General features: G+C 32.3%; 49 protein-coding genes, 1 tRNA gene and 1 pseudogene (2 of these 51 running past the window's edge). 14 read left to right on the top strand and 37 right to left on the bottom strand.

Features of this window, described 5'->3' with window-relative positions; translation table 11 throughout:
- Both ACFEL2_RS04150 and ACFEL2_RS04145 read right to left on the bottom strand, forming a co-directional pair.
- Positions 1-461: the 5' portion of a DNA polymerase III subunit delta' gene (locus ACFEL2_RS04150; protein WP_341752037.1), read on the bottom strand. The gene continues 340 nt to the left of window position 1, outside the view; 461 of the gene's 801 nt are visible here — the first part of the coding sequence; it begins with the start codon at positions 459-461; its stop codon lies off the left edge, out of view.
- Positions 462-929: 468 nt separating this feature from the next.
- Complete coding sequence (locus ACFEL2_RS04145; RefSeq protein WP_341752038.1) at positions 930-1,205, bottom strand: HU family DNA-binding protein; 276 nt, start codon at positions 1,203-1,205, stop codon at positions 930-932.
- 444 nt (positions 1,206-1,649) lie between these two features.
- Between ACFEL2_RS04145 and ACFEL2_RS04140 the strand changes: the two genes are divergently transcribed.
- On the top strand, positions 1,650-2,165 hold the full coding sequence (locus tag ACFEL2_RS04140) for a hypothetical protein (RefSeq protein WP_375332315.1): 516 nt from the start codon (positions 1,650-1,652) through the stop codon (positions 2,163-2,165).
- Here ACFEL2_RS04140 and ruvC read toward each other — a convergent pair.
- The 9 genes from ruvC to acnA all read right to left on the bottom strand — a co-directional run bounded on the left by ruvC (position 2,160) and on the right by acnA (position 12,936).
- On the bottom strand, positions 2,160-2,645 hold the full coding sequence (gene ruvC / locus ACFEL2_RS04135) for a crossover junction endodeoxyribonuclease RuvC (RefSeq protein ID WP_341755016.1): 486 nt from the start codon (positions 2,643-2,645) through the stop codon (positions 2,160-2,162). The genes ACFEL2_RS04140 and ruvC overlap by 6 nt on opposite strands.
- Before the next feature lie 77 nt (positions 2,646-2,722).
- Positions 2,723-3,718, bottom strand: coding sequence for an HNH endonuclease (locus ACFEL2_RS04130; RefSeq protein WP_375332314.1), 996 nt, complete (start codon positions 3,716-3,718; stop codon positions 2,723-2,725).
- Positions 3,708-4,763: a DNA cytosine methyltransferase gene (locus ACFEL2_RS04125; RefSeq protein WP_375332313.1), complete on the bottom strand. Its 1,056-nt coding sequence runs from the start codon at positions 4,761-4,763 to the stop codon at positions 3,708-3,710. Before ACFEL2_RS04125 ends, ACFEL2_RS04130 begins: the two co-directional genes overlap by 11 nt.
- A 76-nt stretch (positions 4,764-4,839) precedes the next feature.
- Entirely contained in the window at positions 4,840-7,872 is a 3,033-nt protein-coding gene (locus tag ACFEL2_RS04120) for an efflux RND transporter permease subunit (RefSeq protein ID WP_375332312.1), read from the bottom strand.
- A 67-nt stretch (positions 7,873-7,939) separates the two neighbouring features.
- Complete coding sequence (locus tag ACFEL2_RS04115) at positions 7,940-8,599, bottom strand: amino acid ABC transporter permease (protein WP_341752045.1); 660 nt, start codon at positions 8,597-8,599, stop codon at positions 7,940-7,942.
- 49 nt (positions 8,600-8,648) lie between these two features.
- Positions 8,649-9,047 carry a hypothetical protein gene (locus ACFEL2_RS04110; RefSeq protein ID WP_375332311.1) on the bottom strand — a complete coding sequence of 133 codons (399 nt, stop codon included), beginning with the start codon at positions 9,045-9,047 and terminating at the stop codon, positions 8,649-8,651.
- A gap of 55 nt (positions 9,048-9,102) precedes the next feature.
- Entirely contained in the window at positions 9,103-9,933 is an 831-nt protein-coding gene (gene queF, locus ACFEL2_RS04105) for an NADPH-dependent 7-cyano-7-deazaguanine reductase QueF (RefSeq protein ID WP_375332310.1), read from the bottom strand.
- The gene (locus tag ACFEL2_RS04100; RefSeq protein WP_341748473.1) at positions 9,933-10,289 is read right to left on the bottom strand and encodes a hypothetical protein; all 357 of its coding nucleotides are present in this window, start codon (positions 10,287-10,289) and stop codon (positions 9,933-9,935) included. Before ACFEL2_RS04100 ends, queF begins: the two co-directional genes overlap by 1 nt.
- Complete coding sequence (gene acnA / locus ACFEL2_RS04095) at positions 10,282-12,936, bottom strand: aconitate hydratase AcnA (RefSeq protein WP_375332381.1); 2,655 nt, start codon at positions 12,934-12,936, stop codon at positions 10,282-10,284. The genes ACFEL2_RS04100 and acnA overlap by 8 nt, the downstream gene beginning before the upstream one ends.
- A gap of 404 nt (positions 12,937-13,340) precedes the next feature.
- Here acnA and ccmA point away from each other — a divergent pair, with 404 nt between their 5' ends.
- Positions 13,341-13,943, top strand: a complete 603-nt coding sequence (ccmA, locus tag ACFEL2_RS04090; RefSeq protein WP_375332309.1) for a heme ABC exporter ATP-binding protein CcmA — start codon at positions 13,341-13,343, stop codon at positions 13,941-13,943.
- A 240-nt stretch (positions 13,944-14,183) separates the two neighbouring features.
- Here ccmA and ACFEL2_RS04085 read toward each other — a convergent pair whose 3' ends face one another.
- From ACFEL2_RS04085 to ACFEL2_RS04060, 6 genes and pseudogenes are all read right to left on the bottom strand, one after another.
- Positions 14,184-15,716 (bottom strand): Npt1/Npt2 family nucleotide transporter, encoded by a 1,533-nt coding sequence (locus ACFEL2_RS04085; protein ID WP_375332308.1) that lies wholly within the window; start codon positions 15,714-15,716, stop codon positions 14,184-14,186.
- Positions 15,717-15,875: 159 nt separating this feature from the next.
- The gene (locus ACFEL2_RS04080; protein WP_375332307.1) at positions 15,876-19,778 is read right to left on the bottom strand and encodes a hypothetical protein; all 3,903 of its coding nucleotides are present in this window, start codon (positions 19,776-19,778) and stop codon (positions 15,876-15,878) included.
- 273 nt (positions 19,779-20,051) lie between these two features.
- Positions 20,052-21,647: a transporter substrate-binding domain-containing protein gene (locus tag ACFEL2_RS04075; RefSeq protein ID WP_375332306.1), complete on the bottom strand. Its 1,596-nt coding sequence runs from the start codon at positions 21,645-21,647 to the stop codon at positions 20,052-20,054.
- Between the two features lie 27 nt (positions 21,648-21,674).
- Complete coding sequence (xseA, locus tag ACFEL2_RS04070; RefSeq protein WP_375332305.1) at positions 21,675-23,024, bottom strand: exodeoxyribonuclease VII large subunit; 1,350 nt, start codon at positions 23,022-23,024, stop codon at positions 21,675-21,677.
- A gap of 376 nt (positions 23,025-23,400) precedes the next feature.
- A pseudogene (locus ACFEL2_RS04065) lies at positions 23,401-26,220 on the bottom strand (PD-(D/E)XK nuclease family protein); the annotation flags it as partial.
- A gap of 12 nt (positions 26,221-26,232) precedes the next feature.
- The gene (locus tag ACFEL2_RS04060; protein ID WP_341752054.1) at positions 26,233-26,649 is read right to left on the bottom strand and encodes a DedA family protein; all 417 of its coding nucleotides are present in this window, start codon (positions 26,647-26,649) and stop codon (positions 26,233-26,235) included.
- Positions 26,650-26,749: 100 nt separating this feature from the next.
- On the opposite strand from ACFEL2_RS04060, the gene ACFEL2_RS04055 reads away from it, so the two are divergent.
- The gene (locus ACFEL2_RS04055) at positions 26,750-28,021 is read left to right on the top strand and encodes an MFS transporter (protein WP_341752055.1); all 1,272 of its coding nucleotides are present in this window, start codon (positions 26,750-26,752) and stop codon (positions 28,019-28,021) included.
- Positions 28,022-28,268: 247 nt separating this feature from the next.
- Positions 28,269-31,046 (top strand): DNA polymerase I, encoded by a 2,778-nt coding sequence (polA, locus tag ACFEL2_RS04050; RefSeq protein WP_375332304.1) that lies wholly within the window; start codon positions 28,269-28,271, stop codon positions 31,044-31,046.
- Between the two features lie 3 nt (positions 31,047-31,049).
- On the opposite strand, the gene ACFEL2_RS04045 is transcribed toward polA, so the two are convergent.
- The 5 genes from ACFEL2_RS04045 to ACFEL2_RS04025 all read right to left on the bottom strand — a co-directional run bounded on the left by ACFEL2_RS04045 (position 31,050) and on the right by ACFEL2_RS04025 (position 35,800).
- Positions 31,050-32,723, bottom strand: a complete 1,674-nt coding sequence (locus tag ACFEL2_RS04045; protein ID WP_375332380.1) for a peptidoglycan D,D-transpeptidase FtsI family protein — start codon at positions 32,721-32,723, stop codon at positions 31,050-31,052.
- Positions 32,724-32,906: 183 nt separating this feature from the next.
- Positions 32,907-33,314 (bottom strand): hypothetical protein, encoded by a 408-nt coding sequence (locus tag ACFEL2_RS04040; protein ID WP_375332303.1) that lies wholly within the window; start codon positions 33,312-33,314, stop codon positions 32,907-32,909.
- Entirely contained in the window at positions 33,304-34,257 is a 954-nt protein-coding gene (gene rsmH, locus ACFEL2_RS04035) for a 16S rRNA (cytosine(1402)-N(4))-methyltransferase RsmH (protein WP_375332302.1), read from the bottom strand. The genes ACFEL2_RS04040 and rsmH overlap by 11 nt, the downstream gene beginning before the upstream one ends.
- Positions 34,254-34,712 carry a division/cell wall cluster transcriptional repressor MraZ gene (locus ACFEL2_RS04030; RefSeq protein WP_375332301.1) on the bottom strand — a complete coding sequence of 153 codons (459 nt, stop codon included), beginning with the start codon at positions 34,710-34,712 and terminating at the stop codon, positions 34,254-34,256. Before ACFEL2_RS04030 ends, rsmH begins: the two co-directional genes overlap by 4 nt.
- A gap of 131 nt (positions 34,713-34,843) precedes the next feature.
- Positions 34,844-35,800 (bottom strand): IS110 family transposase, encoded by a 957-nt coding sequence (locus ACFEL2_RS04025; RefSeq protein WP_375331608.1) that lies wholly within the window; start codon positions 35,798-35,800, stop codon positions 34,844-34,846.
- 765 nt (positions 35,801-36,565) lie between these two features.
- Between ACFEL2_RS04025 and ACFEL2_RS04020 the strand changes: the two genes are divergently transcribed.
- The 4 genes from ACFEL2_RS04020 (at position 36,566) to ACFEL2_RS04005 (ending at position 38,970) form a co-directional block, all read left to right on the top strand.
- Positions 36,566-37,018: a hypothetical protein gene (locus ACFEL2_RS04020; RefSeq protein WP_375319253.1), complete on the top strand. Its 453-nt coding sequence runs from the start codon at positions 36,566-36,568 to the stop codon at positions 37,016-37,018.
- Between the two features lie 78 nt (positions 37,019-37,096).
- Positions 37,097-38,287 (top strand): fatty acid desaturase, encoded by a 1,191-nt coding sequence (locus ACFEL2_RS04015; RefSeq protein ID WP_375332300.1) that lies wholly within the window; start codon positions 37,097-37,099, stop codon positions 38,285-38,287.
- Between the two features lie 9 nt (positions 38,288-38,296).
- Complete coding sequence (locus ACFEL2_RS04010; protein WP_342272696.1) at positions 38,297-38,536, top strand: exodeoxyribonuclease VII small subunit; 240 nt, start codon at positions 38,297-38,299, stop codon at positions 38,534-38,536.
- Between the two features lie 206 nt (positions 38,537-38,742).
- Complete coding sequence (locus ACFEL2_RS04005; protein ID WP_341752063.1) at positions 38,743-38,970, top strand: hypothetical protein; 228 nt, start codon at positions 38,743-38,745, stop codon at positions 38,968-38,970.
- A gap of 638 nt (positions 38,971-39,608) precedes the next feature.
- Here ACFEL2_RS04005 and ACFEL2_RS04000 read toward each other — a convergent pair.
- The 5 genes from ACFEL2_RS04000 to zapE all read right to left on the bottom strand — a co-directional run bounded on the left by ACFEL2_RS04000 (position 39,609) and on the right by zapE (position 45,056).
- Positions 39,609-39,902 (bottom strand): hypothetical protein, encoded by a 294-nt coding sequence (locus ACFEL2_RS04000; protein ID WP_341752064.1) that lies wholly within the window; start codon positions 39,900-39,902, stop codon positions 39,609-39,611.
- Positions 39,903-39,925: 23 nt separating this feature from the next.
- Positions 39,926-40,288: a hypothetical protein gene (locus ACFEL2_RS03995; protein WP_341755042.1), complete on the bottom strand. Its 363-nt coding sequence runs from the start codon at positions 40,286-40,288 to the stop codon at positions 39,926-39,928.
- 940 nt (positions 40,289-41,228) lie between these two features.
- Positions 41,229-43,412: a 3-hydroxyacyl-CoA dehydrogenase/enoyl-CoA hydratase family protein gene (locus ACFEL2_RS03990; protein ID WP_375332299.1), complete on the bottom strand. Its 2,184-nt coding sequence runs from the start codon at positions 43,410-43,412 to the stop codon at positions 41,229-41,231.
- 5 nt (positions 43,413-43,417) lie between these two features.
- Positions 43,418-44,035 (bottom strand): dTMP kinase, encoded by a 618-nt coding sequence (gene tmk, locus ACFEL2_RS03985; protein WP_375332298.1) that lies wholly within the window; start codon positions 44,033-44,035, stop codon positions 43,418-43,420.
- Positions 44,025-45,056: a cell division protein ZapE gene (zapE, locus tag ACFEL2_RS03980; RefSeq protein ID WP_341752067.1), complete on the bottom strand. Its 1,032-nt coding sequence runs from the start codon at positions 45,054-45,056 to the stop codon at positions 44,025-44,027. The genes tmk and zapE overlap by 11 nt, the downstream gene beginning before the upstream one ends.
- A 535-nt stretch (positions 45,057-45,591) precedes the next feature.
- Between zapE and ACFEL2_RS03975 the strand changes: the two genes are divergently transcribed.
- Positions 45,592-46,230 (top strand): HD domain-containing protein, encoded by a 639-nt coding sequence (locus ACFEL2_RS03975; RefSeq protein WP_375332297.1) that lies wholly within the window; start codon positions 45,592-45,594, stop codon positions 46,228-46,230.
- On the opposite strand, the gene ACFEL2_RS03970 is transcribed toward ACFEL2_RS03975, so the two are convergent.
- A complete protein-coding gene (locus tag ACFEL2_RS03970; protein WP_375332296.1) occupies positions 46,217-47,551 on the bottom strand; it encodes an MFS transporter in 1,335 nt (444 codons plus the stop codon). The two genes, ACFEL2_RS03975 and ACFEL2_RS03970, sit on opposite strands and share 14 nt — an antisense overlap.
- Before the next feature lie 718 nt (positions 47,552-48,269).
- On the opposite strand from ACFEL2_RS03970, the gene ACFEL2_RS03965 reads away from it, so the two are divergent.
- The 5 genes from ACFEL2_RS03965 to yidD all read left to right on the top strand — a co-directional run bounded on the left by ACFEL2_RS03965 (position 48,270) and on the right by yidD (position 51,793).
- Positions 48,270-48,716, top strand: coding sequence for a transposase (locus ACFEL2_RS03965; protein WP_341752072.1), 447 nt, complete (start codon positions 48,270-48,272; stop codon positions 48,714-48,716).
- Positions 48,717-48,893: 177 nt separating this feature from the next.
- Positions 48,894-48,978 (top strand) — tRNA-Leu (locus ACFEL2_RS03960).
- Between the two features lie 291 nt (positions 48,979-49,269).
- Positions 49,270-50,640 (top strand): magnesium transporter, encoded by a 1,371-nt coding sequence (mgtE, locus tag ACFEL2_RS03955; RefSeq protein WP_341752073.1) that lies wholly within the window; start codon positions 49,270-49,272, stop codon positions 50,638-50,640.
- 477 nt (positions 50,641-51,117) lie between these two features.
- Positions 51,118-51,423 carry an HU family DNA-binding protein gene (locus ACFEL2_RS03950; RefSeq protein WP_375332295.1) on the top strand — a complete coding sequence of 102 codons (306 nt, stop codon included), beginning with the start codon at positions 51,118-51,120 and terminating at the stop codon, positions 51,421-51,423.
- A 130-nt stretch (positions 51,424-51,553) separates the two neighbouring features.
- Complete coding sequence (yidD, locus tag ACFEL2_RS03945; protein WP_341748468.1) at positions 51,554-51,793, top strand: membrane protein insertion efficiency factor YidD; 240 nt, start codon at positions 51,554-51,556, stop codon at positions 51,791-51,793.
- 194 nt (positions 51,794-51,987) lie between these two features.
- Here the strand turns inward: yidD and blaOXA are convergent, their stop codons facing one another.
- The 9 genes from blaOXA to ACFEL2_RS03900 all read right to left on the bottom strand — a co-directional run.
- Positions 51,988-52,776 carry a class D beta-lactamase gene (gene blaOXA, locus ACFEL2_RS03940; RefSeq protein ID WP_375332294.1) on the bottom strand — a complete coding sequence of 263 codons (789 nt, stop codon included), beginning with the start codon at positions 52,774-52,776 and terminating at the stop codon, positions 51,988-51,990.
- An 8-nt stretch (positions 52,777-52,784) separates the two neighbouring features.
- Positions 52,785-52,946 carry a hypothetical protein gene (locus ACFEL2_RS03935; RefSeq protein ID WP_341752076.1) on the bottom strand — a complete coding sequence of 54 codons (162 nt, stop codon included), beginning with the start codon at positions 52,944-52,946 and terminating at the stop codon, positions 52,785-52,787.
- Between the two features lie 7 nt (positions 52,947-52,953).
- Positions 52,954-53,274, bottom strand: a complete 321-nt coding sequence (locus ACFEL2_RS03930) for a cyclase family protein (RefSeq protein ID WP_375332379.1) — start codon at positions 53,272-53,274, stop codon at positions 52,954-52,956.
- 97 nt (positions 53,275-53,371) lie between these two features.
- Positions 53,372-53,635, bottom strand: a complete 264-nt coding sequence (locus tag ACFEL2_RS03925) for a hypothetical protein (protein WP_341752077.1) — start codon at positions 53,633-53,635, stop codon at positions 53,372-53,374.
- A 19-nt stretch (positions 53,636-53,654) separates the two neighbouring features.
- Positions 53,655-55,583, bottom strand: coding sequence for an NADH-quinone oxidoreductase subunit L (nuoL, locus tag ACFEL2_RS03920; protein WP_375332293.1), 1,929 nt, complete (start codon positions 55,581-55,583; stop codon positions 53,655-53,657).
- Positions 55,584-55,588: 5 nt separating this feature from the next.
- A complete protein-coding gene (gene nuoK / locus ACFEL2_RS03915) occupies positions 55,589-55,903 on the bottom strand; it encodes an NADH-quinone oxidoreductase subunit NuoK (protein ID WP_375332292.1) in 315 nt (104 codons plus the stop codon).
- Positions 55,896-56,510, bottom strand: coding sequence for an NADH-quinone oxidoreductase subunit J (locus tag ACFEL2_RS03910; protein WP_375332291.1), 615 nt, complete (start codon positions 56,508-56,510; stop codon positions 55,896-55,898). Before ACFEL2_RS03910 ends, nuoK begins: the two co-directional genes overlap by 8 nt.
- A gap of 2 nt (positions 56,511-56,512) precedes the next feature.
- On the bottom strand, positions 56,513-56,992 hold the full coding sequence (gene nuoI / locus ACFEL2_RS03905) for an NADH-quinone oxidoreductase subunit NuoI (protein WP_375332378.1): 480 nt from the start codon (positions 56,990-56,992) through the stop codon (positions 56,513-56,515).
- A gap of 189 nt (positions 56,993-57,181) precedes the next feature.
- A protein-coding gene (locus tag ACFEL2_RS03900) for a phosphoribosylaminoimidazolesuccinocarboxamide synthase (RefSeq protein WP_341747414.1) crosses the window boundary here: on the bottom strand, positions 57,182-57,671 show its 3' portion. The gene runs 227 nt beyond the window's last position; the window shows 490 of its 717 coding nt (coding positions 228-717); its start codon lies beyond the right edge, outside the window — the gene reads right to left on this strand; its stop codon occupies positions 57,182-57,184.

Genomic DNA, 57,671 nt, shown 5'->3' with positions numbered 1-57,671 from the left:
CCCACTAAGCGATTTTGTGATTTTATGTTAATTTTAGCACATCTAGATCTTATAGTACTTATTATTCCGGCAGCCCTTGAGGTAATCAAGAAAATAAAACTATCCTTTGGCGTATCTTCTAAAAGCTTAAGACAGGAATTTGCTGCATTGAGATTCATTAAATCTGCTTGATAAATAACAGCTACTCTATATTTAGATATTGATGATGTTCTATAAAAAAATTGCTGTAAATCTCTAATTTGGTCAATAGATATGTCTTTGACACTGCTCGTCACAGAATTATCCCTAGCTACTAAACGATAATCTGGATGATTTATTAATTGAATTTTATCTACAATCAAACTGCTTTCTATAAATATAAGCAAATCTTCTAAAGCTTTTGCGGTATCATCAACATCAATCAGCCAACTATTATAAAGCCTAGCCTGTTTGAATCTACATTCAAGATATTCTTTGATCATTCTGCTAATGGTATAATAAAAAATAGGTTTCTAGGCTTTGCCAACATGGGTCAGAAACCACATCTATCGAAAGTTAGAAGAGGAAGCGGTTTTAGAAGTCATAATGGCAGTTTAAAAGTTACAGAAAAATAACCAAGGTCATTGCGAGGAGGTATAAGCCGACGAAGCAATCCATTTTTGGTTACTTTTATGGATCGCTTCGTCGACCTACGGTCTTCTCGCAATGACGTTGACCATATACAACTTTTAAACTGCCCTGCCTAAAACCCGCTCTACTTTCGACTTTCGACAGTTGTGGGGCAGAAATGCCAACGTAAGTAATGATACTTGTATGGCAAAAGCGATGGCAATCCCTACGTAGGCAGGGATGACACTAGCTTTGTTGTATTGAACTCAGGTTACTTAAACTTGCACCCTTGGTAAAAACTATAATATTTTACAGAAGCAGGTTCTAAGTAAAATACGAACTTACGAATTATTACAAGCTTCCTTCATTTTCTTACCGGCTCTAAAGACTGGTTGTTTATAGGCAGCAATATGCATTTTCTCACCAGTTTTTGGATTACGACCTTCACGTGCAGCTCTACTTTGTATATGGAAAGAACCAAACCCCACTAGGTTAACGTCCTCACCACGACTAAGTGCTTTAAGTACACTGTCTACAACCCAAGTAAGGGCCTTTTCTGCATCACTTTTTGAATGACCTGCTTCAGCCATTAATGCTACTAATTCTCCTTTATTCATATGCTCAACTCTCCAAATAAATTGTTAACATTTCAGACATTAATGTATTTAGTATACTCAAATGATTTAGAGAATTGGATTTGAAAATGAAGAACAAGCGGTGCGTACATAAGATACGTTGTTACGTTCGTCCTTGATATTAAAAAAACAATTCTTCAAAGCAGAAGAATATATACTAACATACCAGCAAGATTTGTTATATCTCGTTGGCTAGATTATAGCAAACACTAAATTGACTGCAACTGAGACTTCTTTAGAACTTTTGAATATATTATTTTATAATCTAATTTCAATAAAATTGTATCTATTTTACATCAAATTAGTTTCTTATCCTGTAGTTAGGAGGATAGTATATTATTTTTGCTTAAATGAAATAATTAGTTGAAAATCATAATAGTTTATATATTATAGCTTTCTTATTTAATATATAAAAAGGGAACTTTTATGATCACTAGACTATTCTACATATTATGTATTTCAATTTTTAGTTTAAATACTAGTGCCAATCCAGCTCCATTGGGTTTTGAATTAAATAAAGCAAGTATAGCAGATGTAGAGCGAGTATATCAGATTACTAAAAAAGAGAGGAATCATTGGGATGGATATAATTATTATGTTAATGTTAGAGAGGTCAAATTAGAGGGACTGACTGAATTATTAGTAATATGTAATGATGATAATATTATCCAAGCAATCATCTTAACGATAAATAACGATAAATTTACAGAGTTTTATGAGTTACTTGCAGAAAAATACAAACTCACCCATAGCCAAAACCCTAATTTAGGTAATAAGGAGATTAGATTTGCCGATGGTAGTTGTACTATTATATTAGATTCTCCATTCCTTAGCTTTAGTATGAGTCTTATATACATAACAGATGAGTTTCTGACAAAATTTAAAGGTAAGCAAAAAGAAGAAGAAAAAGCGAAAAAAGCAAAAGGTAAAGAATTGCTATAATTCAATTATAGGAGGTTTTGAGGTATAAGCCCAACAAACATAAGCCACTGCAAGGGCATCTGCTTCATCAAAGTTACTGATTGCAATTGCTCCTGGTAGTAAAAGTTTAATCATTTGCAGAACCTGATTTTTTTCAGCATGACCATAACCCACTACAGATTTTTTGATAACATTAGGTTTAAATTCTTGAAAAGCAATATCATATCCTCCTATAAGTGACATGACTGCTCCTCTAGCATATCCCAATTTTAACGATGAAACACTATTCATATTAACAAATGTCTCCTCCATAGCAACAATAGCAGGTTTATATTGTACTATTATCTTTTGCAAGGACGAGCTAATGAAAGCTAGCCTTTTATGCATTGCTTCGCTTGATTTAGTCTTTATGACCCCACTATCTAAATATTTCAGAGGATCGGTATCGATTACCCCCCATCCCATACCAGCTAAAGATGGGTCAATTCCTAGTATAATCAAAATTATTCCCCCACTAATAGATTTTTTGTAAAATTACTTCAGAATAATAAAGTTTTACATCTTTTATTATCTATTCATTAACCTTTTTTAAAAATACATTGTCTGTGATATTCTAAATAATCCGAACGTCTTGCATGCAACGATAAATCATATTGCTTATTTGGAATCAACCCCAATCTTTTTGTATTCAACGGTGATAAATAAGGTGAAACAAAAATTTTACCTTCATTTGAAAAAGTTATAAACCCTTGGTCAAATAACCTATCATAAGTTGGTGTTAAAAGTAATCCATTGTATTTATCAATACGTTCTCTGTCATTTTCGCAAACCGCCCAAGGTTTTATATGGCTTGCAATCAGCATTCTCTCATCATTTACTCTTGTTATTAAACATTCACCCATTTCATCAATAACACTAGTACGATATTTACCTTGTCCTTTTCTTGCATAAATAATTTCTTTCTTTTTATCTTGTCCTAGTGTTTTATCTTCTTGAATTTCCTTTTCTTTTTCTGCTATAATTGCACTATGATGCCTTGGATCATAAAAATAATTTAAATATGGTCTAAAATAAAAAACCTCTTTATTATCAATATTTTTCAGTTTCAAGATTGATATATAAGTAATTTCAGGTAAAACAATTTTTCTAAATTCTTTATAAAATACGTCTCCACGCATTGAACTGATGTAATATCTTGAATCTCCACCTGCCGGTGATTCAGTAAATTCAAAAAACAGTACCTGTTCTTTTCTTTCAAGCATTTTGTTATTTTCAAGCCAATAATCAGTTATATTCTCTCGATAAACTTGTTCTTTATTCTCATATTCAAATTTTGCGTCTTGCAAATACTCTAATAAATCTCTTTTTAATAAAAATCCCGTCATTGAGGTTTTTTTAAAAAACGATTGTATTTCTATGCTTTTTCTTGAACCGATGTATAATTTTGCTTCTCCATTACCTCTTGAATAATCAAGTTTATTTCGTCTATGCACAAAACAATCAGGTATTACAATACTATCAAATGTATTAATATTAATGTATTTCTGCCCCAATAATGTTAGTTCATTTTCCATAAATAGACTTAAGTAAATTTACTAATACATCAACAACAATGCTATTACCAGTTTGTTTATATGCTTGCGTATCGCTAACAACAATTTTGAATTCATCAGAAAAACCCATTAATCTTAAACATTCTCTAGGGGTTAGTTTTCGTAATTTATCGCCTCGTGTAATGTAATTATCAACTCCTGCCCTATGCATTTTTGCCATTGTTGATAAAAGAGGTCTTGCAATTGATAAATCTATTGCAGGTTTTGAATAAAAATCCCTTGTACCACTTGATAAAACGTAGTTTTTTACTTTCTCAGAAAGATAATATTTATCCATTACAAAATCCCCGTGCCAATTAAATTGTTGATTGGCTTTTTGACATAATGCAATTTTACCGTCAATTTGTGTATATTTCTTATTTAAGTTCTTGTTATCTGAAACAAATTTAATACCCTTTTCAGGTAAAAAATATTTTACCTCAGGGTTATCAACTAATAAATTTTGCATTGTTATTTCAAGGGGGATCGGTTTTGGGAATTCAAAACTTTGTTCTTCTAAAAAACCAATAACAAATAGTCTTTCTCTATTTTGTGGTATGCCATAATCTCTTGAATTCAAAACTTGTTTATAATATGTATAACCTAGTCCTTTTATGGTTTCTTCAATTGTTTCCCAAGTCTTACCACTATTATGAGATAATAGACCTTTTACATTCTCAAAAATAAAAATCTTGGGCTTTATTTCGTCAACTAATCTTGCAAACTCAAAGAACAAATTTCCTCTATCGTCCTCAAGCCCTTTCCTTTTTCCAACCATTGAAAAAGATTGGCAAGGACTTCCCCCAACAAATAAATCTATTTTATTTTTATATTTATTGCCATCGAGTACTTTTATGTCATTGTACCATTGATTTTCGTTGATTTTATAATTAGCAAAATATGTTTGTTTGCAATATTTATCAATATCACAAGCAAAAACAATATGGTGATCTATTTGCAATCTTTGCAATGCGTGTTCTATTGCACCAATTCCACTAAATACGGTTGCTATGTTAATTTTTTTCATGTAATCAAACTTAAATATGTGTTAGGTTTGTCTATGTCTGCAAACCATTTTGTATACCTAAGATATTTCACTTAAATCATCCTTTTTTAAAACTTTGATATAAAACTGGAATAACAAATATAGTGAAAAGAGTTCCTATACTCATTCCACCAACTATTACTAAACCAATAGAATTTTGAGCGGCTGCTCCTGCTCCAGAACTAATCACTAATGACATTGCCCCAAAAATGGTTGCTAGAGTAGTCATTAGAATAGGTCTAAGTCTTAAGCTAGAGGCTCTAGTTACAGCTTCTCTAACACTTAGTCCTTGGTCTCTTAAGTTATTAGCAAATTCTACTATCATAATAGAATTTTTTGTTATCAAACCAATTAAAGTGATCAAACCAATATTACTATACATATTAAGCGTATTACCACATATTAAGAGCATTAATACCCCTCCAGTAATTGAGAATGGTACAGCAATAAGTATTAATATAGGATCAGTAAAACTTTCAAATTGGGCTGAAAGCACTAAATAAATAAACAACAAAGCAAATAAGAAAGTAACAATAAGATTACTTTGTGATTCTGTCATTCTTTTAATCTCTCCAATATATTCTAATATAGTTGTGCTACTATCCAATAATTCATCAGCTATAGTATTTATCGAATTTATGGCATCGGTAATTTTTTGGTTTGGAGCTAAACCTGACGAAATCGTTACCGATCTAGAATTATTATAGTGGTTATAAGACTCAATAGACACTTTCTCAACCATATTAGCAACTACACTTAATGGCAGCAAATTATTAGTTGGTTTATTGGTTGGTATCAGTATCTTACTAAAATGATCGGTACTATTACGGTATTTTAGGTTATATTGCATAGTTATATCATACAGATTATTGCCCATTCTGAAATCACCAATTTTTCTTCCTGCCAGCAAATATTGCAATGTTATCCCTATATTTTCTAAACTCACACCAAGCAGATAAGCTTTATCTCGGTTAACAATTACGTCAATTGTCGGCATAGAAGAATTTAAATCACTACCTACATTGATAAAAACTGGATATTTCTTCATTCTATTAACAAATTTCTGTGATATTTGATCTAACTCATCATATTCAAGTGAGGTCTGTAAAGTAAATTCGACAGCATTTCTAGCATTACCACTAACCAATGAAGGTGGATTTTGAACAAAAATTGACATTCCTGCTATTTGTTGAAATTGCTTATTAAGCATATTTTTTATAGCTTCTTGTGACTTTGATCTTTCTTTCCAATCTTTAAGAGGTACGAAAGCAAAAGCACTGTTACTAGCTCCAGAGCCAATTATTGTCAAATAACCTGCTATATCTTTATGAGAACTAAGTATTTTTTCAGCTTCCACTACTGTTTTCTCTGATTGTTTAATACTAGAACCTTGAAGGCCAGTGAAGAAAACTTGTAAAAACCCATCATCTTCCTGGGGAATAAAAACTTTTTTGACAAAGATCAAACTAACAACTAGTACAACTAAAGATAGTGCAATAATAAGTGAGAATTTCTTTTTATGATCAAGAGCAAGATTTAAATAGTACAAATACTTGCTTTGTACTAATTTAATGAACTGATCAAATTTAACTAAAAACCCTAAAGGAGGTCGATCATTTTTACCAATCATGCGACTTGCCATCATTGGCGTTAAAGTAATCGCCACAAAACCGGAAAATAAAACGCAGAATGCTAAGGTCCAAGCAAATTCAATGAATAACTTACCAATAAATCCATCTATCAAACCTATTGGTAAGAATACTGAAACAAGTGTTATAGTCATCGCTACAATGGCAAAACCAATTTCCTTAGATGCAAGAAAGGCAGCTTCTATAGGAGAATGCCCCATCTCATTGTACCTAAAAATGTTTTCTAACATTACTATTGCATCATCTACTACCAAGCCAATAGCTAATATCATTGCTAAAAGGGTAAATATATTGATAGAAAATCCTAAATAATACATAACAATAAATGTACCAATTAATGATATCGGAACAGTTACAAATGGTATGAGGGTGATTTTTACTGATGCCAAGAACAGATATATTACTACCATAACCAAAACTAATGCTTCCATGATAGTGAAGAATACTGATCTGATTGAAGCCCTAACTGGAATTGATGAATCATGGGCTATATCAATTGTTATACCTTTAGGTAGATTTTTTTTTATTTTATCTAGTGAATATCTAACCTCTTTGGATAAATCAAGTATGTTTGCCTTCGATTGTTTTATAAGACCAAGTGCTATCGAGTTTTTTCCGTTATATCTAAAAATTACCTCAATATCTGGAGGGGCTAAATATATTTTAGCAATATCTCGTAACTTTAATATATTAGCATCTTTCACTTTTAGTATAATTTTTTCAAACTCTTCCGGTTTACTTAAAGAGCCATCTAATCTTACAGTAAAATCACGTGCAGCTGTTTTAATAGTTCCTGCTGGATAATAGATATTTTGTTTTTTTATAGCACTCTCCATTTCTAACACTGACATTTTATGCTGATATAATTTTACCGGGTCTGGTTCTATACGCATAGAGTACTCTTTAGCACCATATATCTCAACCTGACCTATTGTTTCAAGTTTTTCTAAAATGGTTTTTACGCTATCTTGAACAATTTGGGTTAATTGTAAATCATCATATACATCACTACTGATACTTAAATACAAACTAGGGAAATTATCTGCATCCATCTTAGCAACATAAGGCATGCTCATACCTTGGGGGAATATGGAACTTATATTAGAAATTTTAGACCTAACATCGTTTAAGGCTGTTTCTATATCAGCCGATGATAGAAATATTAAAGTAATATGACTGCTACCTGTAGAGCTTTGTGAAGTGATAGTATCAAGGTTCTTGACAGTTTTTAGTGCTTTCTCAATACGAGTTGTTATCTCTTTCTCCATATAAAGAGCATCTGCCCCAGGGTAATTTGCATATACTGTTATTACAGGAGAAGAAATATCGGGAATAGCTCTAATTTGCAGTTTAGTAAGAAATACCGCCCCTAAAATAACAACCACTAGACTCAATACTGTTGCAAATACTGGACGTTTTATACATATTTCACTTAAGTACATATTATAAATAAATCCTACTTATGCAAATTTGGGATAAGAATTTGTCAATTCTTATCCCGAATTGGGGTTACTCCACTCCAATTACTAGTCTTTTTTCAATAATTTTAGCTAATTTACTGATAATTATTACCATAACATAGTAACAAAGTCCTGCTATTAACATAGGGGTAAAATAAGTATAACTTTCAATCGATACTAACTGAGCTCTACGCATTAAATCCATTTCACCGATCATTGATATAATCGATGATTCTTTGATTAAATTAATAAGCTCATTAACCAGTGAAGGTAAGATATTTCTTATGGCTTGGGGCAAGATAATATCTTTCATCATTAATCTCTCGGGTATAGCTAATGCTTTAGCTGCCTCAATCTGTCCTTTATCAACACTATTAATTCCAGCTCTAATTATTTCCGAAACATATGCCCCGGAGTTTAATGAGAAAGCTATGCTACCAGCAACGAAGACACCAAGCTTAATGCCAATTACACTAGGTAAACCAAAATAAATTATGCTAAGTTGTATAAGTAACGGAGTACCACGAAAAACAGATGTATAGAAATTAGCAAACAGTCTTAACGCACAACTTTTACTTACCTTACAAATTGCTAGTAAGATACCAATAATCAACCCTAATAACACTGAAACTATACTGTATTTCAGTGTTACTACCATCCCTTGCATAATAAAATATATAGAAGAAAAATCAAGTAATTGCTCAAACATTTAACACTCTTAAATAACCTCAATTTTGGAATTGTTCCAAACTTACTACCTATTCAAATTTTCGTATATTACGAGCAACCTCAATGGAAGAATTCATCATATTAGTACAATATATTTCAAACATTTTCTGCTGTAACAAAGCTAAATCTGGTAACCCCTTACATTTTAACAAATCTTTAGTAAGTACAACATTCTCCTGCATCCCTTTACTCATCGATGATAAGAGTTGATTAAATATATCTTCGGTTACTCTAATACGACTATTAACAACTGCTAAATTTTTAGAAATTGCAGAATTTACTATATCAGTATACTCTTTTGATAATCTCGATAATTGACTAACCAAATTGTCTATTGTTTCAGATTTCATTTCAGAACTATCTGAATTGTCCTTTAATTGAATACCCGGGGGTAGTTTTTTATTTGAGTTTAACTTATTTTTGCCCATATTTTCTCCATTTTAATATAAATATACTCTAAATTGATACTACAACTAAGCATTATTATTGACGAATATGTCTTATATTATTAAGTTTTGTAACCTCTAGGTTGCAATTGGAGCGTATAGGGTTAATATCTATGCCACCACGTCTTGTATATCTCGCATAAACAGTTAATTGATCGGGAGTACAAAACTTATTAATATCACAAAAAATACGCTCAACGCATTGTTCATGAAATTCATTATGATTACGGAATGATACTAAATATTTTAACAAAGAACTATGATCAATTTTCTTGCCTCTATAACTAATTTGTACTGATGCCCAATCTGGCTGGTTAGTAACTAAACAATTCGATTTTAGCAAGTGAGAATATAGTATTTCATTTACTACTTGCGTATTGTCTTCAGACAATTTTGGCAAATTTTGACTAGTCTCAAAACTAGTAATTGTCACCTCCAGTTTATCCAAATTTATGCCTGAAAAGGACTGCAGCTTTATTCCCTCATATGATTCTAAATCTTTTATAGAAACAGTTACAGGTGCTTGAAATACCAAACTTAAGTCCTTTGCAATTAATTCTTTTACTTGCTCTCTATTATCAAACTTAGTATTATTAAAAGAATTTAAATAAAGCTTTAGTGATTTTGATTCTACAATATTAGGCGACTCACAACTTACCATGAACTCCAATATTTTTACTTCAGGTTTACCACTTGGGTTTAGCCAAGAAACTTCATAACAATTCCAAATGTCAAATCCATTAAACGGCAAAGAACCTACTATCTGTAAGCTATCTCTAGCAAATTTACGACTGATTGGGTGTAGTAAACTATTGTCATACAAATCTGCATATTTAGTTTGCTTTCCAAGTACGGTTTCAAGAAACATTATTTTATCCAGTAAGTCATATAGTTTGGATGTCCTGTATCATTCAACAAATATTTGAGACCTATAGCGATTCTTAATATAAACCAAACAAACAAGCATGCGTATAACACCGGACCAATTAGTATTATAGTGGTTATCATAGATATTATAATACCAATAAATCCTATGCAAAAAGTACGTAATATAAAAGTGTAATGGCTAGCTAAAAGTCCATCTTTAATATCCTTATTAATATATGCAAAAACTGCTCCAATAATAGGTAATAACGGTGCAACTACTCCGCACAGAAATAATATATAAATTACTATAAGGTTTGTTTTCCCTGCATTTATATATTTCTTAATCTCCTTATCCATGTTCATCTCTTAAATTTTTAACTACTAGATGCATTATACTACCATGTTTTATATAGTCTATCTCATTATCTGTAAAAACTTGTAATATTACTTTGATAGTCTCAACTATACCACTTTTTCTCTTTATGATACAATTAAGTTGCTCATAAGGCGTTATTTCATTACTCAAGCCGGTAATGGTGACATACTCAGAACCATCAAGTTTTAAGTCATTTACAGTAGAAGAAGCAAGAGCAAGCGGTAAAACACCCATACCCACTAAATTTGATCTATGAATTCTTTCAAAACTTTCAGCAATTACTGCTTTTATTCCAAGTAAACTAGTACCTTTTGCTGCCCAGTCTCTTGATGAACCAGAGCCATATTCTTTACCTGCAAAAATTACTAAAGGCACAGAATGAGCTTTATAATCCATTGCAGCATCATAGATACTCTCTTGATTACCTAGTTGGTTTATAGTTACCCCTCCTTCAATTCCGGGACACATGGCATTTTTTATCCTATTATTGGCAAAAGTACCTCGCATCATTACTTCATGATTGCCACGCCGTGATCCATAAGAATTGAAATCGATAGGTAGAATGCCATGCTCAGTTAAATACTTAGCAGCAGGACTTGTTTTACTAATATTGCCGGCTGGAGATATATGATCAGTAGTAATAGAATTGCCAAAAATAGATAATATTCTAGCAGATTCTATATTGTGCAAGTTACTAGATATATGTTCAATACCTTCAAAATAAGGAGGATTGTTGATATAAGTACTATCTTTACTCCAATTATAAGTATCAGTTTTAGTTACTTTAATATCTTGCCACTCTTTATCACCTAAAAATACCTCACTATATTTGTCTTTGAACATTTTAGAGTTAATAGATTGATCTATTAACTCTTTTATTTCTTGGTGGGTTGGCCAAATATCCTTAAGATATATATCCTTACCATTATGACCTTTACCTATCACGTCAGTTTCAAGATCAATGTTCATAGTACCTGCTAGGGCATAAGCAACGACTAAGGGAGGAGAAGCCAAATAACTAGCTATTGTTAAAGGGTGTACCCTGCCCTCAAAATTTCTGTTACCAGATAATACCGAAGCAACAACAAGATTGTTCCCGGCAATAGTCTCTTCTATTTCCTGCATAAGCGGACCGGAATTGCCTATACAAGTAGTACAACCATAGCCGACAAGATTAAAACCTAAATGATTTAGGTACTGGTCAAGTCCACTTTTTTTCAGATATTCCGTTACTACTTTTGAACCAGGGGCCAATGAAGTCTTAACCCACGGTTTTTTCATCAACCCAAGTTCTACTGCTTTCTTAGCAAGCAAGCCTGCTCCAATCATCACAGTAGGATTCGAAGTATTTGTACAGCTTGTGATTGCAGCTATTACGACATCGCCATGCCCTATACTATATTGCTCATCAACAGGGTACTTTTTATCAATATCAACATCACCTCTAGTTAGAGAAGGTAGTTCAGTTTTAAAATTACTAGCAGCATTTTTTAGGTTAACCCTATCTTGCGGCCGTCTTGGTCCTGCTAAGGAAGGTTCTAAAGTAGATAAATCCAGTTCTAATATATCAGTATATTCCGGAGTAATTATTGGATCAAACCATAATGACTGTAGCTTAGCATATTGCTCTACTAGCTTTATTCTATTTTGATCTCTAGCTGTAAAATTAAGATATTTTATAGTCTCATTATCAATTGGGAAGAACCCACAAGTAGCACCATACTCAGGAGCCATATTTGATATAGTCGCCCTATCTGCCAATGTCAGCGAATCTAGCCCATCTCCATAAAATTCAACAAATTTGCCGACTACATTTTTCTTTCTGAGCATTTGAGTAACTGTTAGCACCAAATCTGTAGCAGTAATCATTCCCTTTAAAGAGCCAGTTAACTTAAAGCCAATTACCTCTGGTAAAATCATTGATAAAGGTTGACCGAGCATTGCCGCCTCAGCCTCAATTCCCCCGACTCCCCAGCCAAGAACTGCTAGACCATTAATCATCGTAGTATGACTATCTGTGCCAACTAATGTATCAGGATAAGCGAAAGTTACACCATTTTGTTGTTTAGTCCACACAACATTGGCTAAATATTCCAAATTAACTTGATGACAGATTCCTGTTCCTGGAGGTACTACTCTAAAATTATCAAATGCTTCTTGCCCCCATTTCAAAAATTCATAACGCTCTAGATTCCTAGTTACTTCCATTGTAACATTTTTATCAAAAGAATCACTTGTACCATAATAATCAACTTGTACAGAATGATCTATGACAAGGTCAACCGGGATCAGAGGATTAATCTTTAATGGATTACCCCCTAGTTTTTTTATAGCATCACGCATAGCAGCCAAATCAACAATAGCAGGAACTCCAGTAAAATCCTGCATTAGTACCCTAGCCGGCATAAACGGTATCTCAGCGTCAGATTTTCTAGCCTTAAGCCATTCTTTAAATAGTAACAAGTTTTTTTTATTACCAGTTAGACGAAGGACATTTTCAAATAATATCCTTAAGCTATAAGGTAGACGCTTTAACTCAAGATTAATATCACTTGCCGCTTTATTTATATCAAAAATTTTATAAAGATTATCTCCTACAGATATTTCTTTAAGATAATCAGGATTCATTCCCGTTCCTCCAATTTTTTTAATCATTAGGGTTTACGCGAATTTGGTATAAGAATTTGTCAATTCTTATACCAAATTCGGTGAAATTATCGAAACAATCAGATTTGAGACGGCTCTGCATCTGATTGTTAAATTAATATTTTGCTAAAAACATGATTTTAAAAAATTAAAATCATGTTTTTAGCTTTAGAAAGGTTTAAAATGCATTTGCAAAACCGCTTTAAGAATGCATTTTTCCTTATATTAAAGGCAATTCGGGATAAGGATTAACTAATTCTTATCCCGAATTGGCATACTTTGAGTATACACTTAAAAATACCTACCACTAAGCCTTTCATTTAACTTAACTTGAAAAAATAAATATTTGAAGTAAATTATATAAAAAATTTCTTAGAATCGTATAAATGCTGTCATTTGAACAACTCACTCTTATTATAGACGAAAAAACTATCTTCACTAATATTAGTATGACTTTTTTACCATCATCTATAGTTTATTTACAGGGAGCAAATGGTTGCGGGAAGACTTCACTACTTAGAATTGTAGCTAATATACAAAATCCAACAAGTGGCAATGTTTTGTATAGATCATTGAACTGTAAATATTTAAAGAAACCTTATTGTAATTATATTGGACATAATCTTGGATTAAAATCCCAAATAACTGTATTAGAGCATCTAAAATTTTGGTCTACAATTTATGATTCCCTTGAAGCTTTAGAATCTTCTATATACTATTTCAAGTTACATAATATTTTGCATGAGAAATGTTACAAGCTGTCTGCTGGTAACCAAAAGAAAGTTGCCTTAGCAAAACTCATTGCTTGCCAGTCAAATTTATGGCTATTAGATGAAGTAGAAGCAAACCTAGATCAAGAAAACAAAGAATTACTATATAACTTGATTATTTTGAAAGCAAATAATGGTGGAGTTATTGTGGGCACCTCCCACTCTAATATAGATATTAAGACAGCACAAATAATCAATTTTAAGGATTATAATTGTTAGACCTTAGTAACCTTAATTCGATATAAGAATTATTAATTCTTATATCGAATTGGCTTCTTATAATGAAAAATGCATTCTTGAAGCGGCTGGCACGAATGCATTTTAATCTATTACCGCTAATAATTTTATTTTTATAAGTATAAAAATAAAATTATTAGCAAATTAATATTTAACAATCAGGTGGGCAGCCGCTTCAAACCTGATTGTTTCTATATATATCACTGAATTCGATGTAACAAGTTACATCGAATTCAGGTTTAGTAAGTTTTTGTAATATCGATTTAAGACTTTTACACCCAAAATCCAAGCTACACAAACAACAAGAAAAACAACCATCAAAAAACCAGCTAGATCGTTATGTACAGCATTTGGGAAAATACTGAAAGAGACGAATTGAATAATTGCTCCAGAAGATTTTCCTACTTTGTATCCAAGTACATCTACTGCTGCCTTTCCCTTAGTTTTCATTTCATTATCAAGAGGTATATATACCATTTCTTTAGTAGAATCAAACAATGAATATTTTACGCTTTTCCCTAAAACATGCCACAAACCACCTACAAAAACAATTATCATTAATGGAGAAAAATAACTAAGACCAGTCATAATTGCCAATAAAGGTTTTTCTAGTACAACAAAGGTAAAAAACATCATACCTGATAACAGTGTTACGATAGGGGTGATCACTGCTCCCCAAAACCAACCACAAACCCTAACTAAACTACTACCTAGAAAAGCACAAATTAAAGTAAGTACTCCTGTCCAAAAAAACACCTCACCAGTATAAGATATAAATGCTTGGGTACTAGGGTATAATTGCTTGGTTTTAGACATCCATAATCCTTCAATTAGGTTGATTGTCATGGAATATGAAATCATTAATACACAAATAATTCCTAAATATTTAGATGTAAAAATTATTTTGCTGCTGTCAACTAACCCCAATTTTAGTATATCGGTTCTTTTATTTTTGAATCTAATATTTTTAGTAGTTTCTATAATTTTCAATTCAACAAATCTATGCAAGATTAAACAAATTAGGCCGGAAATTATAATGATTAGCATAAACGATTTAAGGAGAATTTCTGTTTTGTCGTTAAGATGGGAAAATAGAGGTAACAAAAAATGTTCACCTTTGGCAAAATATATAATTATACTGCCAGATATTAGTAAGTTAGTTTGACCAAATAAGGAAAAAAACGTATAAAATCTTGGAGCTTCTTCAATACTGGTAATCTTATTAGCAAGTTGCCAGTATAATAGTGTAAATACAATTACTGGCCACAACTCCCCCATTATATAAAATAACACAATACTCCATTTTCCCCAAATGATGATAAACCATTTTAAATGTGGAAGTACGGTAACATAATATTCTATTACTTCAGGATCTGGATGAAGATATTCCCGGTATGGAAACAACACAAAAGCAAATAATATGAAGAATCCCAAGAAAAAAGATACTACTATCCTAAACACTTGCTCAGTTGTCATAATATTACAAAGTTTGGAGTAAAGAATGACAAATAAGACACCCATAGGCATCTCACCCCAAAGTTTTATAAAGCTTAAAACTTCCGTACTAATTAATGTTACTACCAAGCTATCTTTGATACTACGTACTAGATTTTGGTTAAGGAGAATACAAAACATTAGTAAAGCCATAGGTATAAACTTTACTAACTCGTTAGATCTAATAGGCCAAACAACGTGTCTAAATTTACTATTTCTAGCCCTATTCCACATATTGCAAGAAGAATTTACTGCATCCATTTAATACCCATGCTCATTTCCAAGCAACCTAAACTATAAAAAAAACCATGTCAAGTAGTTTTATAATTTAATACTCGATAATCAAGTTTTTTTATATCCCGCTACCTACGCAGGGACATCCTAGGCTATTAAACCAATGTCTTACATCGATACTTGAGGTTATATTACGCTTCCAGTAATTGCTGTTTGTTTAGACTTGGGAGATGGCAAATGTTTTATATCGCTGTTAGATGTCCTATTTGGCACAACATGTTTAGATACACTATCCTTTATATCATTAATGACCATTTCACTATTCTTGCTTTTAGTACTCTTTGCCACATAACTAGTTGCTTCTTGACCTATTTTTCTAGCCTCACTTTGAACATCTTTTTTATGTTCAGGTAATTTCGTCCTCTCGTCAAAACTAACCTGATCAAACGTAGCTTTACTAATTGTCTTGCTCTTAGAGTCTTCTGAAGTAAATTGTGCCTCAGTCAAATCCGTGCCTTTCATAGAAATATCTTTAAATGTTAGCCCACTTATATCGCCAACAATTTTAACATTATCTAAAGTTATTTTATTATTTGCATGATTTTTATTATATTGATTAATTGCAGGCAAAAGAGTTTTTAAAGATTTTGCATCAATAGTTGTCCCTTCGAAACTAATTTTATCTTTAAAAATAGCTCCTTTAAAAGAACAATTGCTAATTTCGCTATTTTGAAAAGAACGTTCTTTAAATATCGCCTTATCAAAATTAAACCCATTAACTATAACATTTTTAGTAGGTATCGGATTTTCTTTGTCAAAAACAAAACCTCTGAAATCTTTACTTATTAGAGAATATTCTACAGTTTTTGAGATTGTACCAATATCAGTGGCATCAGCTTGTTGTTGCAGTAACTCACTTAAATCAAGTTTCTGTCCATCTATTTGCTGAGAACTCTGTTGAGAATCTTTATCAGAAAAACTAAAATGAACTTTGCCTAAAGATTCACTCCATTTTTGTCTACGTGTTCTCAATGAGGTAAAACTTCTTTGTATTAGGAATCTAGCCCCTTCAACTAATGTTTCTGATACTATTCCTAGTAATTTCCTGTCAGATAATAATTTGAATATCCCGAACATACCCATGTTATAATTACCAGTCTTAAATTGTTCGGCTATCTTTGTTAAATCTGGTATCTTGTTGCCAGCTAATTCAATAATTTCCTGACCTTTTACTTTTAAATTCCTACCCACAACTGTTGTATTGAGAAATTCATCAACTACAGCACCAAATCGCTCAGCATTCTCGCCAAGAAACTTTGGAATATCTTTATCAATTATTTTCCTCACATCTGCATTTTTTGGTTTATTTATAAAATCTAAAATAGAATCTGCTACTGTAACAGCTTGAGCAATTTTCTCTTCTTCAGGACTATTTACTAGGTCTTGAATTTTAGTAATAATAGTTGTTACCCCCTCTTTATCTTTTAAAGTAGCATTAACCAAATCAGTTGCTATTGGTAATATTTGTGGAACAGTATCAATAGCTAACTCAGCCATCTTTAATACCAGCTCAGGTTTAACTCCAGCGGGATCTAGGCTAGCTTTAATCTCTTGTTGCTCAGTTACATTCTTTGTAACTGCTAAAATAGTAGCTTTATTTTGTTGTAAATAAGCAGGGATGCTCTTAGTTAATAGAGGAGTAATATTTTGAGCAACCCTACCTACATCATCAATTATATTAGACAAAATTCCTAGCGAAGCCTCATTACTAGCTTCATTTTGGTACTTAGCTAAATTACTATTAATTCCAACTAGCTCTGGCACTGTACTAAGACCAGTTGATACTATATCGACCATTAATGGTACTGTAGCATCTATCAATTCTTGTGGTACAGCATATCTTGCAATTTGAGGATTATTATTGCTAATATTATTAACTATAGCCTTGATAGTTTCTGTATTTTCTCTAAGTAAATTTGGCAAATCCTCCTTTATATTTTGCTGGATATCTGCATTTTCAAGTAGTCCTATAAATTGTTTAATTACTCTTCCTGTAGCTTGATCTTTTAACTCAATATCGCTAGTGTCTTGAGTTATTGTTTGTATATCTTGATAAAGTTCCTTTATTTGTTCTAGACTTACCGCTTTCATGGTATTTTGTAGTACATCAATAGCTACAGGAATTACCTTCCCATAAAATTCAGGGTTCACATTAGCTAGAATTGGAATAATAGGTGATGCTACTACTTTATAAATATCCTCCTTTTCTAAATTTTGAGTATTGCTTTGAGCCAAAGATTTAGCATTACTCTTTAGTGTTTCAAGTAATTTTGGCAGAACTTGAACAGCAATATTGGCAATCTCTGTTTTATTTTTTGCTAAAACATCTGGCAATTTTTCCTTTAATGTTGTTAAGGTTGCATCTTGTAACAAAATATTAGGTAACTGTTTAATAATAGCAAGTTTTTTAGCTCCACCTTGTTTATCTAGGTGACTTACTTCCGAAATAGTTTTAGCCTCTTGCACTTTATCATCAGTATCATTCAATATAACTGGCTTTAAAGCTTCATATATATTACTAACCCCTTCATGGTCTGCTAAAACGTTACCAATAAGTTCTGAAAGTACAGGTACTATTTTTGGTAATAATTCTTTTCCTATTCCTAAGCTACTAAGCGTTCCCTGCAATTCTGTATTGGATTCAATGATTATTTGCGATGCTTTTGCTATATTTTCTCCATCATTAATTAAGAATTTAGATAGTATATCATTTTTTATAAGTACACTAATATCTATTTTATCTAATATTGTACCAAGTAAATCTTTTTTTACTTGAGGGTCGTCAGATAAAGCTCTGTCAGCAGTTAGCTGCACAATTTCTATAATATTTTCAGGGGTTTTAAGTATCTCAACAACGATATTTTTGACAATAGGTAATAATTGACTGTTTATATATTTTTCATCAAAACCAGCTTTCTTTAATTCTTGTAATAAAATAGCCCTATCATACTTGGCTTGTAGAGATTTTAAAGAATCAATTTTTTCTTCTAATTCTTTAATTTTAGGTTCTTTTCTTATTGTAGACGATTTTAGCTCTTGTAATTCTTTGTCTAGTTCCGGTAATTTCTGTATATCATCTTTTTTAGAGTTAAAATCTTTTTGTATCTCATCTATTTTCCCCAACTCTTTTAATGCAATCTTGGTAAGAATTGGAGCAAGATTTTCCACTAATCCATTAATTATTTCAACATTTTGAGTAAGAAATGTTTTTGTATCAGGATCTTGTAACAATTTTATAAAGAAAGGAAGGTTAGATGGATCATATTTTTCTTCACCATTTAATATTTTCTGTAATTTCTCTATTTCCTTAGCATAAAACCCTCCTGAAGTTATAACGCCAACAGTTGTTTTAGCATGACTTACTGCGAATTGTATACCCTCTATGGCAGCTTTAAATGCCTGACCTTTACCAATACCTTTTTCTTTTGTTCTAGGCTCTGCTAAAGGAGATAATATTTTCTCTAAACGAGTTTGATCTTTTAAAATATCGCTACATATTTTAAAAAATTTTTCTTTTTCTTCTTGATAGGAAAGTTCTCGCTTTTGCTGTTGCTTTATCTCCTTTTTTTCTTGCTTTTTCTGTTGCTCTTCTTGCTTTTGTTCCTGTTTTGTCTCCTTTACTGCTTGCTGTTTGTCATGTGAGTTAACTAACTTGTTATAATCCTCTATCTCTTTGTTGCATGCATTAAGTTTTTCTTCCCATGACTTCAGTTGTTCTCTTGTCTTTTTTTCTTGAGGTTTTTGCCTTGCTAATTCAATTAACTCTTTATACTTAGTAATTTCTGCTAATAAATTCGCTTGCCTTTGCTCAACTAATTTTTTATATTCCTCTATTTTTTTTATCTTTTTTTCTATTTTTGCTGATTGTTTGGCAATTTTTTCTTTATCTTTGAGGTTCTTTATATCTAATACTTCTTTTTCTTTTTTATAAATATTTTCTTGTAGATTTTTCAAAGTATGATTAGCCGATTTAAAAACTTGCTTAACGGCTTTAGTAAAAATTGATACCTTATCATTTGTTTTACTCATATCTAATTCTCCTTTATTTATAGTTAACCTAAGAAGGTTTTAGCCATATGTTAATCTTAGCTTAACCTGAATTTGATATAACAAGTTACATCGAATCAGGTTATTTTAGACCCCACTACCCTAGGCGATGCACACAAAATTAGTAAGATGTATACAACTTTTAGTTAAACGCCATTGCGAGAAGCCGCTTTAGTGCTGACGCGGCAATCCAAATTACTTATTATATTTTTGTGGATTGCTTCGTCGGTTCATGCCTCCTTGCAATGATGGTTTTTAACTTTCAACAGTTGTACTCCCATTATCCGAACGAAAAGTTAAGTTTGGAATATTATAGTAGTGAACTAAAAACCTACTGACAAAAGCACCTGCAATTACTGTAATCATAGAATATTTTATTGTACTATAATTAGGGTTATAAGCATAAGCATCTAATAATATACTAAAAATTCCACCCCATAATATAAATATTTCAAAATTAACTTCTCTAGGTATATACTCCATATTCTTGTCATGCTTACAAATTAAATTCCGCAATATTATACCAGCACTAGAAGTCAAACACGCAAAACATGGTCCCCAAAACTCTAACGGTTCAATTCTTTGTACAATTACGGTTACAACGCCAATTATCATAAAGGATGCCTGCCCTAAAGAATCACAAATAACAAGAGTATTACTCCATATTTTTTGGATAAAACTATCCTCATATAACTGCTTATTATAATAAGCTAGGAGTTTAACGGTAAAGAAGCCAATAAGTACCGTTATAAAAACACGGAAAGTATAATATGGAGTCAAAACAAGATTTATATTATAACCATGGTGTACTATTATAATATCGAGTAAAATACATCCTAATAGAGACGGTAACATTGCTAATACAAAAGTACCAAACAACGTGGCATTTGTTTTAGAGGATATAGTGATAGCAGAAATCGCGAATGCTATACTCCCGATAACTCCAATAATATAACACCATTCTGAATCAATAGATTTTGGCAATAAAATATGATATATATAGCTTTTAACGATTTTTTTATATTCATCGCTATCGACAAATTCTTTTATTGAATCGTTAAACCGTGCAACTATGTTAGGAGTTACAGTTTTCTTACTGAACATTAAATGTACAGGGGTTTTAATACCAGTAGGGATTTCTTCTATTTGATCTTTTTTAATATAGTTTAATGAAAGAGCTACCCCTGAAATTCTGTCAGCAAGAAACCCGTCAATTTCATTACTTAGCAGCCCATTAAATAACTCTAGATTACTTCCATATTTAATGATAATATCGTTATTACTCACCTGATTCAGGTAATCAGTCGTTCTTGCATCACCATAAACAGCTTTTTTAATTATACCAAGACGAAAATTTAGTAAACGTATCTGAGCTAAAAATTCATTTATATTACTAAAACTCAAATGTTTTTTTGCTGAACGTAAAGTAAATAAGGAAATTTCTTCAAATCGATATGGAAGAGAAAAATTGGCAAAGTCTGCTCTCTCAGCAGTATAAGTAGCTCCCGCCACCATATCACTGCTACCCTGCCCTATATTTGATATTGCTCGCTCCCACACAGAATCAGCATATTGTACGCCAATGCTAATTTTGCTACTAATACTATTAATTAATTCAATATCTAAGCCAGTAACACAATAGTGACCATTTTTAGCTATATGACTAAATTGGTAGGGTTCTAGTGGATACCAATCAACAAGCAGATTATCTTTATCAGACATTTCTTCAGTACATTGAGTAAAATATTTGTCCTGAATATTAGATAATTGATTACTACCCTCAGGACTAGCAAAGGTAAAAAAGTTTTGCACAATAATAATAATCGGAATGATAATTTTAAGTACTTGCATTTTGCATTAGTTCTCCTAAATTAAGGTCTATTCCAAGTTTTTGCAGCATACATTAATATCACCGTCAAAGAACTTAATATTAAATTCTTGTTTTTTGCTTGCAACAACTTTTGATGTTATAAATTCTCCATTTTCTGATTTAATTACCGCAAAGCCACGTTTTAGTACAGTTTTATAATCTAGACTTGTAAGTAGCAAATTATTTAAATTTAATTGATGCTCATAATTTTTTAACTTAGTGCTAATAGATTTTAGCATATAATTAGATTGATGCACTAATTCCAACGACTGATAATTAACTATTTTTAGAGGATTTAATATTTCTATATTAAGTGAGTCAAGTTTTGCCACTTTAAATCTGAGTAGGTTAGGCAAAGAATCTGTTAATCTAAAACTGAGTTCATCAAGAAGTTGTTGATTATAGTCTATATAAGTAGTTATACTCCTAAAAATGTCAGTATTAGAGTTAACTGCTTGCTGTTCATATTTAACTAGCTGATTAATACGACTGCATAATGCATCATAATACGAACTGATTGTATAATGTAAATTAGAAAGCACAGGTACAGCAAATTCAGCTGCAGCAGTTGGTGTGGGGGCTCGCCTGTCAGCTACCAAATCGATTAAAGTATTATCCACTTCATGTCCAACTGCAGAAATAATAGGAATAGCTGAATTAAATACGCTCCGTACTACTACCTCTTCATTGAAAGCCCACAGATCTTCTATAGACCCCCCTCCCCTTGCAACAATTATAACATCAGGTTTTATATCTTTATCTAATTCATTAAATCCTGAAATAGCACTAGCAATTTCACTTGCAGCATTTTCGCCTTGAACAACAACTGGCCATATTAGTATATGAGATGGACAGCGGTCATTAATACGGTGTATAATGTCCTTAATTACCGCCCCAGTCATTGATGTAACCACCCCAATCTTATTAGGCAGAAAAGGTAGTGGCTTTTTTTGTTTATTGAATATACCTTCTTTTTCTAATCTCTCTTGCCGCTCCTTGAGAATTTGCATGATAGCACCAAGACCTGCAGGTTCAAGGACTTCTACCGATAGCTGATATCGTGAATTTTCTGCATACCCAGAAAGCTTACCTCTAGCTACTACTTCCATACCATCAATTGGTACAAACTTAATTTTTGCTAGTACAGGACGCCAACAAGTACAGGCTAGAATAGCTGTATTTTCTTTAAGATTAAAGTAACCATGACCAGAAGTTGCTATCTTAAGACCAGAAATTTCTCCCTTTACTCTAATATAACCAAAATTATTCTCTAGCAACTCCTTGATCTTACTAGAAATTTCAGTAACTGAAAATTCCTGATCTACTAGATTAGTAATAAAACTATCTTCTTCTAACATAATGATACACTGATTTGGATAGTGGGTTTTGAAAATGATTTTATATAAGCATTTTAAACTAATAAATTCAAGAACAAATAGACAATTAGTGTATTATAACCTCAAATATTGATGTAAGACATCGGTTTAATAGCCTAGGTTATGCCATAACTGCGAAAGTTAAAACCCGTCATTGCGAAACCATGTGAGCGTAGTGGCAATCCACATTAATTAGATTGCTTAGTCACTACTAAAAGTAGCTTCTTGCAATGACGCCGAGCTATTTTCTTCATAAATCTCTCCTTGCCAAATGTGCATAGTCGTCATACTTTAGTAAATCAATATCATATGGAAAGTTTTTATTCGTTACATAATATTCTAGTACTCGCATCATCCCCTGTTTATGACGATCTAAGTCTTCTTTCGTTAAGTCTATTTCCAAAGTTTGGATTATTGGCTTCGAGCTAGAAATTTTTACATAAGTAACCTGTTTAACGCTATGAACTTTCATAGCAAAACCACCTTCCTGTAACATTAAGCCTTCAATGATTAACTGAGGAGATAATCCAGCTTCTACATCTTTTTTACTCGGTAAGCTACCAGTCTTATAATCGATAATGACAGCTGCCCCAAGCTTATCTACCTCAATTCTATCAGCAACTCCAATTATTGTTAATTCTTGCCCTCCAATATTTAACAAAATTTCTCCTCTACATTCTGAATAAACATATTGGAAATCACTTCTGCGTTTTTCATCAAACTCAATAAAAGACTCAGCAATAGGAATAAATTTTATTTGCCAAATTTTTTGTGTATAGGCTGGCAGAATAGTATTCTGTAAAATATTATTACTAATCTCCAATATTAATCCAACTTTGTTATTTTCTAACTTATCATAATTTTTAGAGTATTGTTCTAAGACCTTATGAACAAAACTACCAAATTCAGATATTTTAGGCTCCTGCCCTATCATATCCTTGCTTCTCAAATTCAAAATCTTCTTAGCATAGAAACTATAAGGATTCCGTACCAACATTTCTATATCAGTAACTGAGATTATCTCAGGAAAAATTGGACTACTAACGTAACTAAGTAAATTAACGTCCATACCATCATTGCGAGGAACTGTTTTAGCAGCAAAGAAGCAATCTAGATTAGTATAAGTTTTCTTGGATTGCTTTGTCGATTCTACGACCTCCTTGCAATGAGGATTAGAGTTTATTTCCCCTACGATTTTTAAATCATCCTGTAAATTGGAACTAATATTAATAGGATTAGTTATAATTGACTCAACCATATTAACATTATTTGGTACATCCACTAAGTTATTTTCTGAAATCAAACTTTTCTGTAAAATAAATTGCAATTTTAATAATAAATTTGATGGTAACAAACCAGCTTTACTATCTTGTCTTTTTGCTCTAGTAATTATCACTTGAGCATTATGCAAAAATAAATAGAAATAATATTGATCCATGGTAGAGCCAGTAACAATATGTAATTTTTTAAGCGTCTGCTCATTAATCCACTGATTCACAGCTGATGACGAAGCTAAGCTCCCTTGATTAAAGTCAGATAAAATTACTAAGTCAAATTTAAGTAACATCAAATCTTCAGCTTTACCAATAATTATATTTTTAGAATAATTATTATGTGCAAAATACTTACAACTAAACATTAAAGATTTAAGTAACTCTGGAAAGCATTTTTTATTACTTAATGTTAGATCGCAATTATCTTTGATTAAGCTAGATAAAAAAATTGATAGTTCAGTAGCCGGTTGTTCATACCAAATATTTGGATAAAGTTTTTCAGCAATCTTAATCGAGGATTTTAATATTTTAACAAAAATACTACCACTATTTGTATAAAGTAAGTCTATTAGTTTCTTACACCAATTTATTAATGCATCATCATTGGTTTTTTCTACCAAAGACAGCATCTGACTAGGTTGCCGTATGAAACGGTTCTTGCCGCTCATTAAGAGTTCTAATTTTGCTACTAATTTACAATTAATAAAAGGATTCTTTAATAGTAAGAATAACTTTTTTATCTCAAAATCATTACATAATATTTCACTAACAGAAATTATTAGAGAACTAACTAGCGTTTTTGTTAAATTATCACCTAGTAAATCTTGGAATTCCAAAGAATATTTGGTCAAAAAATTACAGTAAAAACTTTTGCTTGTTTGATTATTAACAATAATAGCTATCTTCTTATCACTATACTGTTTACAGATCAGGCTTATTTGTTCTGCTTCTTGAAAAATATCCTCAAGCTCAAAATATTTTACTAGACCAATGTCATCCCTATTTCCTTCAATATTTAAATGTTCCTGCTTAGCAAGTGTTAAATCTTTATCTTCAAAAATTATCTGATCTAGAATAGAATGATGTTGTTGTTCCTGACCTAAAGGCTGAAAATCTGATAAATCTTTATTTAGAATTGTCAGTAATTTTTTTAGGCTATATAAATAATCTTCTTCAGGATTATCATATTCTAATAGAGATCTATTACTAATAGGCGGTAAAATTATAAAACCACATGGTGAATTAGCAACATTCTTTAAGAAATTCCATGATATAAGATTGTGACCCATGATACCCGCTACTATTAAATTGGTATCAGCTCTTTTCAACCGTGCTATCTCTGCTTCCATCATAGTTATTTGATAATTTACACGATCTAGCAATCCTAACAATTTTATCTGTTTTCTCCATTGCTGATGAGTATATTTAAGAAATTCATAAATAACATTCCAATGTTTTGATGGATTCATTTTTTCTATTTCATTTACAGAATCTATTGATAAATCATTACAATCTAGCTGATAAAATAACTCTGCTATTGTTGAACAAAACTGTAAAGATTGTGTTATACTGAATTGTAGCTTAGGGTAATTATGGATGATTTCTGCTAATATAATTCTCTCTTGCAAAAACGTTATAGGCTCTAGCGTTATAGGTTCTAGATTTTCTGATGTAATACCAAATATTTCCTCACCTTCAGCCATAATATTGGAAAAAGGGATAATATTCGGTAAAATCGCAATATTTTGCTTCTTAATCAAAATATTTTGTAAATTTAAACAAGCAAAACCACTAGGTAATATAATTTTAAGGTTGCTAATAGATTCTTTAGCAAAATTATCTAGAATAAAATCAGCTACTATATCCAAAAACGATGAAGACGGATTGACTCTATAAAGGTTCATTAAATTCCCTCATTATATCATACAAATATAATAACATAACTTGACAGCACCACTAATAGCTAAAACTCTTAAAAATTTTGTTTTAGTAAAACCGGCAATTAAAGGAATAAATTTGCCCCATAACGGTATTATCATAAACCAAAGTATAAATATGTTATATTTTAAAAAAAATTGGGAAAATGATTGGTGGTTAGTATGAACCTGTTCATTTTTAGAATAATAAAAAATTTTCAATAATATCAAACCAAAGAAATAATTTATACTAGTAGCAAATAATGAAGCAATGGTAGCGACAGTAACTATTATTAAATTATTATAAACACCAAATATCCTCATAGAGTGAACGATTAATTCACTATCTAAACTTACAACTAAATTACCTACTAAACTATCAATAAATAATAACGAATATGCCTCAAACTGACCCATAATTCAAACTGGTTTATAAAAATAATAGGTTTGACAAAATATTATCGATACTATAATTTGCTACCTTAAAATACAACATAATTATAATTTAAATTTTCCTGTGAATAAAGCTTTATCCTTAAAAAAACCACTTTTGCTATGGTCTCTTGCCACCCTGTTTTTTGCTTTTCAATTTATATTAAGACTCTCAACTGGAATTCTTAGAGAAGAAATTATACAAAAATTTGCCATTGATACCATAGCATTTGGCACGTTTGCTGGATATTATTATCTAGGTTATGCAGGAATGCAATTACCAATTGGTATAATGCTAGATAAATTTAATTTTAGGATTGTCACATTCTTATCTATCTTAGTTACCTCTCTTGGTACTCTAACTTTTGTTGCTAGCACTGATTTTAATTACTTACTCATTGGTAGATTTATGATTGGAGCTGGTTCTGCTGTAGGTTTTTTATCAGTAGCTAAGATTACTAGAAGCTCTTTCCCAACTAAATATCATTCCTTAATGCTTGGCTTCTCCTTTACCTTTGGCTTACTTGGAGCAGTATTTGGCATTACTCCAATGAAGCTATTATTTACACATTTTGGTTATGACGTAACTTTTAATAGTCTAGCTCTAGTTGGATTTATCATTGGACTAATGATTTTATTAGTAAAAACTGATGATATAAGAAGTAATTCTAATACTAGCGATCCTGAATCTTCAATATTGAAACTATTATTAAACCCTACTATTTTATTTATTGGAGTTTGTGGTGGTCTAATGGTAGGAACATTAGAAGGTTTTGCTGACGTATGGGCTATTCCATTCTTCAAACAAGTTTATCAAATGAATGATATGGAAAGTAACTTGGTTACCTCATTCGTTTATATAGGCATGTGTTTTGGTGGTCCAATACTTGCACTTATTGCTAATTTATCAAAATCATCTAATTTTATAATTATAATAACTGGATTGCTAACGATAGCAATTTTTAGTATCCTATTATATTGTCCTTCATTAAATTTCTTTATTAGTAGTACTCTAATGTTTTTATTAGGAGTTTTTTGTTGTTATCAAGTTCTAATTTTTACTGTTGTAGGTAACCTTGTTACAGATAAATCTGCTGGACTTGCTATTGCGATAGTCAATTGCATTAATATGTCATTCGGACATTTCTTCCATAAAATTATGAGTAATTTAATATCTTACAACTGGGATGGTCTAGTAAATGAATCATCTGTACCTATTTATAGTCGCTTTGATTTTATTATGGCAATTTCTATAGTTCCAATTTGTTGCCTTGTCGGAATCATCGGCTTTTACTGTTTGTCCAAAAAGTCAAAAACTCAAATATCAATCTATAGACCTGTGGAAAAGACTGTTTAAGCTTAAATAGTAATATTAGACTTGCTGCATAAATCAAAGAAGCTTTCGGGATTTTTAGGAGAAACGAAGCCGGCTACCTTCGCGTACACAGACGTACGTGAGGAGCGGAGGCGAGTTTCGACGACAAAATCACCAACTAGATTGACTTATGCAGTAAGTCTATTTTATAAAATATTACTAATAAAGCTTAGTGTACATTATAATTGTTGTATACTACATAAACATAACCATTTGTCCTAATAACAAAATGACCAACGAAACAATTAACAAAAATACTTTATTACTAATTGATGGTTACGGATTTGTCTTCAGAGCATACCATGTTCAACCACCATTAACTTCTCCGAGTGGCTTAGCTGTTGGAGCATTGTATGGTTTTACCTCCATGTTGTTAAAGCTATTGAACGATTTTAAGCCAAAGCATGCTGTCATTATTCTTGATTCCGGTGGTAAGAATTTTCGTCACCAAATTTATGAGCAATATAAAGCAAATAGACCTCCTACACCAAAGGACTTGAATGATCAATTACCACTTATTCGTCTAGCAGCAAGTAGCCTAAATTTCCCAATAATTGAAAAAGCTGGTTGTGAGGCAGATGATATAATTGCCACTCTAGCCAATAAAACAACTATATTACAAGAAAATACTATTATTATATCTTCTGATAAAGATTTAATGCAATTAATTAATTCGCATACTAAAATGTATGACCCTATAAAAGCAAAATACATATCTGAAGATGACGTGATAGAAAAATTTGGTGTAGAACCAAATAAGCTCAGGGAAGTAATGGCTTTGATTGGGGATAAGTCAGATAATATACCAGGTGTTCCAAGCATTGGTCCTAAAACTGCTGCAACACTTATAAAACAGTTTGGTTCATTAGCAGAGCTGTTAAATTCACTAGATCAAATCAGTAACGATCGTCAGAGAGAAATTATTAACTCCTCAAAGGATCTAGCATTAATTTCCTGGCAACTAGTTGGTTTAGATTATAATGTTGATATCGATTTAGACTTTAGTGTATTGCAATATACTCCACCTGATAGTAAGCAAATCTCTGATTTTCTAACAGAGTATGGTTTTAAATCTCTAAACAAACGAGTGGAAAATTTATTCCAAATACAAATTACCAACGAATCTTTACCTACTAAGCAAATTATAATTCAAGAAGTTTCTTCTCAACAACAACTTGATTCTATGATGATTAAAGCTGAAGAGCATGGTGTCATTAGTATTTATCTATCAGATCATCTAGGACAAAATCCTTCCATAATTTTATCTATTGATGATAAGTGCTACAACATTAAGTTTACAGCTAGAACCCCTAGCGATATGTCTGATTTACTTTCTGATGATTCTTGCCAAAATTATCTGAATCAATGGTTTATACCTGATATTCTTCAATTGCTAAAAAATAAGTCTATTAAGAAAATCACTTATAAACTGAAATCATTATTAAAATTCTTTTTATACTCTTCTGATTTAAATATACCCGATGAATTTCAAGAGTTGGCTAGGGGTGCGAGTGGTGAGCGAGCGGAAGGTACATGTAAGTACGTGAGCACGCGAAATCCCGATGCACAACAACGCCAGCACTTGAAAGGCGAAGGGTATATAGCATCGTGTGAGGATCTTGAACTGATGCAATATCTGATTTCTGCTGGCAAACCTCAGAAAAATCCATTTGATGGAGTACAGAAGGATAGCTTGGAAAGTGTAGCAGAAGTGGTTAGCAACTTCAGTGCTGATTATCAAAAACTATTATTAGAGTTAAAGGATAATCATGCCTTAGCGCTATACAAAGAAATTGATTTACCTTTATGCTATATAATAGATAAAATGGAGAAAGCCGGAGTTAAAATCGATTCACAGTATCTTAAACAGCTATCAAGTGAATTTGGTAATGAAATTACTAAATTAGAGCAGGAAGTTTTTACCATTACTGGGACAAAGTTTAACATTGCCTCGCCAAAGCAACTGGGGGAAATTTTGTTTGAGAAAATGCAACTACCCTTTGGTAAATTGTCATCGAAAGCTAAGTCTTATTCTACTAGTGCAGAAATACTTGAAAAAATTAGCGAGAGTGGTTTTGCTATTGCCGATTTATTATTAAAATGGCGTCATTTAACTAAATTAAAAAATACTTATACGGATAGCTTACCCCTGCAAGTAAATCCAATAACTAATAGGGTACATACCACATTTTTACAAACTTCAACTAGCACTGGTAGGCTTAGTTCTCAAGATCCGAACTTACAGAATGTACCAATTCGCTCGAAAGAAGGCAATAAAATCAGAGAAGCTTTTATTGCAGAAGATAAGCACAAATTAATTTCAGCTGACTATTCACAAATTGAACTCCGAATCTTAAGTAGCATGGCAGATATACCCTCCTTAAAGCAAGCTTTTGTTAATGGTGAGGATATACATAGTAAAACGGCTTGTAATATATTTAAAATTACTGAAAAAGATTTAACACTAGAACATAGGCGTAAAGCAAAAGCCATAAATTTTGGTATTATTTATGGTATCAGTAGCTTTGGACTGGCAAAACAGTTAAATATTAGCTCTTCACAAGCAGCAGAATATATAAAAAAATATTTTGAAGAATATCCAGAAATTCAAAAATATATGGAATATATAAAAAACTATGCCAAGGAACATGGTTATGTCCTAAACCTATTCGGACGGAAATGTTTTGTTCCCTTAATACATGATAAGAAACACTCCCTACAGCAATTTGCCGAAAGGGCAGCAATCAACGCTCCAATTCAAGGAACTAGTGCAGACATTATAAAAGTGGCAATGATTGATCTTGACCGTAAGATACGGAAATTAAAATTAAGAACCAAACTAATTCTACAAATCCATGACGAGTTACTTTTTGAGTCTCCTATTGATGAAATAGAAGTAGCTACTCACCTAATCAAAACCACTATGGAGAACTCACCTAAATTAGCCATTCCACTTATTGTTGAAACCAAGGTAGGAGATAATTGGCTAAATACATATACTCGGTGAACTTCACAACCCCTCTCCTTTTTCAACTGGCTCTATTCCATATAGTGCTACCATTCGCTCAAGAACTCTTCCAACAGCAGGAGCTGCAGTCCAGCCAGCAGTAGCAAAGCCAAAGGATTCTTTTGTTCCTTTTGGTTCATCAAACATTATAAAAATAATATATTGCGGATCAATGGCTGGTAATAAACCTAAAAATGATGACATTCTGCTATTTTTAAGATATTTTTTCTTGCTATGCCCATCTGAAGTTAATTTTTCAGCAGTACCAGTTTTACCACCGACAAGATATCCTTTAACATCGGCTCTACGTCCTGTCCCTTCTTTTACCACCAAACGAAATAACTCACTCATTTGTTTAGAGGTTTTCTCACTAAAAACACGCGTGCCAACAAGACGCTCATCGCACCTTTTGATTAAAGTCAGATCATATAATATCCCTCCATTTACTATTGGCAATACTGCTTGCATAAAGTGTAAAGGGCTAATTGAAATGCCATAACCATAGGCCATGACAGCAGTAGTAAGATCACTCCACCTCTTGTCAGATGGAAACAAAGGAGTACCTCTCTCTGGTAACTCAATTTTAAGCTGATCTAGTAAACCTAATTTCTTTAAATAATTTTTAAAATCATTCTTTCCAACTTCAAGCATAATTTGACTAACACCAATATTCGACGAATGCAAGAAAATTTCTGGAACACTGTGCCACCCTTGCCTTGGATGATAATCTTTGATATTAAACCCCCCTACCTTCATATAGCTAATATCATAAGCATCATTCATTGCTATAGCATCAGTATCAAAAGCTACGGCCATAGTCAAAGTTTTAAATACAGACCCCATCTCATAGATACCAAGACTTGCCATATTAAATAGCTCTTCTGGCTTTGCTCTACTCGGATAATGTGGGTTAAAATCCGGCTTACTAACAATAGCTAAAATCTCACCATTATTAGGGTTGACAATTATTCCTACTGCTCCTATTGCACTAAACTCCTTTAACGTCCTATCTATTTCTTCACTTAGAATATTTTGTAATCTTACGTCTATAGATAGTTCAAGAGGTTTTTTAAGTTGATCCGGCTGTATAAAGTCAGAATTAGTTAGAAACTTATCATAGGTTTTTTCTAATCCAGCAAGACCAACCAAATCCCTACCCACATATCCTATAATATGTGATAATAAATTGGAAAAAGTATAGATTCTTTTTTGTTCTTGTTCAAAACTAAAACCTGGCATTCCCAAATTTGATATCGCTTCTTGCTCTTTTGGCAATAAATCCCTTTTGATCCATACAAAACTTTTGTTACTTTGTAACTCTGCAAGTAACTTCATTTTATCAATCTCAGGCAAGATATTGGATAATCTTTCTAAACATTGCGAAGGATTAATTACTTTCTGTGGATTAGCAAACAATGAGGAGGAAGGTAAATTGACTGCTAATAAGTTACCATTACGATCTACTATCTCTTTCCTAAAGTCACTATTTTTTACTTGGTATTCTAGCTTAACATAGCCATTGGTCGCAACAATTATTAAGCGATATAATAAACCACAAAAAAATATAGCAAAACAACAGCTAACTATTAATAATCTGATTTTGGTATTGTTAGCACCTACATCCCATAAAATAATACTACTAAAATTTCTTTTCATTTTAGTTAGAATATTTTTTATAAATGCTAATAAAAATATATTATTATCCATCTACATACTGCTGCTAATTGCTTACTAGTATGTCATTCTGCAAAAGTAGCGGATATATAATACTGAATAGTCTTGCAAGGTATTTTTTCAGATTCCGCACCGAAACAAGATAACATCTTTTCTGCCATGTAAGTACTATACTAATGTTGATTTTCATCGAATATACTCTGATTTTCTAGTTGAAACGGTTTTTATGTATTTATTAGCAATTGTTTTATAACGCCACTTAACATTGGTTTTACTAAAATATGAACCACCTACCTCGTTAGACTTTGCATATTTCTTACTCTCAGGTAGCAAAGGATCACTAATCATTTGCTTAACTTTAACAGTATCTAATTGTAAATAAAGTGATGCTAATTTTCTTAGTCTAGCAGGAGAAGTAAGGTATGATTGTTCGACTTTTAACACGTGAATTCTATCACTCTCACCAGTCAACTGTTTTGAAACCTCTCCAAGCTGGTAATGCAAGGCAATAACCTGATCTTTAATTCTAAATAATCCATAAATAGAAAAAATTATAGTACATACAGTTATACAACTAAATATTCTAACTACCATATGTAGTACCATCTATTTTTTGTCCAGCCCTCAACTTTGCAGACCTTGCTCTTGGATTAAATGCAACTTCTTTAGGCGATGGACATAATGGTTTTTTTGTAAGAATTTTAAGCCATTCCTTAGAATTTTCTTGTAGTGCAATCTTTACACTATATTTAGACCTAGCGACTACCACAGCAGAATTTGCTTTAAAAAAATTCTTAACAATTCGATCTTCTAATGAATGAAATGAGACAATTACTAGGCGACCATTTGGTGCTAAAATATTCTTGCTATTACTTAGAAACCTTTCTAATTGCCCCAATTCATCATTGATGTAAATACGAATTGCTTGAAAAGTCTTAGTAGCGGTATCAATTTTACCTTTGCGAAAACCTATACTACTACGAACAATATGAGCAAATCTTGCTGTATTGGTAATAGGCTCTAACCGCCTATGTTCTATAATTTTTTTGGCAATTCTTCGAGAATAAGATTCATCACCATATTTATAAATCACATCAGCTATTTCTTGTTCATCAGCCTTATTTATAAAATCTGCAGCACTCTCCCCTATTCCACTCATTCTCATATCAAGTGGTCCATCATGAGTAAAAGAAAACCCTCTATCTCCAGAATCAATCTGCATAGAAGAAACCCCTAAATCCATAACTATGCCATCAAATTTCAACGAACCTAATTCTGAAAAGCTTTCAGCAAAACCTGTCTGAATAAATCTCACTTTACCAGGATAATCATTTATCAATTGCTTAGCATAAGTTATAACATTTGGATCACGATCAATTGCCACTAATTGACAATTACAACAATCAAGTATCATCCTACTATAACCACCAAAACCAAAAGTACAGTCTAGATAATTCCCCCCATCTTTAGGACACAAGACTTCCTTAACTTCATTTAACATAACAGCTGTATGAGATGATGCGGATTCTTGTATCATATATCCTTATTGATATTCTTAAGAGTTAAACGGTTATCTTGAGCAATTTGCCGAGCTGAAGAAAGATAAGTTGCAAAATTTTGTGGCTGCCAAATTTCAAAAACTAATCCCTTCCCTACAAAACAAGCCTGATCTGATATATCAGCATGCTCTATTAAAGATTTGGGTAAAATCACCCTACCCTCACCATCAAACGTAAGTTGGATGGCCTCACCAAGAATGATTGTTTCAAAAGCATCTCGTTCCTCAGAATATGGGTCTAAGGTTTGGATCATTTGACTTAATTCCTCAAGCCTCTTTAAACTACAGCCTTCAATACACTTATTTCTAAAAGACGGATAGACAATGACTCCGTTAAACGACTGACCAGACAAAGCGACTCTATAGCTAGCTGGCACTGAAACCCTACCTTTCTTATCAAGATTATTTATATATTTTGACAAAAAAATATTCATTTACCTATTTACCTTCCAAGAATTGGTAGTGTCGTCATTGCGAGGAGCTACTTTAGTAGCAACGAAGCAATCCAAAAAGTGACTAGGAATGGATCAACTATGTTCGCAATAAAAATTTAAATAAATTTGGTTTAAATTTTTATTGCTTCTGCAGAGCTAGTTAAATCACGTAACTTAGCGTTTGCAATCACAATGATTTTCCGCATTAATGCTACCATCGCCACCATTTTCTTTTTTCCTCTATTGATCAATTTTTCATAAAATACCTTCAGTTCAGAGTTAGAATTTCTAGCAGCCATAGCAGCTACAAACAACATAGGTCTAACAAAACTTCTACCATGACCTGTATGTCTATATCCGCTATATCTACCGCTATCATTAGATATTGGTGCAACACCTACTAATGATGCTATTTGTTTGCGGTTCAATGTACCAAGTTCAGGTAACAAAGCTATAAGCTCATTAGATACTACTGTGCCTATACCACTAATAGTTTGCAGTGTCTCTTTCTTAGCCTGCAAGAGTTTATCTTTTGCTATTAAGTCATCTATTTTTTTAGTAATAGATGCAATTTGTTCTTCTAGTACTTCGATTATTTTAACACAACTAGACTTGATTAAATCAGCTTTCGGGGACTGAAACCTATTTTTTTCTGCAATCAACATTTGTTTGAGGTCGTTCCTACGTCCGACTAATTCATACAAGTTTAAAGCTTGCTTAGATTGTACTTTAAATAGTTCTAATCTTTCTGACCGTTCAAAACCATAAAGTGCTAGAGCTTTAGCATCAAGACTATCAGTTTTAGCTGCATTCCCAAAAGACCTAATAAAGTTTTTAACTTTGCGAGTATTGGCTCTATGTACAGCAAAACCCTGATTGCAAAGCGTTAGTAATAGTTCCATTTCATATCCACCTGTGGTTTCTAAAACACACAATGCAGAACTAATCTCTTTTTTGTAATCCTTGATAAAATCAGCTATTCCATTAGAGTTGTTATTATATTCTTTAGTTTCTTTTTTTCCATGAATAGCAACAACAAAATTGAATTTTCCTATATCAAGACCAATAAAATTATTATATAATGGCATAATACCTCGAAGACTTTTAATGTTTACGATTGTAAGCGGGAGTGCAAAGGCATCCCAATCAACTATTCAAACGTCTCGGGGATTTGGGCTAGAGTACCAAGATCCATACGATCTTAAGACCAATTGCTTCACGGTCGCTCACGCCTGCACAGCGATAGTCATTTAGTATTATTAATGACTATCGCTGTAATACCCCCTTATAAGTCAGTATAAATCATTATTTATATTGACTTCAACATCTATTATATCATACTTTTAACTTACAATTGCTTCGTCGGCTCACGCCTCCTCGCAATGACATTTGGGTAAAAAGTACCCATCATTATGAGACCACGTGAGTGTAGTGGCAATCCACATTCATTGCTTCGTAGTACCTACCCACTCCTCGATAATAGATGGAGTAATAATAGACTTGCTACATAACCATACCCTGTACAAATTATTCCATAATTAGATTGGTTATATTTGGGATAATTTGGGATTATATGGAATTTTTAGGATATTGTACTATAATTATAGAGTCAAGAAGGTTTTAAATAGTTTACAAAAAATTTATAAAATTTTATCAATTGTGACTTATTTAATGCATCTAGAGCTTGTTTCACATCCAAATCATCCTGAACTCGTTTCAGGATCTAGATTATTCACACAAAATATCCTGAAACAAATTCAGGATGACATTTATTTAAAAAAAGTAGATGACAGGTATTAGTGCAAAGAAAAATTTTAGTATAATGATCTCATACAAGAATTAATGAGATTTTTATGATTACACTACTTGCTTCAATAACGGGCTTTATTAGCTCAATTATCCCGGAAATTTTAAAAATTCTAAAGGATCAAAATGATAAAAAACATGAGCTTAATCTTTTAGATCGGCAAATTGAAAGCCATAAATTAGGGAATACCAAACTGCTCACAGAGCTTAACGTTTCAAAAGATATGGCGGAGAATAATACTTTATATTCAACATATAAATTAGGCATTAATTGGGTTGACGCCTTAAATGGTTCAGTTCGCCCTGTTCTAGCATATAGTTTTTTTATTATGTATGCCTATGTCAAATATGTACAATATAAAACCATACAAAGTACGGCAATCCTTGTGGAATATCTTGATGTTTTATGGAATATAGACGATCAGGCTATTTTTGCTGGCATTATTAGCTTCTATTTCGGACAACGTATGTTTAATAAATTATGGAAGCGTAAAATGTAACACAACAATTATTGTATATTACAATATAATATGCTATAATAATGTTCAGAAATTATTATTTAATTAAAAATTAGATATATGCTAAAAAGAATCGTTTGGTCTATTTTCTTTGTGCTAGTTATATACCCTATTATACTTTCATATTTGGGTATAAAATACTATGCTAGCCATAAAATAGGTGTATTTGAGATAAGTTTGTTTATAGCTGGCTATTATGGTTCTAATATTGCTGTTGGTGTTGGGTTGCATCGGCTGTGGTCACATCATGCCTTTAAAACAAATAAGATGGTGGAATTTATTCTTGTTATGATGTCAGCTGGTACGTTACAAGGACCAGTATTGTCCTGGGCATCTAATCATTTCAAACACCATGCTTATACTGATAAAGATCAAGATCCGCATAGCCCATTGAAGTTTGAGAATAGAATTTTAGGATTTTTATGGTCACATATTGGGTGGATGATCATTGATGGAAGCTATAAGTCCATTGACCGAATTACTATGGTTAAACTTGGTAGAAACAAATTGCTAAGATGGCAATTAAAATATTATTGGCAAATTGCTGCGTTTATGAATATTGTATTTCCAGCATTAATAGGTTACTTAATAGGTGGTACTATCATCTCTGCCTATGCTGGTTTCTTGTTTATTGGTATTGGTAGAGCACTGCAACAACATGCAACTTTTTGCGTTAATTCTCTATGTCATTTCGTTGGTAGTAAACAATATTATAAAGGTACTGCAGGAGATATTTGGTGGATGGCTTTGTTCTTATTAGGTGAAAACTGGCATAATTTCCACCATGCCTTCCCATCAGATTATCGCAATGGTGCTAAGTGGTATCATTTTGATGTCCATAAATGGATAATATACGTAATGAGCAAACTTGGACTAGCTTGGAATTTAGAAGTTACACCTGAAGTTAGAATACAAGCAAAAGTAAATGAGACTAGTAAATACCTAATAGAGGGACGCAAACAACAATTAAATTTACTGCAAGATAAAATTAATCAACTGGTAGAACATGTGTATGTAAAGCTTAATGAGCTTGAGAATTCTTCTGTATCTATTAAAGCTCAATTACAAAAATCTTTTATGGAAATTCAGGAATCACTGAAGAAGCTTGCTGAACAGCTACATTCATCAATCCAATTAACTGAAAAGTCATCAGAAAGATTACTAAAAATTGCTAGTAAAAAGATTAAAGATCGAGAAATTGCAATTTATAGACTATATAACGAGCTAGATAGAAAGTATATTAGGAACTAGGGGGGCATGATGTCAGACTTAAAATCTATTGGAAATATGAGCTTTGAAGCTGCCTTAGCTGAACTAAAAGAAATTGTAAAAAAAATTGATACGGGAGAAGAAAGTTTAGATTCATCAATTAATAGTTTTGAAAGAGGGGTCTTACTAAAAGATCACTGTGAAAAGAAACTACAAGCCGCTCGCTTAAAGATTGAAAAAATCACTAAGCTGCCAGATTCAACCATTACTATAGAAAAGGTAGAGTCCTAATTTATAGTCAATTCAGGAGAATTGGATAGCAGGAACGATGGAGCGAAGCCTATATATACTGCTTGTAAATGAAGAGTTGATAGAATCAAAATCATGATAGTAGCGGGAATTAGCAAGTCGAGGAGCGAGCGGAGCGTACATATAGTCACACTACTGGACAAAAGAGATGGTATGGTTGAAAGAGCTAGTAAATAGAGTATTTTAGATTGAATACAAAAAAATCTGTGATACTCTATTATGCAATGGCAATAAAAATAGGAGCAATTGGAGAGCAAGAGCAACCGATAAAAATGAAGAAAATGCTAGGATGTAGGAGTTATTCTGTACTACAGTTAGGTATAAGATCAATTAAACAAGCTTATAGTCGTTCTAAGCAATTTTTTGATTTCTTAATCATAAAATTGTTTAAGTTACACTTTGTGCAACCAACCTAACCTTTTTGTTCAGTCAGTGTGACATTTAGTACGTGGCTACCTACGAGAACTATAGCTGTCGAAAGTTAGAAGAGGAAACGGTTTTAGAAGTCATAATGGGCAGTTTAAAATTGTGGGCTTATAAGCTCTGTCATTGCGAGCAGGCGTAAGCCAACGAAGCAATTCACTTATGGTTACTTTTTTGGATTACTTAGTCGGCTTATGGTCTTTTCCGCAATGATGGCATGGACTCCGTCCATATACTGCTCGTAAATGAAGAGTTGGTAGACGATAGTATAACTTCAAGAAGAGCTAGGCAGTAGCAAAGTCGAGCAGCGTAGCGTACATGAGTAACTAGGCAGCTTCGATCTTTGGTCGCGGGAACGCCAATTCTTGAAGTTCTACCTGAGTATATACTACGTTCAATCACCCCGTGTCTATTGTTGTTCCCGTTCTTCAAATCATTCGAGTATACTAGTTACATGCGAATTCGGGATAAGAATTAACTAATTCTTATCCTGAATTGGGGTAGTTATCAATAGACTTGCTGCATAAATCAAAGATAGTTGAGGGATTTTTAGGAGAAACGAAGCCGGCTACCTTCGCGTACACAGACGTACGTGAGGAGCGGAGGCGAGTTTCGACGACAAAATCACCAACTAGATTGACTTATGCAGCAAGTCTAATAAAGGTACAGTCTCTAATATCTTTACCTTATCTTCTACTTCTACTAATCCACCTATTACTTCACCCAATTTTGTATCAAACTCATCTATTTCATCTTGTAAAAATTTAATGTGTTTTTCTATACTATCTTTATCTATACCATCAATGCTATGATGTAATTTCTCTTTTTCATTGTTAAGTATTAGTACTAAATCTTCTAACCTTTGTTGATATCTCTTCAAAGTTTCTGATTCAGTTTGATATAGATAATTTGCTGTAATCTGCATCTTAATATAATATTGCCTTCATCTTATTTGTGCAAGACTGTTTTTTCCAGTATCTTCTGTAATGCACTATTCTCTTTGGGTATGCTAATTCTCCTAAACTCATCAAGTAACATTTTTACGCCCATTTCTACTTCATCTAAATGAATGGTCATGTGCAAAATATGCTGTTCTTTCTTGGTAGTTAGAGTGGTTATCTCTTTTAATTCTTTATGTAACAAAATTACTTCTTCTTTGGCTGTAATGAAACTATTTGAGAAATCCTGACTCATAAGCCAAATATTGGTACATGCCAGCCTAATACTATATAACCACTTAATACAAATTACTATCAATAGCATTTCAATAATGATTAAAATACTTGAAGAAATTGCTAATAGTTGAATCATTTCATTCCTCCTTTTATTGCCTTCCACGAGATAAGCTATACATTCGAATACTCGATTGGTATATACCCTTCGCCTTTCAAGTGTTGGCGTTGTGGCACGATGGGACTTCGCGTAGGAACAACGGTTTGACTACGCTCCGTTCGCTTTGCCACTCGTACGCCTAGCCAACTCTTGAAATTCATCAGGTATACTCAAATGCTTTGGAGAATGGAGACAACAAACAAGGGGTGAACGAACGTAAGCAGTACGTGAATTACCCGATAGTATTTGCAAGAACCAATTCTTCAAAGCAGAAGATCATATTCAAGTATACTTTTTTGATTGTTTATTACTTAGTAATAGACCTCTTTCGAAACTCGCTTATGCACAAGGGATTTGAAGGAGACGCTTCACCTCGAACCGCAGCGTACTCTAATTCCGTTACGGATTCGAGTGCCGCATCATTGTCCAAATCACCAGCAGAAGTAGAGTTTCGAAGGAGGTCTATTGTTATTTTATCCTACTAGTTCTTGGATATAACATTCTCTTGGTCTAATTTTATGGGTACATAGGAATTCTCTTTAGTTTTAGAGATGTGTATTTTTATATAATACAATAGATATTATAATATGCAAAGTGTTTTTAATAAAAAAATTTGTGATTATATTAAGTTTATTGAGAATTTTGCTAGGTTCTGTGAACCTAGTTTGCCACCATAGTACCCTACATTTTTATTTCACTACTGTTAAGGGGTCTTCCGAGCGTCATTGCGAGAAGCGGCGATACAGGATACGCGAAGCGTTACTCTAAAAAAACAGCTTAGCTGTTTACCTGGATCGCCACGGCATCTAAAGAGCCTTGCTATGACGATTATAGAAAAATGTAGGGTACTATGCACCTTCTAGCAGAGATAATTTTTGGAATTCATTGGAAGATATAGTATTGTATAGTAAACTGTGTTCTAAAAACCAAAAATCTTTCTAGGGTTTTTGGCAAGTTCTAAAAACATCTCTCGTTCAAATTGCAATAATTTTTGCTCATCAATTTGTTGCATGGAAATGATATCTTGAAACTTTGACAATAGCCATCCTTGAAAATTATCATACTCAGCTATACTCTTCTGCTTTAAAAAATTGGTTTCTGCAAATTCTTCAGCTAAAGTAACTTTAGATAAAATAACTTGCTTGCTTACTTTCTTTATTTTTTTTGGCAAATCCAAGGCAAAAGCCTCTTGCAGTATTAAATGTTTATTCATATTTACTTGCACGTTAGTAATATCATAATCAGCTATAAAATAATCAGCAGAACTTGATTTATTTGGTAATAGGATATTTCTTAAATTTTTTACCAACTTACTTTTATCGCTACTTGCACGATAAAACATTTCCTTAATGCCTCCCCAACTTGGAACTAAGCCAACCGATACCTCAACAAGACCAGCATTTAATTCCTGATTAGCTACAATAAAATCAGAATGTAACAATATTTCACAGCCCCCACCTAACGCAGCACCTAAAGCACAGCTAACAATATTAATATGCGAGTATTTTAACCTTATCATGGTTTTTTGACCAAGTTTTAAGAAATCTTCTAATTTAGCAAAATCTTGATTTTTTATACAGGAAGCAATGAATTTTAAGTCAGCACCAGCTGAAAAATTATTGGTTAATGGCATAATATATAGTGTTTGCTTCTCATTTTCTGCAATATCAACAGATTCTAACAAAAGTTTAAAAACATTTTCATTGAGGCAATTCATTTTAGTGTTAATAGTAAAAACCAACCTATTTTTATACAGAACTAGTTGAGCCGAATCATTCTTCAATAAAATCTTACTTTCTTCTAATCTGACTCTAGTCAAATGAAATTGACTTAGTTCAATAGTTTCATAGGAACTATTAGCGATATATTCCGGTAATGTTAAATTCATTAGCATTGCTTGTTTTTTAAGCCACTCAAATCCTCCTCCTATGTGATTAATTAACAACTCAAAAGGACCAATTTTCCAACTATAACCAAGCCTCATAGCTGTATCTATATCGTAAATATTATCAGTAACCGATGGAATTAAAGATGTTATATATAAGTAAAACTTCACTAGGATCTCATGAAAAAATTTACCATAGCTAGAGTTGCTATTTAACAACTGATCAATAGAACTATACTCAATCTTTGACTCTTCAAATGCCGCATAAGTTAAAGTTGTAAAATCTATGACTTCTTTAGTTTTTATGCCATTTATCTTTGATATACGGTAAAAACCTCCTAAAGCTTTACGACCAATCAAGTTATTCTCTATCATCTTATCAAGGATAGAAGATGCTAAGTAAACTTGGTGATAATCATCATTATTCGGTAGGGAATTAACTAGTGATGTAGAAATTAATCTCATTACGTCGTGACCTATCAAATCATATAAGCCAAAGATTCCTGTACTTGGTAATTTAAATAAATCAGTAAAAATTTTATCGATAATTACTGGACTTAAATTTTCATCTATGCTACTACGAACAACCAGCTCAAGTAGATAACAACCAACTCGATTTGCTATAAAACCTGGAGTATCGTGACATTTAATAATAGTTTTCCCTAAATCTCGTGTTAGAAAATCTGATATCCTCTCTATAACCCCTGAGCTAACCTCTGAATCCACGACAAGTTCAAGTAATTCCATATATCTTGGAGGATTAAAAAAGTGACTAATGACAAATCTAGACCTGATGGTAGATTTTATAGAATCAGGCATTTGCTCTTTTAATTTCCTTAAAGGTAAGGTTGAAGTATTAGAAGCTAAAATAGCATCTTCTTTTAGGTAGGCTAGAATCTTCTCATATAGAAGATGTTTTATTGCAATTTTTTCAATAATAACTTCAATGATCAAATCACATTCTGTAATCAGCTTTAGATCATCTTCTAAATTACCAATGGTAATAAACGCTAATTTACTTGGATGCGATAAAGGAGCTGGTTGTTGTTTCTCTATATTTTCTAGAGCCTTTGTAAGGATTGCATTCCTGTCATTAGGGTCGTTGCTTACTACATCTAGTAAAACAACTTGGTGAGAGGAGTTAGCTATCAAGGAAGCTATTGCTAGCCCCATTACTCCAGAACCAATAACACATATTTTCTCTATTTTATCTTCCATCTTATTCACCAAACCTTTGTAACGAGCATCGCAACTATTATATCATGAATTTCTTGTACACTAAGAATTGAGGCATTTATTTTTACTATTCTATTTGGAAATTTAGCTGATATATATTGAAATCCGTCATAGACTTTTTGATGAAATTCAATATTTTTGCTTTCAAATTTGTTATTATTCCCTCGTACTAATGCCCTTGGTAAGGCAATATTTGGATCTATATCAATAAAAAATGTAATATCAGGCATCACATCAGATATTAAAGACTTATGAAGATCATAAACTAAATCAATCCCTATATCTTGCCCTTGATAACAAGCAGTAGAATCTACAAACCTATCACAAATAACTGATATCCCACAATCTAGTTTAGGAATAATCCTTTTATGAACATGTTCATAACGTGCTGCCATGATTTGCAGCAATTCTGACATAGGTAGCAAATCTTGATTAACTAAAATGTCACGCATCTTCTCCGCAGAAATAGTCCCCCCTACTTCACGTGTTAAATCTGCTGAAATATTTTGTGATAGTAAATACTGGTATAACATATTACTTTGGGTGGATTTACCGCACCCTTCTCCACCCTCAAACGTAATAAATTTACCCTTTTTAATTGACATAGCTATCACTATTCATTTCATATAATCTTGAAATAGTTCTGTTAAATTCACCTTTGCGAAAACCATTCTGATATATTTTTATAGGTTCATCTTGTAATGTCATGAATAATACAACCTTATAAAAATAAGCATTATCAACAAAATTAATAAACCTAACAGCTAAGTCTGTGTTATCAGAACTTATTATACGAATATTTTCTACTATTATGATAGAAAATTTTTGGCAAATATTTACATAATCAACATAACCTAATTCTCTTACAAATAGCTCTTCAAAATCTGTCACTAATATTTTTTCACTAGCCATTTTAAAAGATATTTTACGCCCAAAAACTAGGATATCCTTAGAAATTAATCGGTTATTACTATTTAACTTGCTAATAATATTCTGTATCTCAAGCTTATTATCTTCATTAATGGGGTATATTATGCGTCTATTAGTCATGTGTATAATTTTATCTAATCGATAATCATGCTCACTATCCAAATGCATAACTTCAAACTTTTGATAAATCTCTTTAATTATTGGCAAAAAAGAATTTCTTTGTAAACCATCTTTATACAAATCTTTTGGCTCTATATTACTAGTAATGAAGATAAACACCTTATGTCTTATGAGTTCAAGGAGCAGCGGTCCTATTATCATAGCATCAGTTATGTCTTTAATTTCAAACTCATCTATGCATATTACTTCCACCTGCTTTGCATAATTTGCAGCAATTCTTTTGATAATATTATTTTTAGATTGTGATTTATCTTGCAACTGATAAATATCTTTATGTACCGATTGCATAAAGTTTTGGTAATGTACCATTAATTTCTTAATTTGCAATATTTGGAAAAAATGTTGCATTAATACAGTTTTACCATTACCTACATTACCATATAAATATATAGCTTTTTTTGCTAATAAACTGCTATTAAAGAATCTAAAAAACGACTTATCTTCAATTTGTTTAGCAAACTCTTTAATTCTGCTGAGCAAAAGCAACTGCTTTTCGTCAAATTTTAATTCAGGCAATATATTACATTCTCATTTTAGATTTAGTATAACCTGAACCTGAGTTCGATATAAGAATAATTATTCCCCCTGCAAAAGTGATGTCATTCCTAACTAAAAGCAGAAATCCATGATACTTAATAGCCTTTCAGGCTATTTTTAGTCCCCGCCGTAGCAGCACCGAGACTATTAAACTGATCTCCTATATCGAACTCAGGTGTATAGGTAAAATTAGAAAATAAACTAAAAATACTCTGAAATAAATAATAAATATATAACAATTTACACCAAGGCAACCTTATTAAAATATTACTCTAGTTTTTTCTAGCAAGAGTTCTATAACAATATAAATTTTACTGGTACTTTTTTGTCTAGTCATTTACAGTTTACCCAACGATTTATAGGATATGTGAATATAAAGGAAGTAGCTGTCTATTTATACAACAACAAAATGCAAAAATATTCATCTTTTGTAAAAATAGATAAAAAATCTTTAGTAATAATTTATATTTTAGTTTAACCTATAAATTGAATATAAAAATATTTAGGGTTTTTTATGGAAGAAGAAATCAATTATTGGGACAACTCAAAGTATGCACCTTGTCAATATGCTACTAGGTTACTGGACAAATTACGTAAGATGAATGAGGAAGTAAACCGACCAATAGATATTGATGAGGTTAGAAAGGCTATTTATTACGCCAAGAAATATCATGGCAGCCAAATGCGGCAGTCAGGCGAGCCTTATTACTCCCATCCACTAGAGGTGGCATATATGATCTCTGATTATCTTTTTCGCACTGACATTATTGTTACCAGCATACTACATGATACCATCGAGGATACAACACTTACCAAAAAGATGATTGCTTATATTTTTGGGGAGCAGGTTGCTAGTCAAGTAGAAGACTTAAGCAGGAACAAGTCTCACGGGAAGATTAGCTCGGCAGAAACATTAGATATATTACTTCAACAAGAAAAATATGATGTGGCATTGATTAAATTATTTGATCGAACTCATAATATACAAACTCTAGAAACTAAATCACCGGAGAAAGCAAAAAAAATTATAATAGAAACCCTTAGTAGGTTTATGAGCCTTAGTATGTATTTTAATACACCAACAATTGAGCAAAATTTTGCAGAATTATGTTCTAAAGTAATACATAATTATTATAAAACTAATAACTATTAGTTACAGTTATATTCTCCAACTTTGCAAAGTAAAATATCCCAAATCCATAACTTATTACTATAGGCAACATAATACATAGTATTCCTATCTGCCCCATATATTTTGTACAATATATAAAACCAAAAGATGTAACAATAGAAATTGTGGCATGTGCTAAGGCGTATACAATACTACTATAAGTAAAGCGTTTAAAAATAGGGAAATATTTATAAAAAATTGCACTAGCTGGAGCTGGGTCAGGTGCAAATAACACGATCAATAGTTGTATTATAAATAAATGTATAGGAGTGCTGACCCTATAAAGAAAATAAGGGCAAAATATTATAAAAGTAGAGAAAATTACCCACCTGACTTTAATAATCTTTAAAGGGTATATTCTATAACTTAAATACGCTAATAATAGCGTAGTGAATAGCTGTATTATTGAAATAAAAAAGTTATGATAAATGATATCTCCAATACCATAACCAAAAGAATTCCTGAGTATATTACCACAATAAAAATACACAAAGTATGTTGGTACTGGACCAGCACATTGAATTAAAAAATAATAGAATACTGTTTTTTTCTGTACTTTCTCTTCTAAAATCGGATCACCTTTTAATATTTTTCTATCAATAAAATGGTTATCAAAAAATGTTTTTAATCGTAATTTTGCATTAGCAAATTCTTGTGCTTCTCTTAAGTTAGTTCTAGCAACTGTACCTATAGTGGCAATTATCATCCCAAACCAAAAAAGATAGCGCCAATTAAATCCATAGTTAGTAATCAAAAAACCAAAACCTAATGCAACCATTGACCCCAAGGAGGCACAAACCGTAATCAACGTTACAACTGGATATTGTATTGGTGGTTTTGTTATTTCCATTAAATATAACTCTGCTCCCACCCTCTCACCTAAGGAAGATATACCTTGTACTGCACGACATATACTAATAATCCATGAAGCCGTAATTCCAATTTGTTCATAAGTTGGTAAGGTAGCCATAACAAAACACGAGGCTGCCATCATAAAGGTTGTAACAATGATAGTTATTTTTCGACCAATAGTGTCTCCTATCCAACCAAACAGCAATGCTCCAAATGGTCTAAAAACAAAAGTGATACTATATGCAATTGCAGTAAAAAAAGAGGCAGAATCTGGATCATTTTGGGGAAAAAACAGACTATTGAGTAAAACAGCCATATGTACATAAAGCATTAGGTCAAAATACTCTAAGAACGTGCCAATTGAGAGTAATCCAATAGCTTCTTTTTGTTGTTTAGTTAGATTGGTTTGAGTATATATAACTCTACCATCTGCTTGTACAAATTTGCTCATAGTTGTTTAAATCTTACTTATATATTATCTAGAATTATAATTATATATAACTGTTTTAAAAACCCCACATGTCAATTTGACATATGGGACTATAATTTTAGGGTTTGATACTACATAATTTCATAACACATATGGAGTTTCCAGCTAGTACGGTATCTGCTTCCGAGTCAGACGTATCAGGACAAGTTTCGTACGAAGCATTATGCTGGGAAGAAGATGCTCCCTGATATGAGTGAAATTGTTGACAATGCTATTCTAATTGTCTATCAGCCCAACTTGAAGCAGACACAGAAATTTCTTCATCCTTGTTAGGATATTTTGTGGTGATTGCCTTAATAGCATTAACCCATTGCCCTACCTCTGAAGAAACATCAGTATAGACTCGTGTAGCATCCTTCTTAAATATTCCTAAACTGCACTCTTAAACAGATCGAGACTTACCTTGTCTTCTTTCCCGTTACCTTTATCCCCATTATCAAAATCATCAACCATTTTATATTTTGCCATGCTATTAGGTTGATTTATGTTGCCATATTTTAATTAGAATCAATTCTAAAATAATAGTCAACTTATTTTAATAAAAAAATTAATTATTTTTCATAATATAAACAATATTCTACTCGTATGCGATACAACTTTGATAATCAACATCTCTTTGATCTCAGGCTATATTTTTACCAAATACCTCTTTCCCCCCTTCTAATTTGTTTATAGAACCGTGATATTGTTACAACCAAGATTTATTATTTCAATTTTCGATATTATAATTTTCTTGCTATCGTTCAACCAAATCTTCAATACTTATAAACACTATAATAATGGCATTACTCTTGCTAGCACTGTAATATGTGAAGCACCAGAACTTGGTAATATTACTTTTAGAAACTTAACTGCTTTAGTAGGTCTTGCTCCTTTTGCTAGAGAAAGCGGTAGTTATAAAGGTAGAAGAAGTATCTTTGCTGGTAGAGGTAATCTTCGAAGAGTTCTTTATATGGCTGCAGTAGCTGCCTTACGATGTAATAAGCGTTTACGTAATTTTTATGACCACTTAATTGCTAAACATAAACCAGCAAAAGTTGCTCTTGTTGCTGTTATGCGTAAATTACTAGCTTTTATGCACTCTATTGTCAAAAATAATTCTTCTTGCAATGAAAATTTATGGTAAGTTATTATTTTCTTATTGACTTCCATTACGGATGCTCGTGTATTTTCAAATCCAATTCGTAGGATCATTCGAGTATATATATTGATATTAGTAGAATAATTTGTTATATACACTATTTGGATTAACCAAAATTATTTAGGCTACTGGAATAATTTTATTAAAAACTTATTATTAATTGCGGTCGTGGCGAAATTGGTAGACGCGCAGCTTTGAGGGGGCTGTTCTTAACAGAGTGGAAGTTCAAGTCTTCTCGACCGCACCAGTTTTCTATATACTCTCAACTTAGTTGTCTTATAAAACCTAACATGTTAGAATACAAGTGACTCATCCTTCTTGGCTATTGAGGGTACTTTTAGAAAATTCAGTATATATACTCAAATCATTTGAGTATACTCGGTGAACTTCAAGAATTAAGGTCGTCGTATCTAAAAATCGAAGCTGCTCCGTTACTCATGTATGCTCTGCTGCTCGACTTTGCTACTGCCTAGCTCTTCTTGAAGTTGACCTTCGTACTAACTCTTGAAATCATAGCAGTATACTCAAACGAGGAGTTATGCAAAATCAATCAAAAAATATGTTATCGGTTCATCAAAACCAATTTGACGAAACATTTGAGTACATTAATAATCTTCTGAATAATGATGAATTTGACAAAGCAATAGAGATTATGAGTAATCTTCACTATGCAGATCTTGCAGATGTTTTAGATAATATAAATCAGAAAACTTATAAAACAATTCTTCCTTTGTTACAGGATACACTAAAGCCTGAAACTTTAGTACAGCTTAGCGTGAACAGTAAACCACTTATAATGCAAATTTTAGGTGTACAGAAAAGTGTACAGCTAATTAATCAACTTGCTATAGAAGATGCTGTTGAAGTTATCGAGGATCTTGATGATCTAACAAAAGAAATGATCTTAAATAATCTCAAAGCAGAAAAAAGACAGCAAATTATAGAAGGCTGTACTTACCCAGAAGATACTGTTGGTAGGGTAATCGAAAGAAATTTTGTGTCATTTCAAGAAGATTGGACAGTAGCCACGGCTATAGATTTTATTAGACACAAACATATAGCACAAGATTTTCATGCTGCTATTGTACTCGACAGTAAATACCGACCTATAGGTAGTATACTTCTAAGCACTTTACTGAAGCATAAAGGGGATAAGTTAGTAAAAGATCTTATGAATCCTGAATTTAAAATTACCGATGTATTCACTAATTTAAGTGAGTTAAGTTTTATTTTTAAACAATATGCTCTAACAATTGTACCAGTGGTGAATAAAAGCGGCAAGTTAATAGGTACCGTTTCAATAGATAGTATGCTTTACATCATTGAACAACAAACCGAAAAAGATATAATGTCACTCGGTGGCGTTCATACTCAAGATACATTTTACAATCTATTTTATACTGTGAGACACAGATTCCCTTGGTTATTTGTCAATTTAATTACTGCTTGTATGACATCGATAATTATTAACCAGTTTAGTATTACAATCTCAAAACTTATAACACTAGCAGCTATTATGCCTATTGTTGCTTCTATGGGAGGGAATGCCGGCACACAAGCCATGACAGTGACAGTTAGAGCACTTGCCAACAAAGATATTCACCATAATAATGTGCTGAGAGTGATTCTTAAAGAAATAGCTGTATGCGGATTTAACGGCTCTATATTGGCCTTAGTTGGGGCACTATTAAGCTTAGCAATGCTTTCTGATCCAAATCTTAGCTTGATTTTCTCCATAGCCGTTATCCTAACGTTTCTCATAGCTGGTCTTTTTGGCTCAGTAATACCAATTACTCTACATTATTTAAATATTGATCCCGCCACTGGCTCAGGTGTATTCTTAACCACCATAACTGATTCATTTGCATTTTTTACCTTTCTTACTTTAGCTTATACCTTTTTGGTGTAAACTTGCCTTGAGATTATCGAGTTTAAAGTGCTACAAGAAGTATTGAAGTATTAGTTACTCACACCTTACGCATAACCCCTATGGCAATTTAAAAATTGTAGAAAAGTACAAGACATCATTACGAGACCACGTAGTGGTCGTGGCAATCCACATTTATTGGATTGCCGCGTCGCCGCTTTGCGGCTCTTCGCAATGACATTTATGCATTTTAAAAAACAAACTTTTCTATCATTAGCTGTGACTTTTAAACTGCCCTGCTTGAATGCTTATATGATGATGCTTGACAGCCAGTAACAACAAATAGAGATATGTGTTAATAATATCAAAAAGAAACGTAAAGTGAAAATATTTTATAATATAGATAACTTTAATAGCTAATAATTATTGATTTGCAACATCTATATCTATATCTTTACCTGATAGACAAGCTATCATTAGCTGAATTAAATTAAACTAACTCACTTAAAGGAAAAATTTATGCACAAAGGTGAATTCATTGATTATATAGCAAACCAACAAAATTGTACTAAAATTGAAGCTGAAAAGATTATAAATACATTTACCAATGCAGTTACTTCTATTCTTGCTGAAGGTAAAGACGTAATACTGATTGGCTTTGGTAAGTTTTACTCTAGTAAAGTAGCAGCTAGAGCTGGCAAAAATCCTAGAACTGGTCAGCCTCTTAAAATTGAAGCTTACGTTCAACCTAAGTTCTCTGCTGGTGAAAAACTAAAATCTGCCTGCAATGGACGTAAAGACTCAAAACCAAAAACTGCAAAGTAAGTAATATACTCAAATGATTTGAAGAATTGGATTTGAAAATGAATGGTGAGCATGCAAACCCATGATATTTTTAAAAAACAATTCTTTAAATTATTTGATTATACTCTATTTTGAGCTAACCATGATCAAAATGAAACATCGCTTTAATTTGTTACTCATACTTATTAGATTTTATCAATTCTTTATTTCCCCCCTACTTGGTGATAATTGTCGTTTTAATCCATCATGTTCAGAATATGCTAGATCAGCAATAATAATGCATGGTAATATTAAAGGATTATGGTTATTTATTAAGAGAATAATTAGGTGTAATCCTTTCTGTCAAGGTGGATATGATCCTGTGCCTAATACTACCCAACCTGAAAATTAATTGGAAGAGTATACTCGAATGCTTTGAAGAATTGTTTTTTGAAAATATCAGGAACTCGCGTACTCATATACTAAATGTACACCTAGTTCGCTTGCTCCTCATTTTCAACTCCAATTTGTAGGATCATTCGAGTATATAGAGCTACTCATAAAAACAAAATCTTCACGAAGCCTAATTTTTCAAATCATTTTTGCTCAGTCTTTAATCAAATGTAGTAATTTTTCTTTTGCTTCTGCTTTAGCACGTAGGCTTGCATAAGTGTCTTGCTTACTGTCATCTGTAATATGGTTCACAAATACAATAGTCCTATTATCTCTTTGAATCCAACCAACAAACCATCCTTGCTGGAGGTCTAACTTCTTAGTTCTATTTTTATTAAGTTGAGAACCGTTGCCTGTTTTCCCATAAAGTTTCCAGCCGTTTGGTAGTTCCTCCACAAAGAGTATATTTTTTGTCATTTCATGAGATTTAAGACTTATTGGTAATTTGTTATCAATAAGATTCTGTAAGAACACGACTTGCTCTTCAGGTGAAATTTCCAACGAACTGGATAGCCATGAATTCGTTAATCCATTGTTTTTACCTTTATCGCCTGAAACATTTTGATTCCCATAGTTAAATTTTATAACATAGTCTTTGAATTTACTCATCCCAAGCTTTTGCGTCAAAACTTGAGAATACCAAACACAACTATTTTGCATCCATGTTGTTGGATTGTGGGGCTGTTTCCACCTGTCAAGCCAATCTACATAACCTTCTTTAAATGGTAACTCAGGATAAGTCTCATCAACTAGCAATCCTTCTTCATATCCCATTAAACTAATGGCGATTTTGAACGTTGAGCAAGGTGCATAGCGTGATGCACAATCACCTTCTTGTTTGATAATTTTATCATTTTCTTTAGCCAAAAAGCATTTGGTATCTGCCAGTGAAGATGTGTTAAACAATAACCCAATGCTTAAATATAAAATAAGTTTTTTCATTATACCTTCTAAAAATTTAAGTTTGTTTCTTCTTTTATTAAACCAATAAGCCTTATCGGAGCTTCTGTTGCCCCTCTTACCTTAATTGGCAAAGCTAAGATACAGCTTCCTGTTATAGGTATATTTGCCAAATTAGCAACATTTTCAACAATATATTTGCCATTGCTCAAAAACAATTTATGGACGGGAAATCCATCTGCTGGCGTCTAGTGACAAAGTGTCAATACCAAGTCCGCACACACCTCGTTTTGTCAGTATCTCCGCTGCTTCAATTGATATAGAAGGAAAAACGTGATTATAGCTATACTTTCCCGGATCACCCCAAAACTTTTCCCATCCTGTTTTGATCATCACAAAACTTCCCTCATTGATCATTCCGTATTGTTCTTCAAAATGTTCAATGTCCGTTAGGCTTAGACTATAACGCTCATGACAAGAGCTTGATACATCAATAACAACACAAGGAACAACCAGCTGCGATAATGGTATTTGATCAATGATAGTACTCCTGGAATACAGTGTGCTGGTGCATCCATATGTGTATACTCGGTGAACTTCAAGAATTGACGTCGTCGTGTCTAAAGATATCCGCTGCTCACGTACTAATGTACGCTCCGCTGCTCGACTTTGACACTCCTAGCTCTTCTTGAAGTTGACCTTCGTCTACCAACTCTTCATTTACGAGCAGTATACCAATCCCTGCATGCATTTTGAACTGCTGCACACGAAATTCTTCATTCTGTCGGCAGTCAGAATAATCCAATTTAACATCAATATTAAACCCACAACCTCCACTCCACGAAGGAGTCTGCTCATCAAGAGTGTGTGTGAGATCAATAATTTTGTATGGAAAAATCATGGCTATCCCTCCTTCAAACTTACCAAAAAGAATTAGTTCGCAATATTCCTATTATAAAGAAAGTAATATAAACAACTATACATAAAACTATATATAAAGTGTAATTAAATACGTAACCTGTCTGCGATCTACTCACCAAAAAACCAAAGTAATTTACCGTTTTGGCAAAGCTATTTGGACCAAATCTATCTATCACTCTTTGATCCATCAAATTGCATAACTTACTTAAGTTAGTTACTAATCTTACTATCACAAAGTCATAAACCTCATCAAAATAATATTTATGTACCAACAGCTTTTCTATAAATCCTATTTTTATTTTTTCTTTGATTCTTCTATAAAAATAAAGCCCCAAAACAATACCTATTAGTCCCGAAACCATTGGTAATAATTTTATATAAAGAGGAGGATGAATTGCTAGTATTTGGTAAATATGAATGTTAAATATACTATCAAGGAAATAACCATTTGGTTTGTCAAAAAACAATATATAATAACCTATCATTCCTGCAAAAAAACTACCTGCCACTAAAATACTAAGTGGTCCATTCATAATATTAGGTGATTCGTGAACATGATTAAATTGATCAGTAGTTAATCTAGTTTTTCCGTGAAATACTAATAAGATAATCTTCATAGAATAAATGGCAGTCAAAATTGCTGCAACAATTCCAAGAATAAACACGATAGTACCAATACCACCACTACTATATGCTAGCTCTAAAATAGCATCTTTTGAATAAAATCCTGCTAAAGGATAAATACCTATCAGTGCCAGTGAACCGATTAAGAAATTACAATAAGTAATTGGCATTTTGTCTTTCAAACCACCCATCTTAAAAATATCTTGCTCATGACAAGCATGAATCACACTACCAGCTGATAAAAATAATAAAGCTTTAAAAAACGCATGAGTAACTAAATGAAAGATACCGGCATTATAAGCTGACACACCGCAAGCAAGAAACATATAACCAAGCTGGCTACAAGTGGAATAGGCAATAATTTTTTTTATATCATTCTGAACTATGGCAATAGTTGCAGCAAATATACAGGTAACCCCACCAATAATAGCAATAAAGCTCAGTACTCCTACACTATACTCAAATAAATAAGAACACCTAGCTACTAAAAAGACCCCAGCTGTTACCATGGTTGCAGCATGAATAAGTGCCGAGACCGGCGTTGGTCCTTCCATGGCATCAGGTAGCCATATATGCAAGCCAATTTGTGCCGACTTACCCATACACCCAAGAAATAATAGCAAACAGACTATGTCAATTATTGATGCAGTAAAACCCAATATACTTAATTGCATATTAGACAATAACTGTGCTTTATCAAATACACTAGCAAAATCAACTGCCCCAAAATAAACAATAATGGTAATAATCCCCACTATAAAAGCAAAATCCCCTACCCTATTGACAATAAAGGCTTTAATTGCAGCTTTATTTGCCGTTTCTTTTTGATACCAAAAGCCAATTAATAAGTACGAACATAAACCAACTCCTTCCCAACCAAAAAATAATTGGATAAAATTATCTGCTGACACCAAAGCTAGCATAAAGAAGGTAAATAATGATAGAAATGATAGAAATTTAGGTAATCCATCATCATCTGCCATATAGCCAAGAGAATAAATATGCACTACAGCTGAAATCCAAGTAACCACTATAAACATAATAGCAGTCAGCTGATCAACATAAATTGCCCAATTTATGTTCATCTCACCAACCACTAGCCATTTTGCTAAAATTAGATGAATAATGACTTTGTGTACTGCTACATTATAAAATATCACGCTAGCTAATATTGCCGATAAACTTATTGCAATAGTGGCAATAAAAGCTGCTTGCTTCTTGCTAAAACACTGACAAAACAAACCATTGATCATACTAGAGATTAAAGGTAACATTACTGTAAGTGTTGTTGCCAAAGCTATCATATCAATTAGCCCTTCATCTGATTTATATCACCCACTTCTATTGAGCCTTTATTTCTAAAATAAACTAATAATATAGCAAGACCTATTGATGTTTCGGCAGCTGCTATTGTTAAAATTATTATACTAAAAATTTGCCCAGATATCTCATGTGCATAAGTAGAGAATGCCACAAAATTGATGTTTACAGCCAACAGCATCAATTCAATCGACATAAGAATTGTTATGACATTCTTGCGATGCATAAACAAACCAACCATCCCTATACTAAAAATGAGAGCCGATAAAGTTAAATAATGTTCCAAAGTAATAGTACTAATCATATTTGAGTCCTTCTATTCCCTCATTTAAATGTGGTTTGACCATTAATATGGAGTTATCTTTATTTTTAGCATGCTGCTTAGCAATATCCTGTCTTTTAACTCCACTACGATGCCGAATAGTTAAGGTAATACAAGATATCATTGCCACAAATAGAATAATACCCGAAACTTGAAAAGGTAAGATATAATCGGTATATAGTATTTCCCCAATAGCATGAGTATTAGTGACACCTGATGTTATCTCAAATTGGTTATTATCTAAAACTATATCTTTAGCCCCTAAGCAAATTATCAGGACAAGATCAGCAAACATAACGAGTGCTACAGCAATACTAATAAACAAGTTTCTTTTGAATTGTGCAATAATATCCGTAAAACGAACATTCAGCATCATGATAACAAACAAAAATAATACTGCTACTGCCCCAACATATATAACAATCAATATCATTGCTAAAAATTCCGCCCCTAGCAAAACCATTAGCCCTGAACCATTACAGAAAGTAAAGATTAGCCATAAAACAGAATAAACAGGGTTTTTACTAATGACTACCAAACAACTACTTACAACCATTAGCCCGGCAAATAAATAAAAAAACATCTCCATAATTATCTATATTTATAATCATTATGTAGCTTAATTGCTAATTCTTGTTCCCACATATCACCATTTTTCAACAATTTTTCTTTGTTATAAAGCAATTCTTCATGGGTAATAGTAGCAAATTCAAAATTAGGACCTTCCACTATAGCATCAACTGGACACGCCTCCTGACATAAACCACAATAAATGCATTTAGTCATATCAATATCATATCTAGTGGTCCGCCTACTACCATCTACTCTTTCTTCTGCCTCAATAATAATAGCCTGAGCTGGACAAATTGCTTCGCACAACTTACAAGCAATACAACGTTCCTCACCATTGGCGTAACGCCTTAATGCATGTTCGCCCTTAAATCTCGGGCTTATCCGCCCCTTCTCATAGGGATAATTTATAGTTACTTTAGGCTTAAAGAAATACTTCAAAGTTAGACTAAGCCCTGAGATTATTTCAAATAAAAAAAAAGACTTCAGGTAACTAATTATTTTCATTTTATTATACACCAAAAATTTGTAGCACTAAGCATGTTTACAATTTATTTTTTCTTCCTAGAGAAGGTTTTAGGTATACTATATACACTCTTCTGCTCCTACAAATTGTTTTTTGAAAATATCATGGATTTGCATGCTCGCCATTCATTTTCAAATCCAATTCTTCAAAGCATTTGAGTGTACTTAAAAAGTTCTATCTTTTAATAAATCAGCTATTGCCTGATAAGATTTCAGAGCTTTTTCTGGATCACTGGCAATCATTTCTGCTCCAAGTTTCTCATTATTATTCATATTCCATAAACGACAATTATCCGGGCTAATTTCATCAGCCAACATTACCATAAATTCCTCACCATTAAACACTCTGCCAAATTCTAGTTTGCATTCAACAAGCCTTATACCAATACCTGTAAATAATCCACTTAAAAAATCGTATGTTCTTATGGCTTTATGTTTTACTTCATCAATTTCTTGTTTACTTAACCAACCAAAATTTAGTATTTGGTGTTCATTAATTATAGGATGCTTTAACTCACTACTTCTAACTCTAAAATCGATAATTGGATGATCAAATACGTATCCTTCTTCCATAGAGAATTCTTTTACAAACCTACCGCAAGCTACTGTAGAAACTAATATTTGAACGGGGAAAATATCTACAGATTGTATTAAT

It is taken from the genome of Candidatus Tisiphia endosymbiont of Temnostethus pusillus (assembly GCF_964264675.1).
Lineage (GTDB): Bacteria > Pseudomonadota > Alphaproteobacteria > Rickettsiales > Rickettsiaceae > Tisiphia.
This window is presented reverse-complemented; position numbering and strand designations above follow the sequence as displayed.

Excerpts from the sequence above, each read along its gene's own strand:
- ACFEL2_RS04080 (WP_375332307.1), bottom strand. The coding sequence starts at position 19,778 with ATGAGTAAAACAAATGATAAGGTATCAATTTTTACTAAAGCCGTTAAG.
- ACFEL2_RS04010 (WP_342272696.1), top strand. The coding sequence starts at position 38,297 with ATGTCAGACTTAAAATCTATTGGAAATATGAGCTTTGAAGCTGCCTTA.
- yidD (WP_341748468.1), top strand. The coding sequence starts at position 51,554 with ATGAAACATCGCTTTAATTTGTTACTCATACTTATTAGATTTTATCAA.
- mgtE (WP_341752073.1), top strand. The coding sequence starts at position 49,270 with ATGCAAAATCAATCAAAAAATATGTTATCGGTTCATCAAAACCAATTT.
- nuoL (WP_375332293.1), bottom strand. The coding sequence starts at position 55,583 with ATGATAGCTTTGGCAACAACACTTACAGTAATGTTACCTTTAATCTCT.
- ACFEL2_RS03910 (WP_375332291.1), bottom strand. The coding sequence starts at position 56,510 with ATGGAGATGTTTTTTTATTTATTTGCCGGGCTAATGGTTGTAAGTAGT.
- ACFEL2_RS04140 (WP_375332315.1), top strand. The coding sequence starts at position 1,650 with ATGATCACTAGACTATTCTACATATTATGTATTTCAATTTTTAGTTTA.
- polA (WP_375332304.1), top strand. The coding sequence starts at position 28,269 with ATGACCAACGAAACAATTAACAAAAATACTTTATTACTAATTGATGGT.
- ACFEL2_RS04015 (WP_375332300.1), top strand. The coding sequence starts at position 37,097 with ATGCTAAAAAGAATCGTTTGGTCTATTTTCTTTGTGCTAGTTATATAC.
- ACFEL2_RS04000 (WP_341752064.1), bottom strand. The coding sequence starts at position 39,902 with ATGCAGATTACAGCAAATTATCTATATCAAACTGAATCAGAAACTTTG.
- ACFEL2_RS04120 (WP_375332312.1), bottom strand. The coding sequence starts at position 7,872 with ATGTACTTAAGTGAAATATGTATAAAACGTCCAGTATTTGCAACAGTA.
- ccmA (WP_375332309.1), top strand. The coding sequence starts at position 13,341 with ATGCTGTCATTTGAACAACTCACTCTTATTATAGACGAAAAAACTATC.
- ACFEL2_RS04075 (WP_375332306.1), bottom strand. The coding sequence starts at position 21,647 with ATGCAAGTACTTAAAATTATCATTCCGATTATTATTATTGTGCAAAAC.
- ACFEL2_RS04040 (WP_375332303.1), bottom strand. The coding sequence starts at position 33,314 with ATGGTAGTTAGAATATTTAGTTGTATAACTGTATGTACTATAATTTTT.
- ACFEL2_RS04115 (WP_341752045.1), bottom strand. The coding sequence starts at position 8,599 with ATGTTTGAGCAATTACTTGATTTTTCTTCTATATATTTTATTATGCAA.
- rsmH (WP_375332302.1), bottom strand. The coding sequence starts at position 34,257 with ATGATACAAGAATCCGCATCATCTCATACAGCTGTTATGTTAAATGAA.
- ACFEL2_RS03995 (WP_341755042.1), bottom strand. The coding sequence starts at position 40,288 with ATGATTCAACTATTAGCAATTTCTTCAAGTATTTTAATCATTATTGAA.
- ACFEL2_RS03975 (WP_375332297.1), top strand. The coding sequence starts at position 45,592 with ATGGAAGAAGAAATCAATTATTGGGACAACTCAAAGTATGCACCTTGT.
- ACFEL2_RS03990 (WP_375332299.1), bottom strand. The coding sequence starts at position 43,412 with ATGGAAGATAAAATAGAGAAAATATGTGTTATTGGTTCTGGAGTAATG.
- queF (WP_375332310.1), bottom strand. The coding sequence starts at position 9,933 with ATGTTTCTTGAAACCGTACTTGGAAAGCAAACTAAATATGCAGATTTG.
- blaOXA (WP_375332294.1), bottom strand. The coding sequence starts at position 52,776 with ATGAAAAAACTTATTTTATATTTAAGCATTGGGTTATTGTTTAACACA.
- ACFEL2_RS04060 (WP_341752054.1), bottom strand. The coding sequence starts at position 26,649 with ATGGGTCAGTTTGAGGCATATTCGTTATTATTTATTGATAGTTTAGTA.
- acnA (WP_375332381.1), bottom strand. The coding sequence starts at position 12,936 with ATGAATCCTGATTATCTTAAAGAAATATCTGTAGGAGATAATCTTTAT.
- nuoK (WP_375332292.1), bottom strand. The coding sequence starts at position 55,903 with ATGATTAGTACTATTACTTTGGAACATTATTTAACTTTATCGGCTCTC.
- ACFEL2_RS04085 (WP_375332308.1), bottom strand. The coding sequence starts at position 15,716 with ATGGATGCAGTAAATTCTTCTTGCAATATGTGGAATAGGGCTAGAAAT.
- ACFEL2_RS03970 (WP_375332296.1), bottom strand. The coding sequence starts at position 47,551 with ATGAGCAAATTTGTACAAGCAGATGGTAGAGTTATATATACTCAAACC.
- tmk (WP_375332298.1), bottom strand. The coding sequence starts at position 44,035 with ATGTCAATTAAAAAGGGTAAATTTATTACGTTTGAGGGTGGAGAAGGG.
- ACFEL2_RS03950 (WP_375332295.1), top strand. The coding sequence starts at position 51,118 with ATGCACAAAGGTGAATTCATTGATTATATAGCAAACCAACAAAATTGT.
- ACFEL2_RS04020 (WP_375319253.1), top strand. The coding sequence starts at position 36,566 with ATGATTACACTACTTGCTTCAATAACGGGCTTTATTAGCTCAATTATC.
- ACFEL2_RS04145 (WP_341752038.1), bottom strand. The coding sequence starts at position 1,205 with ATGAATAAAGGAGAATTAGTAGCATTAATGGCTGAAGCAGGTCATTCA.
- ACFEL2_RS04110 (WP_375332311.1), bottom strand. The coding sequence starts at position 9,047 with ATGGGCAAAAATAAGTTAAACTCAAATAAAAAACTACCCCCGGGTATT.
- xseA (WP_375332305.1), bottom strand. The coding sequence starts at position 23,024 with ATGTTAGAAGAAGATAGTTTTATTACTAATCTAGTAGATCAGGAATTT.
- ACFEL2_RS04025 (WP_375331608.1), bottom strand. The coding sequence starts at position 35,800 with ATGCCATTATATAATAATTTTATTGGTCTTGATATAGGAAAATTCAAT.
- ACFEL2_RS04030 (WP_375332301.1), bottom strand. The coding sequence starts at position 34,712 with ATGAATATTTTTTTGTCAAAATATATAAATAATCTTGATAAGAAAGGT.
- ACFEL2_RS04130 (WP_375332314.1), bottom strand. The coding sequence starts at position 3,718 with ATGGAAAATGAACTAACATTATTGGGGCAGAAATACATTAATATTAAT.
- ACFEL2_RS03925 (WP_341752077.1), bottom strand. The coding sequence starts at position 53,635 with ATGATTTTTCCATACAAAATTATTGATCTCACACACACTCTTGATGAG.
- ACFEL2_RS04125 (WP_375332313.1), bottom strand. The coding sequence starts at position 4,763 with ATGAAAAAAATTAACATAGCAACCGTATTTAGTGGAATTGGTGCAATA.
- ACFEL2_RS04100 (WP_341748473.1), bottom strand. The coding sequence starts at position 10,289 with ATGGATAAGGAGATTAAGAAATATATAAATGCAGGGAAAACAAACCTT.